This window comes from Aquimarina sp. RZ0, assembly GCF_008370685.1.
In the GTDB taxonomy this organism is placed as follows: Bacteria; Bacteroidota; Bacteroidia; order Flavobacteriales; family Flavobacteriaceae; genus Aquimarina.
The window spans coordinates 1-57,671 of the sequence record NZ_VTZU01000026.1; the positions used below are offsets into that span (position 1 = coordinate 1).

At 32.8% G+C, this 57,671-nt stretch carries 54 protein-coding genes and 1 pseudogene (1 of these 55 running past the window's edge); 32 read left to right on the forward strand and 23 right to left on the reverse strand.

Going from position 1 to position 57,671, the window contains the following annotated elements:
- Positions 1–191, reverse strand: a 191-nt coding sequence (locus F0000_RS28595; protein WP_149624828.1) for a transposase, incomplete at its 3' end; no start/stop codon positions are given.
- A gap of 428 nt (positions 192–619) precedes the next feature.
- Here F0000_RS28595 and trkA point away from each other — a divergent pair.
- Positions 620–1,969: a Trk system potassium transporter TrkA gene (trkA, locus tag F0000_RS11315; protein WP_149624829.1), complete on the forward strand. Its 1,350-nt coding sequence runs from the start codon at positions 620–622 to the stop codon at positions 1,967–1,969.
- Between the two features lies 1 nt (position 1,970).
- Positions 1,971–3,467 carry a TrkH family potassium uptake protein gene (locus F0000_RS11320; protein ID WP_149624830.1) on the forward strand — a complete coding sequence of 499 codons (1,497 nt, stop codon included), beginning with the start codon at positions 1,971–1,973 and terminating at the stop codon, positions 3,465–3,467.
- A gap of 956 nt (positions 3,468–4,423) precedes the next feature.
- On the opposite strand, the gene F0000_RS11325 is transcribed toward F0000_RS11320, so the two are convergent.
- The 3 genes from F0000_RS11325 to F0000_RS11335 all read right to left on the reverse strand — a co-directional run bounded on the left by F0000_RS11325 (position 4,424) and on the right by F0000_RS11335 (position 7,243).
- Positions 4,424–4,708: a hypothetical protein gene (locus F0000_RS11325; RefSeq protein ID WP_149624831.1), complete on the reverse strand. Its 285-nt coding sequence runs from the start codon at positions 4,706–4,708 to the stop codon at positions 4,424–4,426.
- Between the two features lie 203 nt (positions 4,709–4,911).
- Positions 4,912–6,099: a pyridoxal phosphate-dependent aminotransferase gene (locus F0000_RS11330; RefSeq protein WP_149624900.1), complete on the reverse strand. Its 1,188-nt coding sequence runs from the start codon at positions 6,097–6,099 to the stop codon at positions 4,912–4,914.
- 43 nt (positions 6,100–6,142) lie between these two features.
- A complete protein-coding gene (locus tag F0000_RS11335) occupies positions 6,143–7,243 on the reverse strand; it encodes an acyl-CoA desaturase (RefSeq protein WP_149624832.1) in 1,101 nt (366 codons plus the stop codon).
- Between the two features lie 138 nt (positions 7,244–7,381).
- Here F0000_RS11335 and rsmG point away from each other — a divergent pair, with 138 nt between their 5' ends.
- The gene (gene rsmG / locus F0000_RS11340; RefSeq protein WP_149624833.1) at positions 7,382–8,014 is read left to right on the forward strand and encodes a 16S rRNA (guanine(527)-N(7))-methyltransferase RsmG; all 633 of its coding nucleotides are present in this window, start codon (positions 7,382–7,384) and stop codon (positions 8,012–8,014) included.
- Between the two features lie 91 nt (positions 8,015–8,105).
- Here the strand turns inward: rsmG and F0000_RS11345 are convergent, their stop codons facing one another.
- The 7 genes from F0000_RS11345 to pruA form a co-directional block, all read right to left on the reverse strand.
- Positions 8,106–11,012: a S8 family serine peptidase gene (locus tag F0000_RS11345; RefSeq protein ID WP_149624834.1), complete on the reverse strand. Its 2,907-nt coding sequence runs from the start codon at positions 11,010–11,012 to the stop codon at positions 8,106–8,108.
- 917 nt (positions 11,013–11,929) lie between these two features.
- Entirely contained in the window at positions 11,930–12,385 is a 456-nt protein-coding gene (locus F0000_RS11350) for an ISAs1 family transposase (protein ID WP_188112095.1), read from the reverse strand.
- Positions 12,382–12,684 (reverse strand): ISAs1 family transposase, encoded by a 303-nt coding sequence (locus tag F0000_RS11355; protein ID WP_149624836.1) that lies wholly within the window; start codon positions 12,682–12,684, stop codon positions 12,382–12,384. Before F0000_RS11355 ends, F0000_RS11350 begins: the two co-directional genes overlap by 4 nt.
- Positions 12,584–13,063: an ISAs1 family transposase gene (locus tag F0000_RS11360; RefSeq protein ID WP_149624837.1), complete on the reverse strand. Its 480-nt coding sequence runs from the start codon at positions 13,061–13,063 to the stop codon at positions 12,584–12,586. Before F0000_RS11360 ends, F0000_RS11355 begins: the two co-directional genes overlap by 101 nt.
- 108 nt (positions 13,064–13,171) lie before the next feature.
- Complete coding sequence (locus tag F0000_RS11365; protein ID WP_149624838.1) at positions 13,172–13,639, reverse strand: GNAT family N-acetyltransferase; 468 nt, start codon at positions 13,637–13,639, stop codon at positions 13,172–13,174.
- A 16-nt stretch (positions 13,640–13,655) separates the two neighbouring features.
- Entirely contained in the window at positions 13,656–14,765 is a 1,110-nt protein-coding gene (locus F0000_RS11370; RefSeq protein ID WP_149624839.1) for an FAD-dependent monooxygenase, read from the reverse strand.
- 232 nt (positions 14,766–14,997) lie between these two features.
- Entirely contained in the window at positions 14,998–16,626 is a 1,629-nt protein-coding gene (gene pruA / locus F0000_RS11375) for an L-glutamate gamma-semialdehyde dehydrogenase (RefSeq protein WP_149624840.1), read from the reverse strand.
- Positions 16,627–16,963: 337 nt separating this feature from the next.
- On the opposite strand from pruA, the gene F0000_RS11380 reads away from it, so the two are divergent.
- Together F0000_RS11380 and F0000_RS11385 are read left to right on the forward strand one after the other, a co-directional pair.
- A complete protein-coding gene (locus tag F0000_RS11380; protein ID WP_149624841.1) occupies positions 16,964–17,680 on the forward strand; it encodes an NRDE family protein in 717 nt (238 codons plus the stop codon).
- A gap of 56 nt (positions 17,681–17,736) precedes the next feature.
- Positions 17,737–18,729: a DUF6695 family protein gene (locus F0000_RS11385; RefSeq protein WP_149624901.1), complete on the forward strand. Its 993-nt coding sequence runs from the start codon at positions 17,737–17,739 to the stop codon at positions 18,727–18,729.
- On the opposite strand, the gene apaG is transcribed toward F0000_RS11385, so the two are convergent.
- From apaG to F0000_RS11405, 4 genes are all read right to left on the reverse strand, one after another.
- On the reverse strand, positions 18,722–19,108 hold the full coding sequence (gene apaG, locus F0000_RS11390) for a Co2+/Mg2+ efflux protein ApaG (protein ID WP_149624842.1): 387 nt from the start codon (positions 19,106–19,108) through the stop codon (positions 18,722–18,724). The genes F0000_RS11385 and apaG overlap by 8 nt on opposite strands.
- A gap of 412 nt (positions 19,109–19,520) precedes the next feature.
- Positions 19,521–21,686 carry a beta-agarase gene (locus F0000_RS11395; protein ID WP_149624843.1) on the reverse strand — a complete coding sequence of 722 codons (2,166 nt, stop codon included), beginning with the start codon at positions 21,684–21,686 and terminating at the stop codon, positions 19,521–19,523.
- Between the two features lie 881 nt (positions 21,687–22,567).
- Entirely contained in the window at positions 22,568–23,764 is a 1,197-nt protein-coding gene (locus F0000_RS11400; protein WP_149624844.1) for a DUF3667 domain-containing protein, read from the reverse strand.
- A gap of 108 nt (positions 23,765–23,872) precedes the next feature.
- Positions 23,873–25,138, reverse strand: coding sequence for a DUF5103 domain-containing protein (locus tag F0000_RS11405; protein WP_149624845.1), 1,266 nt, complete (start codon positions 25,136–25,138; stop codon positions 23,873–23,875).
- A gap of 190 nt (positions 25,139–25,328) precedes the next feature.
- Between F0000_RS11405 and F0000_RS11410 the strand changes: the two genes are divergently transcribed.
- The 6 genes from F0000_RS11410 to nqrF all read left to right on the forward strand — a co-directional run bounded on the left by F0000_RS11410 (position 25,329) and on the right by nqrF (position 31,457).
- Positions 25,329–26,681 carry a Na(+)-translocating NADH-quinone reductase subunit A gene (locus tag F0000_RS11410; protein ID WP_149624846.1) on the forward strand — a complete coding sequence of 451 codons (1,353 nt, stop codon included), beginning with the start codon at positions 25,329–25,331 and terminating at the stop codon, positions 26,679–26,681.
- A gap of 4 nt (positions 26,682–26,685) precedes the next feature.
- Positions 26,686–27,912, forward strand: a complete 1,227-nt coding sequence (locus F0000_RS11415) for an NADH:ubiquinone reductase (Na(+)-transporting) subunit B (protein ID WP_149624847.1) — start codon at positions 26,686–26,688, stop codon at positions 27,910–27,912.
- A gap of 2 nt (positions 27,913–27,914) precedes the next feature.
- Entirely contained in the window at positions 27,915–28,670 is a 756-nt protein-coding gene (locus tag F0000_RS11420; RefSeq protein WP_149624848.1) for a Na(+)-translocating NADH-quinone reductase subunit C, read from the forward strand.
- A 3-nt stretch (positions 28,671–28,673) separates the two neighbouring features.
- A complete protein-coding gene (locus F0000_RS11425; protein WP_149624849.1) occupies positions 28,674–29,372 on the forward strand; it encodes an NADH:ubiquinone reductase (Na(+)-transporting) subunit D in 699 nt (232 codons plus the stop codon).
- Between the two features lie 62 nt (positions 29,373–29,434).
- Positions 29,435–30,148: an NADH:ubiquinone reductase (Na(+)-transporting) subunit E gene (gene nqrE, locus F0000_RS11430; protein WP_149624850.1), complete on the forward strand. Its 714-nt coding sequence runs from the start codon at positions 29,435–29,437 to the stop codon at positions 30,146–30,148.
- Position 30,149: 1 nt separating this feature from the next.
- Entirely contained in the window at positions 30,150–31,457 is a 1,308-nt protein-coding gene (gene nqrF, locus F0000_RS11435) for an NADH:ubiquinone reductase (Na(+)-transporting) subunit F (RefSeq protein WP_149624851.1), read from the forward strand.
- A 259-nt stretch (positions 31,458–31,716) separates the two neighbouring features.
- On the opposite strand, the gene F0000_RS11440 is transcribed toward nqrF, so the two are convergent.
- The 3 genes from F0000_RS11440 to F0000_RS27725 form a co-directional block, all read right to left on the reverse strand.
- The gene (locus F0000_RS11440) at positions 31,717–32,148 is read right to left on the reverse strand and encodes a hypothetical protein (RefSeq protein WP_149624852.1); all 432 of its coding nucleotides are present in this window, start codon (positions 32,146–32,148) and stop codon (positions 31,717–31,719) included.
- A gap of 67 nt (positions 32,149–32,215) precedes the next feature.
- Positions 32,216–32,779, reverse strand: coding sequence for a hypothetical protein (locus F0000_RS11445; protein WP_188112098.1), 564 nt, complete (start codon positions 32,777–32,779; stop codon positions 32,216–32,218).
- Positions 32,780–32,827: 48 nt separating this feature from the next.
- Complete coding sequence (locus F0000_RS27725) at positions 32,828–32,986, reverse strand: hypothetical protein (protein WP_188112099.1); 159 nt, start codon at positions 32,984–32,986, stop codon at positions 32,828–32,830.
- Between the two features lie 633 nt (positions 32,987–33,619).
- Here F0000_RS27725 and F0000_RS11450 point away from each other — a divergent pair.
- The 3 genes from F0000_RS11450 to F0000_RS11460 are packed head-to-tail and all read left to right on the forward strand — an operon-like array spanning position 33,620 to position 35,229.
- Positions 33,620–33,814 carry a DUF4846 domain-containing protein gene (locus F0000_RS11450; RefSeq protein WP_149624902.1) on the forward strand — a complete coding sequence of 65 codons (195 nt, stop codon included), beginning with the start codon at positions 33,620–33,622 and terminating at the stop codon, positions 33,812–33,814.
- A gap of 39 nt (positions 33,815–33,853) precedes the next feature.
- Positions 33,854–34,231, forward strand: a complete 378-nt coding sequence (locus tag F0000_RS11455; RefSeq protein ID WP_149624854.1) for a Na(+)-translocating NADH-quinone reductase subunit F — start codon at positions 33,854–33,856, stop codon at positions 34,229–34,231.
- 8 nt (positions 34,232–34,239) lie between these two features.
- Entirely contained in the window at positions 34,240–35,229 is a 990-nt protein-coding gene (locus F0000_RS11460) for an FAD:protein FMN transferase (protein ID WP_149624855.1), read from the forward strand.
- A gap of 294 nt (positions 35,230–35,523) precedes the next feature.
- On the opposite strand, the gene F0000_RS11465 is transcribed toward F0000_RS11460, so the two are convergent.
- Positions 35,524–36,840, reverse strand: coding sequence for a hypothetical protein (locus F0000_RS11465; RefSeq protein ID WP_149624856.1), 1,317 nt, complete (start codon positions 36,838–36,840; stop codon positions 35,524–35,526).
- A 584-nt stretch (positions 36,841–37,424) separates the two neighbouring features.
- Between F0000_RS11465 and F0000_RS11470 the strand changes: the two genes are divergently transcribed.
- The 10 genes from F0000_RS11470 to F0000_RS28115 all read left to right on the forward strand — a co-directional run bounded on the left by F0000_RS11470 (position 37,425) and on the right by F0000_RS28115 (position 49,330).
- Positions 37,425–37,862 (forward strand): hypothetical protein, encoded by a 438-nt coding sequence (locus F0000_RS11470; protein ID WP_149624857.1) that lies wholly within the window; start codon positions 37,425–37,427, stop codon positions 37,860–37,862.
- 244 nt (positions 37,863–38,106) lie between these two features.
- Positions 38,107–38,304: a hypothetical protein gene (locus tag F0000_RS11475; RefSeq protein ID WP_149624858.1), complete on the forward strand. Its 198-nt coding sequence runs from the start codon at positions 38,107–38,109 to the stop codon at positions 38,302–38,304.
- A 131-nt stretch (positions 38,305–38,435) separates the two neighbouring features.
- Entirely contained in the window at positions 38,436–38,801 is a 366-nt protein-coding gene (locus tag F0000_RS11480) for a DinB family protein (protein WP_255452696.1), read from the forward strand.
- Positions 38,802–39,267: 466 nt separating this feature from the next.
- Positions 39,268–41,301: a discoidin domain-containing protein gene (locus F0000_RS11485; protein ID WP_149624860.1), complete on the forward strand. Its 2,034-nt coding sequence runs from the start codon at positions 39,268–39,270 to the stop codon at positions 41,299–41,301.
- A gap of 899 nt (positions 41,302–42,200) precedes the next feature.
- A complete protein-coding gene (locus F0000_RS11490) occupies positions 42,201–42,824 on the forward strand; it encodes a hypothetical protein (protein WP_149624861.1) in 624 nt (207 codons plus the stop codon).
- Between the two features lie 166 nt (positions 42,825–42,990).
- A complete protein-coding gene (locus F0000_RS11495) occupies positions 42,991–44,403 on the forward strand; it encodes a hypothetical protein (protein ID WP_149624862.1) in 1,413 nt (470 codons plus the stop codon).
- Between the two features lie 636 nt (positions 44,404–45,039).
- Positions 45,040–45,903 carry an AraC family transcriptional regulator gene (locus tag F0000_RS11500; RefSeq protein WP_149624863.1) on the forward strand — a complete coding sequence of 288 codons (864 nt, stop codon included), beginning with the start codon at positions 45,040–45,042 and terminating at the stop codon, positions 45,901–45,903.
- A gap of 173 nt (positions 45,904–46,076) precedes the next feature.
- Positions 46,077–47,579, forward strand: a complete 1,503-nt coding sequence (locus F0000_RS11505; RefSeq protein WP_149624864.1) for an aldehyde dehydrogenase family protein — start codon at positions 46,077–46,079, stop codon at positions 47,577–47,579.
- A 1,036-nt stretch (positions 47,580–48,615) separates the two neighbouring features.
- Positions 48,616–48,903, forward strand: coding sequence for a hypothetical protein (locus F0000_RS28110; RefSeq protein ID WP_223148896.1), 288 nt, complete (start codon positions 48,616–48,618; stop codon positions 48,901–48,903).
- The gene (locus F0000_RS28115) at positions 48,884–49,330 is read left to right on the forward strand and encodes a hypothetical protein (protein WP_223148897.1); all 447 of its coding nucleotides are present in this window, start codon (positions 48,884–48,886) and stop codon (positions 49,328–49,330) included. The genes F0000_RS28110 and F0000_RS28115 overlap by 20 nt, the downstream gene beginning before the upstream one ends.
- A gap of 424 nt (positions 49,331–49,754) precedes the next feature.
- On the opposite strand, the gene F0000_RS27730 is transcribed toward F0000_RS28115, so the two are convergent.
- Positions 49,755–49,931 carry a hypothetical protein gene (locus F0000_RS27730; RefSeq protein WP_188112101.1) on the reverse strand — a complete coding sequence of 59 codons (177 nt, stop codon included), beginning with the start codon at positions 49,929–49,931 and terminating at the stop codon, positions 49,755–49,757.
- A gap of 529 nt (positions 49,932–50,460) precedes the next feature.
- Positions 50,461–50,640, reverse strand: a pseudogene (locus tag F0000_RS11515) (IS5/IS1182 family transposase); the annotation flags it as partial.
- A gap of 494 nt (positions 50,641–51,134) precedes the next feature.
- Here F0000_RS11515 and tssD point away from each other — a divergent pair.
- The 6 genes from tssD (at position 51,135) to F0000_RS11540 (ending at position 54,308) form a co-directional block, all read left to right on the forward strand.
- Positions 51,135–51,293, forward strand: coding sequence for a type VI secretion system tube protein TssD (gene tssD, locus F0000_RS27735; RefSeq protein WP_188112102.1), 159 nt, complete (start codon positions 51,135–51,137; stop codon positions 51,291–51,293).
- 68 nt (positions 51,294–51,361) lie between these two features.
- Complete coding sequence (locus F0000_RS11520; RefSeq protein ID WP_149624865.1) at positions 51,362–51,607, forward strand: hypothetical protein; 246 nt, start codon at positions 51,362–51,364, stop codon at positions 51,605–51,607.
- 101 nt (positions 51,608–51,708) lie between these two features.
- On the forward strand, positions 51,709–51,966 hold the full coding sequence (locus tag F0000_RS11525) for a hypothetical protein (RefSeq protein ID WP_149624866.1): 258 nt from the start codon (positions 51,709–51,711) through the stop codon (positions 51,964–51,966).
- Positions 51,967–52,029: 63 nt separating this feature from the next.
- Complete coding sequence (locus F0000_RS11530) at positions 52,030–52,515, forward strand: S41 family peptidase (protein ID WP_149624867.1); 486 nt, start codon at positions 52,030–52,032, stop codon at positions 52,513–52,515.
- 199 nt (positions 52,516–52,714) lie between these two features.
- Positions 52,715–53,437 (forward strand): DNA alkylation repair protein, encoded by a 723-nt coding sequence (locus tag F0000_RS11535; protein ID WP_149624868.1) that lies wholly within the window; start codon positions 52,715–52,717, stop codon positions 53,435–53,437.
- Positions 53,421–54,308, forward strand: a complete 888-nt coding sequence (locus F0000_RS11540) for a radical SAM protein (protein WP_149624869.1) — start codon at positions 53,421–53,423, stop codon at positions 54,306–54,308. Before F0000_RS11535 ends, F0000_RS11540 begins: the two co-directional genes overlap by 17 nt.
- A 64-nt stretch (positions 54,309–54,372) precedes the next feature.
- On the opposite strand, the gene F0000_RS11545 is transcribed toward F0000_RS11540, so the two are convergent.
- A complete protein-coding gene (locus tag F0000_RS11545; protein ID WP_149624870.1) occupies positions 54,373–54,582 on the reverse strand; it encodes a hypothetical protein in 210 nt (69 codons plus the stop codon).
- A 120-nt stretch (positions 54,583–54,702) separates the two neighbouring features.
- On the opposite strand from F0000_RS11545, the gene F0000_RS11550 reads away from it, so the two are divergent.
- Entirely contained in the window at positions 54,703–55,305 is a 603-nt protein-coding gene (locus F0000_RS11550; RefSeq protein ID WP_149624871.1) for a Crp/Fnr family transcriptional regulator, read from the forward strand.
- A 55-nt stretch (positions 55,306–55,360) separates the two neighbouring features.
- Positions 55,361–56,287, forward strand: a complete 927-nt coding sequence (locus F0000_RS11555; protein WP_149624872.1) for a nuclear transport factor 2 family protein — start codon at positions 55,361–55,363, stop codon at positions 56,285–56,287.
- Between the two features lie 400 nt (positions 56,288–56,687).
- Here F0000_RS11555 and F0000_RS11560 read toward each other — a convergent pair whose 3' ends face one another.
- Positions 56,688–57,671, reverse strand: partial view of a hypothetical protein gene (locus F0000_RS11560; protein WP_149624873.1) — the 3' portion only. The gene runs 285 nt beyond the window's last position; only the last 984 of its 1,269 coding nucleotides appear in the window; its start codon lies off the right edge, out of view; it ends in the stop codon at positions 56,688–56,690.

Genomic DNA, 57,671 nt, shown 5'->3' on the forward strand with positions numbered 1-57,671 from the left:
CGCAAGGTAGTTCTATACTTACATTGCTTGCATTGATATTGATCTCTAGTAGAAAGCCAGTAGTGTTGTTCTCCCTGGCATCGTTTACAAACAACACCCTGTTTATCTCTTTCTGCTTTAAAATGAGCCTTACAACTAGCTTCGTCCGGAAATTTTTTAAAAAATTCTTGAATCGTCATAACATTAACCATCTTTAAAACAATAAGATACAAATAAATTACCGGTTATGCAAGGAATCCGATAGTCATATTTTTTAAAAATATACCAGGTAAGATCAGAAGTTGAAAAAGAGGTGATTTCAGTAAAATAGTAAACCAATTGAATTTTCTGAATGGGCTAGATTGGTGAATAATTTTATCAGTTTGTGAATTTGCACTATCTTTGTACGTTTTTATATTTTTAGCAATGATTATTTACCCCCTTCTAGAAATTATTTTTGCTAGTCTTTATAATTTTATCTTTTGATGATAAATAATAAAAAACACGGATGAAACGAGCATTAAAAAAGGGTACTTGTTTTCTCTTAATTATGGTATAATTAAAATTTTTAATGTGGGAAAGAAACGCGGAGCAAGAAATATGTACGTATTTAATTTTTTAATTACAAAATTCTAGACGTATGAAAATTATTATTGCTGGTGCAGGTGAAGTAGGATTTCATTTAGCAAAATTACTTTCATTTGAATCACAGGATATCACTTTAATAGATCCGGATAAGGAATGTCTTAATTATGCTGATAGTCATTTGGATATTCGAGTGATAAAGGGAGATGCTACTTCGATAGCGATTCTAAAAGAAGCTAGAGTACAATCGGCAGATATGCTAATCGGTGTAACCTCTAGTGAGACTATTAATATAACGGTATGTGTACTTGCCAAACAACTAGGTGCTAAACGTACTATTGCCAGAATTTCTAATACAGAGTTTATTGAGAATAAAGAGGAAGTTGGTTTTATTAAATTTGGAATCGATGAATTAATTTCTCCAGAAGCATTGGCAGCCAGTGAGATAGAGTTGTTGTTGAACCAGTCTGCTTTTAGTGATAGTTATGAGTTTGAAGATGGAGCACTCACAATGGTAGGTACTACTTTATCAGAGAATGCTCTTTTTGTAGGGAAAACAGTAAGAGAAGCCGCAGAGATATTTCCCGAACTTCATTTTATGCCGATAGCTATTCAACGCTCAGGAACTCAATATACGATTATACCAAGAGGAGATACTAAATTTAGAGAAGGAGATCAAGTATATTTTGTCACATCCAAAGGAGGTGTGGAAGAATTATATAAGCTTACAGGTAAGGTCAAGGAACAGATTAAAAAAGTGATGATTCTTGGGGGTAGTAAAATAGGGTTTAAAACTACCTGTGACCTCTGTGATCATAAATTTAGAGTAAAACTTATAGAAAGTGATAGAGATAAGGCTTTTGATCTGGCAGATGAATTGCCAAATGCGTTGATTATCAATGGAGATGGTCGTAATGTAGAATTGCTGGAGGAAGAAAATATCAATGATATGGATGCTTTTATTGCAGTGACAGGTAATTCTGAAACGAATATCATGTCCTGTTTGGTAGCTAAGTCCAAAGGTGTGCGTAAAACGATTGCACTGGTAGAAAACATGGATTATTTTCAATTATCTCATTCTATAGGTATTGATACGCTAATTAATAAAAAACTACTGGCGGCTAATAATATATTTAGATTCATAAGAAAAGGAGAAGTAGTGGCAATGACCAAACTTAATAATATGAATGCTGAGTTGTTAGAATTTATTGTTAAGCCTACATCAGAGGTTAGCGATAATTTGATAAAAGATCTTGATTTCCCAAGATCAGCAATAATTGCAGGTGTTATTAGGGATGAAGTAGGAATGATTCCTCTTGGTAATTTTTATATCAAGGCAGGAGATAGGGTTGTTGTTTGTAGCTTACCAAAGTCTATTAAGAAAATAGAAAAGTTATTCCTGTAAAATGCCTAAATTAAACTACAAGATTATCACTCATATAATGGGGCTGCTATTGCTCTTTAATGGTGGCTTTATGTTATTAGCGACCATTGTGAGTTATATATATAAGGATGGAGTTACATTGCAGATAATGCTTGCTGCACTGTCTACTATGTTTGCGGGTATTGTTATAATGTTTCTAACCAGAGAGCATGAAAAATCAATTAATAAAAGAGAAGGGTATATTGTTGTAACCTTTGGGTGGATATTTATGTCACTTAGTGGTACGTTTCCTTACTTGTTTTCTGAAGCCATTCCGTCTTTTACCAATGCTTTTTTTGAAACAATGTCTGGATATACGACTACTGGAGCTTCTATTCTTAATGAAATAGAAATTGTGCCAAAGGGTATACTTTTTTGGAGGAGTATTACTCATTGGATAGGAGGGATGGGTATTATTGTTCTGGCAGTAGCAATCTTACCATTATTAGGGATAGGAGGGATGCAGCTATTTGCAGCAGAAGCTCCGGGGCCTAGTGCAGATAAATTACATCCCAGAATTACAGATACAGCAAAAAGGTTATGGCTTATCTATTTTGGATACACTGCTGCAGAAACGTTACTGTTGAAACTTGCAGGGATGGATTTTTTTGATGCTATTAACCACGCACTAAGTACGGTTTCTACTGGCGGGTTCTCTACAAAAAATGCCAGCGTAGCTTACTGGAATGATCAACCATTGATACAATATATTATCATGTTGTTTATGTTTCTGGCTGGAATGAATTTTGTATTAAGTTATTTTGGTTTTAAAGGTAAGGTTCAGAAAATTATAAAAGATGAAGAGTTTAAGTGGTATTCAATATTTATAATTGCATTTACAGCAGTGGCGGCTTTAATTATTTATTTTAAAGCAGATGCCTCCAGTTCTGTTATAGATCATCCAATGGTTTTGGGAGAAGCAGAAAGTGCTTTTCGTCATGCATTATTTCAGGTGTTAGCAGTGATAACAACTACTGGGTTTGTCTCAGCAGATTTTACTGTATGGACACCTTTCTTAAAAATATTCTTCTTTGGGATTATGTTTTTGGGGGGGTCTGCAGGATCTACAGCAGGAGGAATGAAAGTGGTAAGGCATTTGATTACAATTCGTAACGGAATTTTAGAATTTAAAAGAACTTTACACCCTCACGCAGTGTTGCCAGTGAGATATAATAAGAGAGCTGTTTCCAAGGAGATTGTATTCAATATATTGGCATTCTTTATATTGTATATGTTATCTTTTATTATAGGTTCTTTAGTGTTAGGTATGTTAGGATTAGATTTTGAAACTGCCATTGGAGGAGCTGCTTCGTCTCTAGGTAATGTAGGTCCTGCACTGGGGAAACTTAGCCCGGTTAATAATTTTGATGTATTACCTGATTTTGGAAAGTGGTGGTGCTCTTTTCTAATGCTTATCGGAAGATTAGAATTGTTTACGGTACTGATTTTATTAACTCCTTTTTTCTGGAGAAATAGATAAAATACTTGTGTAACTAATCAGTCTATTCTTTTTCAGAAAGAAAGTGAACTAAATACTTTTTTTTAAAGCTATCAGCTTGTCATTATTAAGAAATACCGATTTTGGCTATAAATTTTCAACAAAAAATCAATGTAATTGATTATCAGTTTTTTATGTTTAGAAGAAGTCTGATTTGAGAATTTTTATCAAATTAAATACAATTTCAAAAACACGAAACCATCTGATTGTAAGTGTAGTAAATAGACTGATTAGTTACATGCTTGTTAAAAGAATTATGCAATAAACTGTTATTTACTCGATAATCGAGATTTAAATCCTCTGCTTGTGTCGAAATAGAAATGTTTTTTTCTAATGAATGCTTCCTGAGATAGTTTACTTTTCAATTTGGGGAGTATTGCCTTTCTGGTTTTAAAATATTCAAATAAAATACAGTATTTTTTGTGTTGACATGTCAACGAAAAAGAGCAAAATTAGCATCGGTGATTTTATACGATTTATAACTAAAAATTTCGCATATTCATCGTTTCTTTTTCCTTTCTACTTCGTTTAAAAAATAAACCGTAGCTATAGCTATGCTTGATTTTTTTGCCTTGCATAAAGAAAAAATAATTCAATGAATTTATACGGATTTTTTAATCAATAGAATTCCCCGATGCTCTGCATCGGAGGTTTTAGAGGAAAGTTTGAAAACGGATGGTTTTCATTAAATTGTAAAACTTTCTTCCGTTGAATACCCCTATGGCTCTGCCTCGGGGATTCTTTATTCACAAATCGTATTAGATCAGAAATGGTGTGCCTTTTATTTTAAAATATAAGGTAATTAGGTGTGTTTTACCCCGTGTTAATAGGGTAGAAAGTGATGTGTATGTGTTGTTTTAGAGGTGTCGAATGCTACAGCTTTAAAACAAACCATAGATTCTTTTTATGACTTGAGCCCTGTTAGAGAGATTGTTGTATTAAATAACCTGTTCTTCCCAGGGGTAAAATGAATGTTGACTTATATTCCAGAGTATAGCTACTTTTTTTATAGTAGTATGTACACTCCCCATAATGTTTTTTTCCTGCTCTGACTCCAAAAGAAAAATATCCATAATAGACTCGTAATACGGTCTGTATTCTTTGAATTTTTCCTCAGGAATAGTCGTCAAAATTTTTTTCTCAGTTATTGGGTTGCTAAAATTTTCTTTAAAGATTTCAATTATATTTCTTTTTACAATACGTTCTTTTTCCAAAATATCCATAATAAAGGGGGAGTTTAGGTTTTAAGATAACATGATAATTCATAAAAAATACTGTAAATAAATTAATTTCAAGATTTAGAAAAAGGGCAATTCTAAACTATAGAACTCTAAATTAAGATATTTATTTTCTAAAAAATAAAAACCGATTACTTTTATTCGGTAATCGGCTTATTATGAAAAAGATAGGTTTTGATAAGTTGCTATTAATTTAGCACATCTTTAATTCGTTTAACAGCTTCTTTTATCTGCTCAGTACTAGCTGCGTAAGAAATTCTAATACAATTCCCATTTCCAAAAGCATCTCCGGTTACGGTAGCCACATTTGCTTGTTCTAATAAAAGCATAGAAAAATCAGAAGCATTATTTATTGTAGTTCCTTGTATTGTTTTTCCAAAATAATAAGAGATATCAGGAAAAACATAAAAAGCTCCTTCGGGTTCATTACATTCGAATCCTGGGATTTCTTTTAATAAGTCCAATATCAGTTTTCTGCGATTTTTAAATTCATCAACCATATATTGAATTTTATTTACAGGCGCTTCTAAAGCTGTAATTACAGCACGCTGCGCTATACAGTTGGCACCGCTGGTTACCTGACCTTGCATTTTGTTACATGCTCTGGCAATTGATTCTGGAGCTCCTATATATCCTATTCTCCATCCAGTCATAGCAAAAGCTTTAGCAACACCATTGACAGTAACAGTTCTATCGTACATATCATCAAATTGTGCCATAGAAGCATGATCACCTGCATAGTTAATGTGTTCATAAATTTCATCACTAACTACAATAATATCCGGGTATTTTTTTAGTACATCTGCTAATGATCTTAATTCTTCCTTGCTATAAATAGATCCGCTGGGATTACAAGGAGAGCTATACCATATCATTTTAGTTTTTGGAGTAATTGCTTCTTTTAATTGTGTCGCGGTCATTTTAAAATCGGTATCAATAGAAGTTTTTACCTCTACCGGAACACCTCCTGCTAATTTAACAATATCACTGTAACTTACCCAGTATGGGCATGGCAGAATGACTTCGTCACCTGCGTTTAGATAAACCTGAGCAACATTATATAAAGATTGTTTAGCACCAGTAGAAACTACAATCTGAGATCGGTTATATGATAAATTATTATCCCTTTTAAATTTGGTGATAATAGCATCTTTTAATTCTGTATAGCCATCCACAGGTGTGTATGAATTGTAATTGTCATTAACTGCTTGTATCGCGGCTTCTTTAATAAAATCAGGAGTATTAAAGTCTGGTTCTCCTAAGCTTAAACCGATGATGTCTTTTCCTTCTGCTCTAAGTTCTCTGGCTTTAGCGGCCATTGCTAATGTAGCAGATGCTTTCAATTTGTTAATTCTGTCTGATAATTGCATACTCATTTCCGATACTTTTGTACTCATTTTGTAATTGGTAAAATAAAAGTTATGATTGTATTGCAGGTTTCATTCCCATTTCTTTTAAGTGCTTAAAATGTGCAATGATAGCCTTACGTGTAGTTTTGTATTCGTTATATGGCAGGTTGAATTCTTGCGCAGTTTGTTTTACTATTTTAGAAATCTTACCATAGTGAACATGGCTTATATGAGGAAAAATATGATGTTCCACCTGATGGTTTAATCCACCAGTAAACCAATTAACTAATTTATTTTTAGTAGAGAAATTTACAGTAGTAAATAATTGGTGGATAGCCCAGGTGTTTTTCATAGTTCCGGTTGTATCTGGTAAAGGCATTTGAGCATCTTCTACCATATGAGCTAATTGAAAAACAATACTTAAGATTAGTCCGGCGACATAATGCATAATAAAAAAGCCGATTAAAATTTTCCACCAGGAAATTGACATAATAAGCATTGGAATTACTATCCATATTAATACATAAATAGATTTTGTGATTACAATTGTGCTCCACTGCTTCAAAGGACTAGGTAATTTTCCGTAAGCAAGTTTACGAGCTAAATATCTTTTGGTTTGCTTAAAATCTGTTGTTAATGCCCAGTTAAAAGTTAACAATCCATATAGAAAAATGGAATAGTATTGCTGAAATTTATGAAAATATCTCCATTGTGCATGTTTAGTGAATCTAATGACTCTTCCTGCATCCATATCTTCGTCATGACCATGGATATTGGTATATGTATGATGTAATACATTATGCTGAACCTGCCAGTTGTATACATTTCCTGCTAGTACATACATGCTGCTTCCCATTAGGTTGTTGATCCATTTTTTAGATGAATAAGAACCATGATTTCCATCATGCATTACATTCATGCCAACTCCGGCCATGCCTATGCCCATAATGATCGTGAGTAATAACATCCACCATTCCGAAATATGTAAAGTAAGTATCAGAAAATACGGGGTGAAGAACAGAGAAAACATAACAATAGTTTTCAAGTGTAATTTCCAGTTTCCTGTTCTCTTGAGATTATTTTCCTTAAAATATAAATTCACGCGTCTGTTCAGTGTTCTAAAAAACTTTGCTGAATCTGCTCTGCTAAATTTTACGTTGGGTGTAGTCATGGGCTTGGTGCTTTATGACTAAACGTTGCTGGCCATAAATTATTCGGTAAAGTTAGGTATTTATATTTTTTTAACTTCTTAAAAAGAAGTAAAATATGTCAGGTTTACATGTATTTTTGCACTTTAATTATTTTTTTAATGGATATTATATTAAAATATTTTTCTAATCTTAGTGAACAGCAAGAAGATCAATTTTTGCAATTAAAAAACCTGTATACAGCGTGGAATGCTAAGATCAATGTGATTTCTCGTAAAGATATTGATCTCTTGTATGAAAGACACGTATTGCATTCACTGGGAATAGTAAAAGTTCAAGAGTTTAAAAAAGGAGCTAAAATATTAGATGTAGGTACTGGAGGAGGGTTTCCGGGAATACCGCTGGCGATTATGTTTCCTGAAACTGATTTTTATTTGGTAGATGTAATTGCAAAGAAGATACGGGTAGTAAACGAAATTGCAGCATCATTGGGGTTGAAAAACATAAAAGCAGAACAGCGAAGAGCAGGTTCATTTGATGATCAATTTGATTTTATTGTTAGCAGAGCAGTAACCAATATGCCGGATTTTGTGAAGTGGGTGCGAAAAAATATAGCTAAAAAATCTATACACGAAGTAGATAATGGAATCTTATATCTCAAAGGTGGAGATTTGGCAGAAGAACTTTCTCTTTTTCCTAAAGCAGTAGAATACCCTTTGTCAGCGTATTTTACAGAACATTTTTTTGAAACCAAAAAAGTAGTATATCTACCATTGAAGTATAGAAGGGTATAAGGTGGAGTATAATAAAATACCCAGGTACTATTGTGAATGATAGCACCTGGGATGGGTGATTAATGATTTTCTGAAAATTTGAAAATCGGTTTTATCGTTTTATTAAAAATTTCAAATGAATAGATTCTTGTCCTAAAGGTTTAATAGTCATAAAATAAAAACCTGTTTCTAATTCTGATAACTGTAGTTTCTCATAATTATGGTGACTTTCTGATAATTGCCCTTTTTGGACAGTAGCACCATTTATTGAAAAGATAGTATAGTTTAACGATGTGTTTTTATAATCAGTAAGGTCTAAATTAACATGATCAGATACAGGATTAGGAAATGCAATTATATTTTTAACGTTATTCTGATCAAAAGATGAATATCTAATGGCATCAATAGTAGTAAGCTTTGAGATGATAGCTGAAGATGCAATATCATTAAAGCGATCGTTGTTCAAGCAAGTATCATTTGAGGTCAGTACGATTGAAGAACCACTAAAATTAGTGTTCTGATATAACGTTACTTGCAGGCCTGCAGGAATCTCTAATGATGATAATTGATTCGTAAGAAATACATCTCCCAGGTTAGGGTAATTTCCTAATCCTAAGACTGCTTTAGTACCGTTAAAATTACAATGTCTGTAGAATGTAGCTACATCCGCCGATGTTCCTGGAGTTGCTTTATTACCAAATACTTCTACTTCTGCTAAACTCAAGAAGTTGGCATCGCTACGAGCTACGAGTACATATTGAGCCCTTAGACCGATATTTGGAAACGTATTTATTGTACCGTTATTATTTAGGTTTCCTACAAGGACATAATCATTGGTGTTTGTGCTATTAGTGGTACTTACATATAGACTAGCGCCATTAAGACGGTTAGTGCAGCAACTATCTGTTCTGTTATGAATGTTTATGGAAGAAATATTATAAACATCTCCTAAATCTACTCTCCACCATCCAATTTCTCTATTGGTATGAGTAACAGAGCCATTAGAGTAATTACCATTCGTGTTTCCGTCCACAGCTCTGGATGCAGCACCTCCAAAGCCTGTCGAAGATTGCGTCGCCGGTTTGTTTAATGCCAGGTTAGCTGATGAATTATCGTTTATGACCGAGATGTCAATAGATTGTGCACTAGTAGCTCCATCATTATCAGTTGCAACCGCTCTTAGGCTATATGTACCAGTAGGCAAGTTTTTAAGAGTGGAATCATTTTGGACAGGTAATCCCCAGTTGTAAGGTGCGGCATTTGCTTGTCTTACCAGTGTATTATCTATGAATAATTGTACATTAGATATGCTACCATCGGTATCGCTGGCATTTACAGTTACCTCAATATCGGCAGGGGCAGTAAACGATTGATTATTTACAGGAGTGGAGAAAGATAAGATAGGTGGTTGATTACCAGAGTTACTACCAGCAGCCAAAACAGCCTGGTGCGCATTTATTCTACCATAGCCAAAATCATCATCTTTCCCGGATGGTCCCATGTCATCTGCACTTGTGTAAAGAATATCTCTTACTTGAGCAACACTCAAGTCTGGATTCACACTATATACTAATGCAGCTGCTCCTGCTACCAGTGGACAAGCAGCTGATGTACCTCCAAAACTGGTAGTGTAATCTCCAGCGCCATATCCTAAATTACCTACTCTATCAATTGTGTGTACATTCGAAAAAAGAATAGATGCTACATTACCTGATGGGGCAACAAGATCTAATTCTGGTCCAGTCTGGCTGTATTGAGCTATTTCGCCAGCATTAGTAATAGCACCAACGGCTGTCACCGTATTTAATCTCGCAGGATAGGTTACACATCCATTAGATCGAGTATTTCCTGAAGCAAAAAGGATTAGACAGCCTTTTCCATTTCTTCCGTTTCTATATGCATCTTCTATGGCATCATTAATTGCAGGAAAATCGGTGCTGCAATCACTATCTGTAAAACCCCAGGAATTACTAATTACATCCGCTCCATTATCTTTTGCCCAGGTGAAAGATGAAGCCAGAGATTCTATGGTAAGTGCTGTAAAGATATTAACGGATAATAATCGGGTGTCTGGAGCCAATCCTTGCACGCCTACACCGTCATGTGCAGCATTAATAATACCAGCACAAGCCATCCCGTGAGCACCTGAATTTCCAACAGGTTTTCCATTGCCGTTGGGGTCGTCAATGGTGAGTCCAGCTATAATTTTACTATTACCATTTGTGTCCTGTAACTCAGGGTGTGCTTCCAGACCCTCGTCAATTACAGCTACTTTTATTGAGGGATCGCCAGTAGTAATCTCCCAAGCTTCTATAGCATCACAATCTATATCAGGTGTGCCTGTAGAACCACCAACGGTTTGTCCTGTGTTGTGCATCTGGAATTGTTGTGGTAATAATGGATCATTAGAAAAACTAATACTAATATGAAAGTTCGGTTGTGAAAACCTTACCAAACCTGTTTCATAAATTTTGTTTGCCAATATCATAGATTCCTTGGGACTTTCTACTTCTATGGTATATACATCGGGTCTAATTTCAGAGATAGCAACAATATTGTGTTGGTCTAATATAGTATCAAGTACAGAAATAGAGTTCCCATTTTTAACTTTGAGAAGCACTTTTTTGGTTGGGTATATTGGTGAATTATTCCCTTTTTTTAATCCTGGATGTATATCCCAGTTAGTTTTATCGAGAGATAATTGTTTCAGAATATCATTTTCTGATGTTTTTGTATTTCCGGTTTCAACCACCATAAATCCGGTCTTGCTTATTTTTTTTATTTGTTTATTTCTTTTAAGATTAGAAGTTTTGAGTTGAGTATTAAAAGATGTCATGTCTTTCGCCAATAAAATATAACTTTCTTTATCAATAGTTAATACTGTCTTTCCAAGGTCAGACCAATAATAGTAAATATTTTGATCTTTTGAGTCCTGAGCATTTATTAAAGATGTACTTGTTTTAAAGATTAGACACAGTAGTATAAGTGAAAATTTGTGCAAATAGTTTTTAAAAATCATAATTATATATTTATTAAAGTAAAAGTGGGTTTTTGTTTAGAGCTTGTTTAAAAACCTTACTTCTTGAAAACAAATATTTTAAGAACCGTGAGCTTACTTCAAATAATTAAAATCTCGATATTCTCATCATTTGAAGTGTCCTCAGAACCTCAAACTATTGATTTTCAATTTGTATTCTTTTTAAACATACTCTTATAATATAACAGGCTATCTTGCCTAAGCCCTACTTAATTTCTCTTAAATAAAAGTTATATTTCAAAAAATAAAATAAAAGTTGCGAAAGACTTACTTCGCACAGAGTTTTAAAACTATAGTTTGATTAGTTTTTAAGAATTTAAAAGTTGATTTTTAGCAGAATAGCCAGAAATGAGTTTGTTTTTTTTTGAAGAATATGTTGAAACCAGTTTTACAGTATTAAAAAGAACTAAGATTGTAAAATGTTAAAAGTCTAATGTTTTTAGAATGTTTTTTACTTCTAATAGTTTTGTGATATGAGTTATTTTACTCGATAATCGAGATTTAAATCCCTGGGCTTGCCCCGAAGAAGTTTCCGAAAAGAATTTGAAAATAAAGGCTTTTATAACAAGAACCCTGTGTATTTAGTGAAGTAGAAATTCTTTATTTTCAGCTTAATTTTAGAATAAAAATTGCCCTGCTATGCTTGATTTTTCTTCTTTATTTTCATTAAAAAATATAATTTTCTTTTCCGTAAATTCAAACGAAAAAAGGTAGTATTCGGTAAGAATATACTTTCTCTTGTTGAAGAAACAGGTGGCAAAGTCTAGAAGGTTGTTTTCTTAGTGTTGATAGGGTTTTTCTTCTTCTCAAAGGGGGAAGGGTTTCATTAGGAAAATATGATCAGAAATTTTGTTTGTTATATTTTTAGAGTTTTCCTTTAAGTTGCAGGGCAATCGCATTTAAACTTGGAGTACTTTTTCTCTAAAATCTGAACTCAAAGCTGCTGGATATCGTTTATTTTTCTTACTTGTTCTCTTCGGAGCGTTTGCTTTATTAATTAGTGTTAGCGCTGTTTTGGCTATTATATTATAATTAGCTGCTGCATACCCAATTCTCTTTCTGGAAGCATCTTCATTAAAGTTGACATCCAGCACCCAATGCAGATTATTTTCAACTGCCCAATGCGCTCTTATTTTTTTATTTATAGAAGCTTCAGTCTTTAGACTACTGATATAATATCGGGTCTCTTTTTGATATTTTCCATCTACCTTTGCAAAACGTTCCGAGTCAATTTTAATCAGTGTTCTTAGACACTTCCACTCTTTGTCACTATCAAAAAAGGTTAAATCATCAATAATACTACACTTCCTTGTTTCCACACGTCCATGCCCCAAATCTTCATCTATACTGATCACTGAGGGCTTGGTAATGTTAAACATTTTTGCACCTGAGTATGTAATTCCTTTTGGTTGTCTTTTACTGCTAAAATATAGTCAGCCTCTTTAGCAATGATTTGTTGAGCTATCTCTGTATGACAACCCATAGCATCAATAGTTACGCTACATCCTTTAATAATTAATAGTTCTAATAATTGGGGAATGGCAGTAATTTCATTACTCTTTTCTGAACAAAGAGATTGTCCTAAACATAGGCCATTCTCTACAGCAAAAGCAGAAACCATATGAATAAGCGCTCTTATTGGAAGAGGTGTCATAAGAACCTCTTAAACGCTTGCCATCAATGGCTATTACTTCTCCATTGGAGAGTTCAGAAATTTCTTTTATCCAAGACATAAAGCAATGGCTAAAGACCTGATGATCCAATGCACCAAAAAACCTTCCTAAAGTATCGTGAGAAGGGATACCCGAGGTCAATGGGATATACTTTTGTAACCAATCTATTTGGGATTTACCAAACAGCTCTATTGATTTCCAACCATCAGAGCCGCTTACAACGGCTGCAATTACAAGAAAAACAATATCAATTAAAGGATGTTTTAAATTCCCACGGTAAGTGGTACGAGGGTCTTCCAAATTGCTGAAATGTTTAATAAAACTATTGTTAAAACCTATGGAGCATGCAGTAGTTATCACTTTTTTTTATTCCCAATAATGGAAGTAATGTGGCTATAGCCTTGGCTAATATACAATTATATTTTGAATGCGATTGCCCTGATTTAAGTTGTGATTAAGATAAAGATTTTAATCTTTATCTTTAAGGTTCAATCTCATTTCAATTAAATGTTTTTTAAAACCTGCTTTTTCATATGCTTTTATAGCTCTGGGGTTTTTATCATAAACCCTTAAACGAATTTCATCAATACCTTTGCTTGTAAACCAGTCGCATATAAATTGTAGGATTAGTTGACTTATTCCATTACCTCTAAATTCTTCTTTTACATACATAAAGCCTATATAACCTAATTGATTTTGTTTAAAGAAGTTTTTTCTATTTCTTATTTGCCCGTAACCGCTGCCAACAAGCTTATTGTCAATTTCTGCAACAACGACCTCTGTATTCTTTGATTTTACGTATTCTCTAATATCATAGTAGCTGATTTTTTTATCAGTTATAAGTGTGGTGTCCATGGGGATTTCTGTTTCAATAATTTTTTGCTCAAAATCCAATAATGCAGGAAGATCTTTTAATGTTGCAGCACGTATTTTCATGATTTGATTTTATGTTTTACCAGTTTGGGGGGTCAGAAAGTGGTTTATAATCTTCTGTCCAGTTTTTTTCTCCTACTTTTTTTAAACCAATTTTGGCAATCCAAAATGGTAATTTAGATAATTTTTCACGTTTTTGATTGCGTATTCTGGTCCAGTTAATTCGATTTGCTCGTTCCTCAGAAAACCTGGAGGTTATATCATCCCAATTTTGAGTATCTAATAATTTTGATAATACTACAGCGTCTTCTAGTGCTAGTGCACCACCTTGTGCCATAAATGGAGGCATGCCATGAGCTGCATCTCCTATTAAAACTATTCTGTTTTTCCCCATAGAAGGTAAGGGTGGTAGTTCTTCTAAATCATCCCAGTATGAGGTTTCAGGATTCCATTCATCAAGAATTTCGGGAATAGGAGAGGTGAATTTTTTAAAAGGCTTCATATAAACAGATGTATTAAATGTCTTAAAACCTTTTGTTTTCCTGTTAACATAACAGTATGCTTGATCATTACTAATAGGAATAATCAAAAATTGTCCAGAAGACCCTACATATAAAGACCAGGAATCAATGTGCAGAGGTTTTTTGATAATAAAACGGCATACTTGTGAGGTTACTTTTCTTAATGGGGTTTTTCCAAAAATAAGTTCTCTCGTTTTAGAATATAATCCATCGGCACCAATGATAAGGTCAAATTTTTCAGTTGTTCCATCAGAGAATTCTATTTCAGTAAATTGTTGATTATGCGTTAATGTATTTATAGTGGTATCAAAAGAAGTAATTACATTATCGAGGCTGTCTAGAAGGATATCGTGTAGTATTTTTCGATGAATACCTAAACAAGGTTTTTTTCGGTTCCATATTTTTTCCAGATCAAGGTCTAATATCATTTTTCCTTTTGGAGACATAATATGACGAGCGTTTATGCAATGTCCTTTCTGTCTTGCAATATCCCCCAGCCCCATTTTGTCAAGTGCTACTAGTCCATTAGAAGGGAGGTATAACCCTGTTCCTGATGTCTGCCAGGCTGCTTGCTTCTCAATTAGTTTGATATGGTGCCCTTTATGTTGTATCAATCGGGCTATTGCAATTCCTGCAATTCCTCCTCCTACAATTAAGATTTTTTTCATTTTTAAGAATAGAATTTTTAAATAAAATAGCGAGATGACCTAATTATGCTACTATTCCTTAATTATAAATATACTACTATGAATATTTATAATAAAATTGATATGATAACAAAACCGTATACCATGATTATTGAAATTAACTTCAAATAACATGATTTACGGTTAAGTATTTATTCGGTAATCGAGATTTAAATGTTCCGAGGCTGACCTCTAGGGAATTTACTTTTATAGTTTATGCTCCTAAAAAAGGATATCTATAATCCGTAGGGGATACAAATGTTTCTTTAATAGTTCTTGGAGATACCCAACGTAATAGGTTAAGGTATGATCCCGCTTTGTCATTGGTACCAGAGGCTCTGGCTCCACCAAAAGGTTGTTGCCCTACAACAGCTCCAGTAGGTTTGTCATTGATATAAAAATTACCTGCGGCGTTTTCTAATGTTTTGGTAGCTTCTGCAGCTGCATATCTATCTAAGGAGAAAATAGCACCTGTTAGTGCATATTCGCTAGTAGTATCTATTAGGTCTAATGTTTCTGCCCATTTGTCATCATCATAAACATATATGGTAATTACTGGTCCAAATAGTTCAGTACACATCGTAGTGTATTTGGGATCTTCTGTAAGAATTACGGTGGGTTCTACAAAAAAACCTTTGGATTTGTCATAGCCACCGCCAGCAATTATGGTTGCTTCTTTATCTTCTTTTGCCTGATCGATGAAGTTAGCCAATTTATCAAAAGAGCCTTCGTGGATTACTGCAGTAATAAAATTACTCATATCCTCAGGAGATCCCATTTTGAAAGATTTGATGTCTTCCAGAAGATATTTTTCTATATCTGACCATAAGCTTTTAGGAATATATGCTCTGGAGGCAGCGCTACATTTTTGGCCTTGAAACTCGAATGCTCCACGAGATATCCCGGTGGCAACCTGTTTGGCATCTGCACTAGGATGCGCTACAATAAAGTCTTTGCCTCCTGTTTCTCCTACAATTCTGGGGTATGTTTTGTACGTATGAATATTAGTCCCTATTTTGGACCAGATATCTTTAAATACATGGGTGCTTCCTGTAAAATGGATTCCTGCAAAATCAGGACTTGCCAAAATGGTGTCAGTAATCATCACAGGGTCTCCATAAACAACGTTGATCACACCATCAGGAACTCCTGCTTCTTTAAAAATATCTATGATAACTTTAGCCGAGTAAATCTGGCTGTCACTAGGTTTCCAAACCACAGTATTCCCCATTAAAGCAGCACTAGCCGGAAGATTTCCTGATATAGCAGTAAAATTAAAGGGAGTAATCGCATATACAAAACCTTCTAACGGGCGGTATTCTATTCTGTTCCAGGCTCCAGAAGTGGAGTCTGGTTGATCTTCATAGATCTGAGTCATAAATTCTACATTGAAACGTAAAAAATCAATAAACTCACAAGCAGCATCAATTTCTGCCTGATAGATATTTTTGGATTGTGCCAGCATTGTGGCGGCATTGATCTTAGCTCTATAAGGACCAGCAATTAATTCAGCAGCTTTTAAGAAAATGGCAGCACGCTGTTCCCAGGCTAAATCTGCCCACTTACTTCTTGCTTCAAGAGCAGTATCAATAGCTTGTTGTATATGTTTCTTTTCTGCTTTATGATATGTGCCTAAAACGTGTTGATGATCATGAGGAGGAACCATGATTCCTGTATTTCCAGTTCTGATTTCTTCTCCATTAATAAGTAGAGGAACATCAATTGATGAATTATACATTGATTTATAACTGGCCAGAACTTCTTCTCTCTCAGAAGTTCCGGGAGCATACGATTTTACAGGTTCATTTATGGCTGTAGGAACTTGAAAAAAACCTTTTCCCATAGTACAAAGTATTTGTTTAAGTTAGTAAGATATGACAGTTTAGTGAGTTAGTCATTTTGATTGACAAAGATAGAAAATTATAAAGGCTAATGTTTAATTTAACCTTTTATAAACAATGTACGTTTTCAGACGTGTTGGTTTTGTAGAAAGTCTAAATTTTGATAGTTCGCATTAATTTATTTTTACTAGTAAAATACAACCTAGACGAATATAGATATGGTGAAAAACGGATTTAAAATGCGATTTTAATGTGTAATAGAAAAAGTCTAAATGAGTTACATATATAGTATGTAATTTTTTTTGTAAGTTGTAAGATATTTAGTCGACCCAGAAATCTATGTGTACAGTTACGTTAATCCCAACTCAAGAAAATAATTTTATATTAACCTCTAATAGAGATGAAGCAATAAACAGAAAAACACTACTTCCTGAGTTTTATCAGGTGAATAATACTCGAATGTTATTTCCTAAGGATGCTGTTGCTGGTGGAACCTGGATAGGGGTGAGTGATAAGAGCACAATGATTTGTTTGCTTAATGGAGGTTTTAAAATTCATGAAAGAGCAGCATCATACAGACAAAGCAGAGGAGTGGTGGTTAAAGATTTATTGAGTGCTGATCATCTGGAAAAGGCTATTATGGGGTACAATTATAAGGGGATTGAACCTTTTACAATTGTTGCTGCCAATTGGCAATCTGATCTTATATTTTATGAGATTGTATGGGATGGGAAAGAAAAACATTTTAGAGAGTTAGAAAAAGAAACTCATATATGGTCATCTTCTACTTTGTATACAGATGAGATGAAGGCTATAAGAAGAGAATGGTTTAGAGCTTTTGAACAAGATGTTTTTCTCACACAGGATACACTTTTGGGTTTTCATAAGAATGCGGGTGTTGGAAATAAAAATATAGATTTGCGTATAGATAGAGGAACTCTTAAAACAAGAAGTGTTACGCAGATTGTTAAAAATGAAGAAGAACTTTCTATGCGCTATGAAGATCTTCAGTGTAATGAAGTAAACACAGTTGTTTTTGAAGCAATCACTGCTTAAAATTTATTTCTGATTTCTTTTTTGAATATGGTATTAATTAAAATTTTAAACGTGTGATGAACTACACGGGCAAAATAATTTCTCTGGCTTTTCCTGATACTTTTGTTCAGTTTTCTGATGAGAAAACATCTACTGCACTGTTGCAATTATTTGGGCTAGGTAAGAATGGAATTATTAAAGGAGGTCATGCTGCTCTTGTGCTGATCGAAAATAAAACTGGTATTGCAGAGTATTATGATTTTGGAAGGTATATTACTCCTCCAGGAAAGGGAAGAGTACGCAGTGCTGTCACAGATGTAGAATTAGAGATTCCATTTAATGCTATCTTTACCGCGGATGGAAGATTAAAGAATATAGATCAGTTTTTGTTATGGTTAGAGCGTCATCCCGAAAAGACACATGGAAGCGGTCGATTAGTAGCTTCTGTATGTGACTATGTTTCTTATGATCGGGCAAAAGCATATTTACTAGAAATGCAAAGTCGAGGTAGTATCCCATACTCTACATTCAGAAAAGAAGGTAGCAATTGTTCAAGGATTGTTACGGATACTATACTGATTAGTACTGATAATTCTAAAATTAGAAAACCGTTATTACGTAATAAGACATTTACGCCAAGTCCACTGGGGAATGTAGAGAAAGCATCAATGGAGAATATAATTTACCAGGTAGAAGATGGTAAGTTAATAGAATATCCTAATTCTGTTTTTAAAGAGAATCTCACGAATTATTTTGATAAAAAAAATGCAGGAATCATTAATAAACAGAAGGCTACTGCTCCAAAACATTTAGAAAATGCCTGCTTTTTATCTGGTATAGGTAGTAGTGCATATTTTACTATTAAAAAAAATGCTACTGACACATCATTATTTGAGATAAGAAGATATACAGAATACGGAGATGAAGATTTTGTGGGACTGTTTAGAGCGATGTCTATGTTTGATATATCTAAAGAATATAAATTTGTTTATGATTCACACTGTAGATATTGCCATGTAAGACAGTTTGGGAAGATTATTAAATTCGATTTAGTAAAAAGAATTAATTAAGTGCAAAAGGAGAACTAAGCTTAAAGCTTGGAATCATAACTTTAAATTTTCTGGTAGAAGTAAAGTTGATCATATTATAGTGACCTTTCATAGCTCCAAAAGGTGAACTTAATAAACATCCGCTATTATAGGTATGTGATTCTCCTGGTTTTAATACTGGTTTCTTGCCAATAACTCCTTCTCCTTCAACAATCTCATCATTACTAAGTGCGTCCTTGATTTCCCAAAAACGAGAAGTGAGTTGTACAGAATCTTTACTTTGGTTCTCTATTGTAATACGATACCCAAAGGCAAAATGGATCTTATAGTTCTTAAAGAACGTACCCTCAAAGGTGGTGTCCACCGAAATCTTTATGCCTCTGGTTATTTGTTGAACCATATCAAAATATAAACATTAACCCTTAATTAATTGAGAAATGCAATTTATGCTAAGATAAAGAATAATATGCTTGCATATGGAAATTTAACAATAGTTTTAGTCTGTATAGGCTGATGGTGGCTTATGCAGGGTGGATTTTACACGTACGAAAACATATTAAATTGATTAGCTATTCACATACGAATCTGGATATTTTTTATTTAGGATGAAATCGTATTAAAGCTTCTCATAAGGACATCTGTAAACAAAATTTGATTGTTTTTATAAAGTAAGGAATTTAGTTTATTCCTTACGAGATGTGATACTAGGTTTGGGGAGAAAAAATGATGATACTTGTTTTGTTAAATAATGGATATTAAAAAAGAGGGTACTTTTTTAAAACACCCTCTTTTTTAGTATTCTTTTAATATACCTATTGTTTGTTTCTATATTCATACATAGGATAAAGCGTTTGTCGAACTTTATCTATTAATTCTTTGTATGGAGTATCGCCAACATCTATAAAACCAATATTATAATTTTCTCCATCTCCTCTTCCTGTAAAAGCTTCATCAATATACTGAAACCAATGCGCACCTACAATCAATTTGTTTTCTAAGGCGCCTGTTACAAAATTCTGATAAGAAAGTGCTCTTTCTTGTTGGTTTTTTGATGCTTTAACTCCAGGATGAGCCATCCCTCTATCGGTAGCTCCAAAATGAAACTCACTAATCATTATCGGTTTGTCGACTCCTTGCGGCAGTGTCACATCTTTTACACTATTTTCATATTTGTTGAAACTCATGATGTCACAATATTTTGCAGCAGCCTTCAGCGTAATATCATTATTCGCCCAGGCAAAACGACAACCTAAATAATTTTGATGAGGAGCAATCCTTTTTAATTCTTCATTAATTATCCTGAAATATGAATCCGCAATTTTTTGATAGAACGCTGTTAGGTCTTCTTTAGCGGCATCTTTATTTGGAGGAACAGTAGTTTTTAGTAATTGCTCCCAGGAAGTATGCGTTGTTTTCCATACAGTGTTTAGCGCTTCTATAGAGGTGTATTTATCTTTCAGTTCATTTATGAAATTTATTTTTGCAGGCTGGGTAGCGGGACTTTTTAAAGCACCGATAGATAGAGATCCAATGGTTCCCCAGGATAACTCATTATCGACAAAAAATCCAATACACCAGGGATCTCCAGCTCCTGTTCTTTGTCTTTCTACAGCATCTCTGACCATAGCTCTGAAATTAGGATCGAATACATCATGAAATTTACCCCAGAATCCACCAGAACCTTCAATTTTTGGAGTTCCAGTAATCCAGATGGAACCCGTGTATGGAGTTTTTTTTTGTAATATAGCACCATCGTCAGAAACAAAACCGATAGTGTTAATTCCCCAACTTCTAAATCTTTTATGAACACGATCTCTAAAGGTTTCTAACCAATTATCACCATATTTTCTGAATAGATTAGATTGATAAAAATTATATGTTTTATAAGGAATCTTATCTTTGTAAAAACCGTGGGTAGACCAAGTGTTTTTGTTGTAAAAGGTTTTAAAATTTTTGTGACTTGTATCAGGTAGTTTTTCAAAATAATGCTCTCTATGTTCAATTCCAGTGGTAGCTGATTGGGAGGACACACAATTTAACCCCGCTGTCCAGAATAAATATCCCTCTGGGTCTACCATCCACCATTTTCCATTATTTTTTTCAGTTCTAAAGAAACCAGTTGCTTTTAATTGCGGACCTTTTGTCCATCCTCCGTATTGATTTCTATTTGGCGGACTTGCATTTTCTTGCAGTTCTATGATTTCTATAGAATCTTTTTGTTTTAGATCCTTATCGTCTAGTATCTTGTTTTTCCATTTTTTATGTTTGTATTGACCATATGCGTCTACAAAAGGGAAAAACCCATTAGGATCTTTTACAGGTGTTTTTCCTTTGGCAATTATATTATCAATAGCAAAGGTGCTCTGTGAAGTAGCATATCGAGTATTGAACTGTAGTTCTGCAATAGCATCCAGATCAGTTTTTATAATTCCAGGAACTCCACGCATTCCTACAACTTCAGGTTGTGGAGAGAACACCCAGGGAGTCCAGGATAGGTTAACTGTAATCGTTTTTGTCTGTCCTGGTTTTAAATCTACATAGTCTGAGCAATACCACCGTATTAATCCATCTGGATCATTACCTACAAACATTTCAATTTGCAAGTCCTCTTTACTGAGGTTAGAAACATCGGCTTTTACCTGATAAAAATTATTTAGATCCCAAAGATTGTCTTTGGTTCTGTAGAGTTTTATACCGGGAGTTTTTATATGTGTGTTGGTCTGTACCTTTAATTTCTTACTATTTCCGTTGCGTATGATTTCATAGTCAGCATTGATAGTTTTTATAGCTTCTTCTTTTAAGTCTTTTTCAAAATCAAATAGTAATAGACTTTCATGAGTATCCTCAATATTTTGAGACTTCGCACTGTTTTGGGCTATTGTACTGTTTTGAGTATTTTGACTTTTTTGACAAGAACAAAAAATAAAGAATAATATAAAGGAAGAGCGTTTAATAATTTTTGATAGAGTAGTCTGCATAAAAATATTAATAGTTTTACTTGGTTATAAGCTTATGTATTTAGATCTATAAATGTAATCAGGTATCGTAACCATAGATAGTTGTTTAGTTGCCCGAGTTCGATTAATCCCAAGCGCGTCCGTTTGAGTGAAATTCTGATAAGAATTTTGTGTCAAAAACAAGTGTTTTGGGTATAGAAACCTATTCTCGATACACCTTCCCTTCGTCAAAGTACTCAAATTGACGGTTTTTTTCTTCTATATTAATAATAAAACTCAGGTTAGTAATACTATGTAAATATCGCCGAATTGTTTTAGGTTTTAAAAGAAAGCACCTTGATTTAATATGGACAATTATTGATATAGCATGATAAAACTTTATGGTTTGTACTTTTTTAGGGGGTTTGAAAATTCTGTAAATCAAATTGTGGATTAACAAAAAAATATATTTGTTAAGATAATTTTAAGAAAAGTAATGTATAATTGTTAATAATTTAAAGGTTAGTTACACTTGAAGTGCTCCGATAATTAACCCGATGATTAATAAAAACACTTTGTTTATACAGTAGATTGCTCAAAAAGAATTAGATAGTCTTGTTGATTGTTTAGTGGGTTCGATTTGTGTAATGATTTTGTTAACAATTTACATTTTATACGAGTTCCTGATAAAATCACAGTAAACTGAATCAAATTATTTTTAATCCGAAGTATGGAATAAAAAGAGTGAATTTTATAGCTGATTTCAAATCAGAAAATGTATAACATCCTAACTTTGATTTTTTTTAACAGTAACTGCAGCTATATTGAAAAAAATCAGTCTATTAAGTGATAAAGGATAAACTTTTAGGTTTAAAACAACTAAGAGATGAGTTTAATGTATACGTTGGTCTGATGTATTCTTATTAAAATATGAAAATTGATCCCAGTATAGTAATAAGTGATCCAACCGCTGCCAAAAAGAAAAAGGATGTATTTACTAAAAAGAATTTAAATATGGTTTTGATTCTGCTCTGACCATAGAATTTGCGCATTGCCTTGTATAAATAAAACAGAAAAACCCATACTGCAATTGCAGAAGGAGTTTCACTTTTGGTAATCATATTTATTAAAATTCCTGTGCCAATAAGAATAAAAAACATCGTTTGGGTATGGAATGTGAATACTAAGTGTTCCATATAATTAAATGGTCTTCTTAGGTATAAAAGCCATATGCTTAATGCAAAAAACGGGAGGAAGAAAAATATAATAAATGGTAGTTTATTAAAAAGAAATTCAAGTAACTCTTTGCCGTAATTATTTTCTAAATCGGCAGTTTTGAGAACCCTGTGATATATATATTTGTTAAACCAATTTGGTCTGTGCTCTAACGCTGCTAATGCTCTGTATGTAGATGTTTCTTTTGTGCGATCGTGATAATCTTCATACATCGGCCATAGTTTGAACCCTTTTGATATAATGCTGATGGTATCAAGTTGTTCCTGGGTATAGTATATAACCTCTTTTTTTTGTTTTTCTTTTTTTATCAAAGAAGAAAGATTTATGGTAGCGTTGCCAGAAGAATCTGTTTCGATTGAGAATTCCTTTTTTAGATTTTGTGGTAAAGAATCTATTTTGATAGGAAACCCCTCTCCAATATGTTCAGGTAAGGAGTCTAAATTGATTTTTAATTCTCCATCAAAATTTTGTTTTATCGAATCGATAGTTTTAACACCTTTTTCTCTAGTAGTTTCTACACCATCTTTTACTCCAGAGGTAAAACTATCAAAATCTATAAAAAGACCATTAATAATAAAAAATATAATAGAAACGCTGAGGTAAAACCGAAAAGGATTGGCATACTTAATTCTTTTGCCCTCGATATATTCTTTTGATATTTTTCCGGGACTGAAGAGTAAAGCATTAATGGTGTGCGCTAATCTGGAATCATACGAAAAAAGACTTGATAGAAATTCTCCAAAAAAATCGTTAAGCGATATTTTTTTGGTAGTATTGATTTGTCCACAGTTATGGCAATATTTATCAAGGATGTCGAGAGGAGTGGCGCAATTAAGACATTTGTTTCCTCTGTATTTTTTGAGAAATCTCCCTTTTTCTTTCATTCACAATAGATAATTTCCTTAAGGAGCTAAAGTAAACGTATTTTCTTACAATCTAAAAATAATTTTTTTAAAGCATTTAGAATAAGGCTGAAAAGAGAAATTAAGATTTTAATTGGTTATATTTCTTGAATTTCCAGTGCCTTTGCCAATGACTCTGTCATACCTTGCTCCTGGGGCTCTGTAATATGGTAAGACCATATATTCATTCTCTGTTTCATCAAAATTACCACTTATAAAACCGCGGTCAATCGAGCCATCAGGTTTTACTAATACATATTTATAGTTGTTAAAACCTTGTTTAAACTGTTTTTTTGTAAAATAAATGGCTCTTTCCTTATCATATTCAAGTTTTGTAGAATCGTCAGTAACGTAATTATTAAAATTGCCAAATATGTGTAATTCTCCATCTCCCAGAGGTTCATAACATTCTAAAGAGAAGTGTATCCAGGCATAATCTGCTTGCGTATTACTGTCATCGGCTCTTAAGTTTCTAACGACAAAACCGCCATTGATATCAGGTTGGTATGTGTAATTTCTATTTGCTCTCACAACATCAGTATACAGATAATTATGATAGGTTTCTTGCAAATCAATATTTCTGATATTAATAGAGGAAGCTCTGATTTCTTTATTGTCGAAGAAAAGAAATTCATTGCCTGCCCAGAAACTGGATTCAGTATCATATTTATATACCAGCGTGTTTGCAATTGTAAATTGTGGAATAAGGTTTGTAATAGCACCTTTTATGTCATTATTTTGAATAACCAACGTTTTTACAGTTCGCTTAGGGTTTTTAAGAATTTCATTTGGAGAATTTATTTCGAACTGTACAGATTGTTTAGTATTGATGAAATTTAGATTTCTAGATCGTTTGGTATAAACTTTTATAGTAGCGAGATTTTCATATACAATGAATTTTCTTGAAAAAACAATTTCATCATCACTATCATACATTTCCAGCATATAATTACCACTTACTTTTAGTCCTCGTGTATCTTCATTAGGGATATCTAATATATAATGACTATACATTTGTAAGGTGTTAAATGAATTTTCATAGTTTAAAATTCGAACATCATCAAAGCCGTCGATGTATTCATTTTTATATAGAGGAGAGGGTGTCCAGTCAAAATTATAATGAGTTATCTTATAGTAATAATCTACTTCGTCACCATTAATATCATCAAATCTGATGTGTAATGGTTCTCCAAGTTTTATAACAGGAGTTCCGGAGAATTCTGCTCCACCAAATAACTGAATTGTTTTTATATGATCAGGCGGGTTTACTTCTTTAACTTCTTGTGCATTGATTGATTGTGTTACAATGCCCAATAATGCTAATAAAAATACGAATTGTGTAAGTTTTTGTGACATTTATTATAAAGTTAGCTGCGTAAAGATAAACAAACTGTGTGCCGAAATAATTTAGTATGTATTTTAAGTTAAAAAAAACATTATTTAGAAAGGTTATAAATAAAATCTTATACTAGTGCCAGCTTTCACGTGCGTGTTTTAATTATTAAATTTGCACGATTTTTTTAGTTAATTAACATAGACTACAAATATGTCAAAAGACATTCGTATCAGAAAAGGCTTAGACATTAAGCTTGTTGGCGAGGCAGAAAAAATTACTGCCGATGCTACCAAAAGTAATGTTTACGCAATTAAGCCTGACGATTTTCACGGTATTGTGCCAAAGGTTATTGCCAAACAGGGTACAGAAGTTAAAGCCGGCGATCCACTTTTTCACTCCAAATCTAATGAAAACATGCTTTTCCCTTCATCAGTAAGCGGAGAGATTGTGGAAATTATTCGAGGAGCTAAAAGAAAAATTTTAGCATTTAAAATTTTAGCAGATAAAGAACAACAATACGCAGACTTTGCAGTAAAGGATGTAAAAGCGATGAGTGGAGAAGAAATAAAAACTCATCTATTAGCTTCAGGTTGTTGGCCTTTTATCAAACAACGTCCTTATGATGTAATTGCTAATCCGGATGTTAGTCCAAAAGCTATTTTTATATCTGCGTATGTCACAGCACCACTGGCTGCTGATTTTGACTATGTTTTGGCAGGTAAAGAACAAGAACTGCAGACAGCTGTTACGGCATTAAACAAATTAACAGAAGGAGATGTACACGTATCTGTTGGGAAAAAAGGAAATTCTCCTTTTACCGGATTAGATAATATTACAGTTCACTCGGTTAGTGGCCCACATCCTGCAGGAAATGTAGGCGTGCAAATAGCAAAAATAGATCCTATAAATAAGGGAGAAGTTGTCTGGGTGGTAACTCCACAAGATCTGGTGATTATAGGAGAGCTACTATTGACAGGTAAATTCAATGCCGAAAGAGTTGTAGCATTAGCAGGATCTTCTATTAAGAACCCTAAGTATTTTAGAACCAAAATTGGTGCCGAAGTATCCTCTGTGATCTATGATTCTGGTGTAAAAGATAATAACATAAGGGTTATCAGTGGAGGCGTGCTTACTGGTGATAATGTAAAGCCTGATGGTAATTTAGGATATTATCATAATGCAATCACGGTGATACCTGAAGGGGATGATTATGAGCTTTTTGGATGGAATAAACCTATTTTTAATAAGATTTCTCCATCTAGAGCACTTACTTTTTCCTGGTTATTCCCGAATAAAAAATATGATCTTAATACCAATACCAATGGCGAGCATAGAGCGTTTGTGGTAACAGGTAATTATGAAGAGGTTTTTCCTTTAGATATTTACCCATTACAGCTGTTAAAGGCATGTGCAGTCAATGATTTGGATGCAATGGAACAGCTGGGGATGTATGAGGTGGCTCCAGAAGATTTTGCACTGACAGAATTTGTTTGCGTCTCTAAGCAGCCACATCAGAAGATCATTAGAGAAGGGCTAGATTTAATGTTAAAAGAAATAGGATAGCGTCATGAGTTTAAAAAATAAACTACATAACTTAAAACTTAAGTATAAAGATAAGAAGATGGCTCCTGCATTTAATGCAATCCATACTTTTTTATATCTACCGAATGAAATTACGCACTCTGGTGCTCATGTACGTGCAGCTGATGATCTTAAGCGTACGATGAATACGGTAATTATGGCATTAGTGCCTTGTTTAATATTTGGAATTTTTAATGCTGGTTATCAGCACAACTTAGCTACAGGTGAACTAAAAGAAGCTGCAGATAGTTTTTTTAGTGGTGAATTTTGGTCTTGGGCAAATGCTTCTATTGGATTATGGAAAGTGTTGCCTCTTGTAATTATTTCTTATGGAGTAGGATTAGCGGTAGAGTTTTTATTTGCAGTGATTAAAGGTCACGAAGTAGAAGAAGGATATTTGGTAACAGGGATGTTAGTTCCTTTGATTGTACCAGTAGATACGCCATTGTGGATGCTAGCAGTAGCAGTGATATTCGGAGTAGTGATTGGTAAAGAAGTGTTTGGTGGTACGGGGATGAATATCCTCAACCCTGCATTAACGATAAGAGCTTTTTTGTTCTTTGCATATCCTACCTGGATGTCTGGAGATAAAGTATGGGTTCACGGAGCGGTAGAGAGAGCAGGCGACATTGCCGGCGGAGCACAATTAGATGCTATATCTGGAGAAACTGTTCTAGGTAGTTTAGCTCAGGGGAAAGAGATATCTTATGGTGTTTCTGATATGTTTTTAGGATTCATACCAGGTTCTGTTGGAGAAACTTCTTCATTGTTGATACTCCTGGGTGCGCTTTTCTTAATATTTACCAAGATCGGAAGCTGGAGAATTATGCTAAGTGCTGTACTTGGTGCTTTGGCAATGGGATTAATTTTTAATGGTGTGGTAAGCGCAGAATGGATTAGTTCCGGAAGTAAATTTTATAGTTTAATGAGTACAGAATTCTGGCACCATTTGATTATTGGTGGTTTTGCATTTGGAGTAGTATTTATGGCTACAGATCCGGTAACTGCATCTCAGACTAATAAAGGAAAATGGGTTTATGGATTCCTGATTGGGTTTATTTCAATCTTAATAAGAGTATTCAATCCTGCATATCCAGAAGGAGTAATGTTAGCTATTCTATTGATGAATGTATTTGCCCCTACAATTGATCATTATGTAGTTCAGGGTAATATCAAGAAGAGAATGAAACGTTTAAAATTAAAAACGGCTTAGTCATGGCGATTAATACAGATAAAAATTCATATACAATCATCTTTGCTATAGCTATGGTGGTGGTGGTTGGTTCATTATTGGCTTTTACAGCATCATCCCTAAAGGATAAGATCGATGCCAATAAGCGAACTGAGAAACAGCAAAATATTTTATTTGCAATGGGTATTGCAGATACCGAAGACCCTAATGAATTCGTAGCTGCTGAGAAAGCTCAGGAATTATTTGACAAATATGTCGGAGATGAACAATATATCATTACTGGTAGTTCAGCTAAAAAAACTCCAAAAGCTTTTGATATAGAGGTCAAAAAGGAAAATGATAAAGTAAAGCAAGATGCCAATTATACTAGAAAATTACCGTTATTTATTGGTAAAAAAGATGGAGAGGAGTATTTTGTAGTACCAATGAGAGGTAATGGTCTTTGGGATGCTATTTGGGGGTATGTATCTCTGGATAAGGAGTTTAAGACAGTGAAAGGTGCGTTTTTTGATCATAAAGGAGAAACACCAGGATTGGGTGCTAATATTAAGGAAGCCTATTTTAGAGATGACTTTATCGGTGAGAGCATATTAGATGCCTCTGGTAATTATAAAGGAATTACCGTAAAGAAAGGAAATGCAGATCCGAAGAATGTAGATAAAAGTGATAACGAAGTAGATGCAATGGCTGGTGCAACGATCACAGGAGATGGAGTAACAGCAATGGTGAAGAAGGGAATAAAGATGTATCAACCTTATTTCGAAACTTTAAAAAAATAACAGATGGCTGAAGTAACAGAAGAAAAAGTTGAAGTTAAAGTAAAAGAGCCTAAGGAGCCTTTATTTTCGAAGAAAAATAAAAAACTATTAACAGATCCGCTTGCTGATAATAATCCTATTACAATACAGGTATTAGGAATCTGTTCTGCATTAGCAATTACTGCACAATTAAAGCCGTCGATTGTAATGGCAATTTCAGTAATTTTTGTTTTGGGTATTGGTAATGTAGTAATCTCTTTAATGAGAAATATTATACCTTCCAAAATTAGAATTATTGTTCAATTAGTCGTGGTAGCCGCTTTGGTAATCGTTGTAGATCAGGTGTTAAAAGCTTTTGCATATTCATTAAGTAAGGAGCTTTCCGTATTTATAGGATTAATTATTACCAATTGTATCATTATGGGACGTTTTGAAGCATTTGCCTTGGGTAACGGTCCGTGGAAGTCATTTCTCGATGGAATAGGAAATGCCGCTGGATATGGTGTGTTGTTAGTGATTGTAGCTTTTTTTAGAGAATTACTGGGATCAGGAACATTATTTGGAGCTAAGGTATTAGGAGATCCAATCGAGAAAACTGGATTATATGCTTTTGGATATGAAAATAATGGTTTTATGGTATTAGCGCCAATGGCATTAATTACCGTGGGAATTATTATTTGGATTCAGAGAAGTAGAAATAAAGAACTCATCGAAGATCATTAGAAAATTCACAGTTATGCGTTGATCGTGTAATCGATCTAAGTGCGAACTAAAAAATATTAAAAATGGAATATTTAGAATTATTTTTAAAATCAATCTTTATAGATAACATGGTATTCGCATTCTTTTTAGGAATGTGTTCATATCTGGCAGTGTCTAAAAAGGTGTCTACAGCAGTAGGTCTTGGAGCGGCTGTAATATTTGTTTTGGCAATCACAGTGCCATTAAACTTCTTGTTAGATAAGTATATTCTCAGAGAAGGCGCTTTAGTTTGGTTAGGTTCAGAATATGCAGATTATGACTTAAGTTTCCTAACCTTTATTCTATTTATAGCTACTATTGCAACCATGGTACAATTGGTAGAAATTGTAGTAGAGAAGTTTTCACCTTCATTGTATAATTCATTAGGTATCTTTTTACCACTAATTGCTGTAAACTGTGCCATCTTAGGAGGGTCATTATTTATGCAGCAAAAAGAATTTGCAACTATTTCTCACGCGGCGGTATATGGTGTAGGGTCTGGAATCGGATGGTTTCTTGCGATCCTTGCAATTGCGGCAATTAGAGAGAAGATTAGATACTCTAATGTTCCCGCTCCTCTAAGAGGATTAGGAATCACTTTTATTCTTACAGGGCTTATGGCAATTGGTTTTATGAGTTTTGGAGGAATGCTTACAGGAGGAGATGAAGAAGAGACAAAGAAACAGAAAACTGTTCAGGTAGAGGAGAAAACTGCTAAGGAAGTAGCAGAAAACACTAACGTTTCAATACTTAAATAACATGATATTTTTAGCATCAACAGTTGGAACAATTGTTATCACCATCATTTCGTTTTTGGTGTTAACCTTAGTTTTAGTAGGAATTTTATTATTTGCAAAAGATAAACTATTGCCATCAGGCCCCGTTAAGATTACGATTAATGGCGAAAAAGAGATTGAAGTTGCCTCGGGAGGTACTTTATTATCTACCTTGGGTAATGAAAAAATATTTTTACCATCTGCTTGTGGAGGTGGTGGTACGTGTATCCAGTGTGAGTGCCACGTATTAGAAGGTGGAGGAGAAGCACTGCCAACAGAGACGCCTCACTTTTCTCGTAAAGAATTACAGCACGGTGCGCGTCTTGCCTGTCAGGTAAAGGTAAAACAAGATATGAATATACAGGTTCCTGAAGAAGTTTTTGGAATCAAAAAATGGGAAGCAACCGTAGTTCGTAATTATAATGTAGCTTCTTTCATTAAAGAATTCGTTGTAGAGATTCCCGAAGATATGGGGTATAAAGCAGGTGGGTATATACAAATTGAAATCCCTCAGTGTGAGATTAAGTATGCGGATATTGATATTACTGCGCATCCAGAAGAGCACGAAACTCCAGATAAATTTCAGGCAGAATGGGATAAATTTGGTTTATGGCCATTAGTGATGAAAAATAATGAAACGGTAGAGCGCGCATACTCGATGGCTTCTTATCCTGCTGAAGGAAGGGAGATTATGCTTAATGTACGTATCGCGACTCCACCATGGGATCGAAGTAAAAATGGATGGATGGATGTAAATCCAGGAGTTGCTTCCTCTTATATTTTTGCACAGAAGCCAGGCGATAAAGTTACTATCTCAGGACCTTATGGAGAGTTTTTTATTAATGATTCTGATTCAGAAATGTTATATGTAGGAGGAGGAGCTGGTATGGCTCCCATGCGTTCTCACTTATATCACTTGTTTAAAACATTACAAACAGGGCGTAAAGTTACATATTGGTACGGAGGTCGTTCTAAGCGTGAATTATTCTATCTGGATCATTTCTATGATTTGGAGAAGAGCTTTCCTAATTTTAAATTCTTTCTGGCATTGTCAGAACCATTAGAAGAAGATAATTGGAAAGTTAAAAGTGATATTGATGCAGAAGGAGATGGGTTTGTAGGATTCATTCATAATTGTGTAATTGATAACTATCTTAATCATCATGAATCACCAGAAGATATTGAACTATATTTCTGTGGACCACCATTAATGAACAAGGCTGTTCAGAAAATGGGAGAAGATTTTGGTATTCCTGATGAGAATATCAGATTTGACGACTTTGGAGGATAGACAGAAAGTGCCTGTTATAATAAAAATTTTAAAAACCGATACAATTATTGTATCGGTTTTTTTATGAATTGTTATCTTAGTTTAGATTCTATAAAGTACTTCAAGATAGAATTTATACGATTTATAACTAAAAATTTCACATATTCATCGTTTCTTTTTCCTTTCTACTTCGTTTAAAAAATAAATCGTAGCTATAGCTATGCTTGATTTTTTTGCCTTGCATAAAGAAAAAATAATTCAATGAATTTATACGAAATTCTTACCCGTAAATCGTATTACTTAAAGAAATGTTGGCATTAAAACTGTCTCTTTTATTAGTACCTATATCTCCATCAGAATCATTAAAACTACCTTTAATATGCGAATATCCTATACTTCCAATTCTAGAGGTTAAAGAAAGGTCTTTGTTGATGAATATATTAATTCCGGGAGCTGCTGTCACATTATAACTCTCATTTTTCTCAGTACTAGTCGTAAGGTTATTAACTTGGAATATTTTATCAGAATCCGATTTGATCATTTGGTATCCAGCATTGAGCTCAATAAATAAAGAGACTCTTTTTTGATGAGAAAAGTGATATCTGCCAAATATGCCCGTGTTATATCCTTTTCCCTTTGAAAAGAAGCCATAAAGATTATTATCATAGTTTTCTGTTTTAGAACTAATATATCCAAATTTTAAACCGACCATAAGGTGTGAGGATATGAAATAACCTATTTCTGGAATGATACTAAAATTATGCCCTTTGGTTTCAAACCTATATGATTCCCCCTTCTATATTATTTCTGAAAGATTCGGAATTTTGATAAGAATAATTCATTGTTCCGTAAATTGTAAAATCTCCTTTTTCGAATCCATATTGCGTCTCACTTTGCGCCACGATATTTGAGTACCATAGTACTGCTAGAAAGCATAAAATAGATGTTCTCATTTGTTTAAAATTATACATAATACCGAGATGTAGATTTTCTGGACCTATTCTTATTTTATGATCATCAAAATTTTGTTGTTGTTGTTGAGAAGTGAAATTTCTGTTAGCATCGGTTTTGTAATAACAATAATCCAAAATTTCAAATTTTGTAAATAACGATAGATGTTTTGTAATAAAATAATTTAAGCCAGTTGAAAAGGTTGCACTATATGCATCGGTTTTTCCTTTGTAGGAACGAAAATTAATTTCAGTATTGGAGTAATCCAGAGCAAGTTCTGTAAATACATTAAATCTTCTTTTGGGCATAAAGAAATAACGACCATTGATACCAATTCCATAAGTGTTACTGTTTTCGGTATTCGTTAATAAAAATTTTGACTGAAGTCCCAATGAAATCTTATCGGATATAAAGTATCCTAGAGAGGGTTCTACAAATAATTAATCTGTTGAGCTGAATTTATCACTTAATAGAGCGCTGTATTTTAGGGCTCCTGAGATAAAAAAATCACCTTTTTTGAAACCATAGTCATTGTTTTCTTGAGCAGAGACTACGGTAAAAGCAAATAGTGTAATTAAAATAGAATAAAATCTTTTCATTTTGTTTATTTATGTTATATGATTATGTTAATGACTTAGAGTATGTTTAAAAAGAATACAAATTGAAAATCAATAGTTTGAGGTTCTGAGGACACTTCAAATGATGAGAATATCGAGATATTTTAATTATTTGAAGTAGACTCACGGTTCTTAAAATAGTTGTTTTCAGGAAGTAAGGTTTTTAAACATACTCTTAGGTGAAAATTCCGCGTTTGTTAATGTTGTATTAAATAAATCTCAATTGATTTTTGAAAATGAGTGGGAATTGAAACATGGATATATTTCTATAAATTAAGTTATGTGAAAAAAGTTTTGTTCCTTTTAGTTACGATTGGTCTAAATTTTAATTGTTTTAATCTCTTAGGGTTTAATTTCTTAAGGCTTGCTTCATACGAATAGAAAAGCTTGAAAACTTTGGTTTTCATCAAGGAAATTAGAATTCGAATAAATGCCTAGTTGGCTTGCCTTGAGGATTATTTACTTAGAGTTACATGTAATTTTAGTAAATGATTCTTTTTTTTAATAAATAGTACTGTTAAGAAGACTGTTTGTTTTTATGAGTTGACTTTTTTAAAATTTAGCATAATGGTGTGTTCAAATTTAAACCCCATCTAAAAATTGTAATGTTTTCAGATCAAAAATGATTTAAACAATAGAAGAGAAAAACTATTTTTATTGGCACAAGAAAATATTCCAGCCCAGAATGTATGTTTACTTAAAAACTTTGAAGACTCTAGTATTTCTCCGTGGTATAGATTTAAAGAAAATACGACTATTTATACTCCTGGTTATTATTTTGAAAAAGGTGTATTTATAAGGTTTAAATGATATTTATTTTTTTAACCAAAGTACTATCTTTGTTTCGCTATGAGCAGAATATTAACAAAACAAGAGCTTCATAATCTGGCAATGAATATTGTCGGTGAAGAATTAGAAAAAAAAGGATTCGAGTTTATTGCTATCAATAGTAAGCTGGGGAAACATCCTCAATTCGTATGTATAGACTCAGTAAATCAACGTTATTTTATAATTGTAAAAGCTATTTCTTATCCTGATAATCCACATAATTATGATATGATATGGATGGAAGCTTTTAAAAAACACGCGAGAGAACAAGAAGCAAAGGTTTTTTATGCAGGTGTAGGGTTACAGAATTCAGAAAACCCTACTAAACCTGTTTTGTTTGATGAGGAATATGTGTTAGAGTATGCAGGTTTACAGATAATAGAAACTCATCTTAATTAGAAACAGAAATGATTAAAAATCTCACGCTAGTATTCTTTTGCATTGTATTGTCTTCCTGCCAGACTAAGCCTTCATTGACTCTTAATTATACAAAAGGGGAAGCTTTTGGAACCACATTTTCTGTTCAATTTATAGATAAACACGAAATCGATATTTCTAAATCATATGATAGTATCATACAGATTATTAATGCTTCGATGTCTACATATCAGAGTGATTCTGATATCTCAGAAATTAATAAAGGAGATACTACAATAGTGGTTGATGATCATTTTAGAAATGTATTTACTACTTCAAAAGAGATTTACAAAGAAACCGATGGTGCTTTTGATCCTACAATCGGGGTTTTGGTTAATGCCTGGGATTTTGGTCCTAAGGGTAAAATAATGACGCTAGATAGTGTCAAAATAGATAGTTTATTAGTAGCTGTTGGTTTGGATAAGGTGCATCTCAAAAATAATAAGATTGTAAAAGAATATTCTGAAACCTTTCTTGATTTTAATGCGTTGGCAAAAGGATATGCAGTTGATGTGTTTGCTGAATTTTTAGAAGGTAAAGGAATTGAGAACTACCTGGTAGAAATAGGAGGCGAAATCAGAGGGAAGGGAAGTCAGGTGATCAAAAAAAAACCTTGGAAAATTGGTGTAGAAGACCCTAATTTTGATGAAACTCAATCGTATAGTAAGATTATCTCTTTACAAAATGAAGCTATGGCTACTTCTGGTAGTTATCGTAAATTTAAATTAGATGAAGAAGGAAATCGCTATGCTCATATTATAGATGCCAGTACAGGGTATCCTCATAAATCAAATCTTTTGAGTGTTTCTATATTGACAAAAACTTGTATGGAAGCAGATGCTTATGCTACAGCATTCATGTCCATGGGGTTACAGGAGTCTAAAGAATTCTTAAAAACGCATCAAGATCTTAAAGTGTTCTTCATATATGAAGATGCTCAGAAAAAAATAAATACGCTTTCTGTTAATGGATTTCCATAAGAATGTGATCCATAGAAATATTGATTCACACGCAGGAAAGTATTTCTGATATAATAAAGTTTAATTCCTTTATATTTTTTATTTTAAAATACTTTATAGATATTTTAGCCAAAAATCAATCACACGTAAAGATTTAATTTTCAGCTTTATGTGTGCTTAATTTTTAATTAGGACTGCATGTAGCCCAAACAAACGATCTACTATTTACAGATTTTCTTCCTTTAAAAAAAGCGTACCCTTTTTTTAAAGGATACGCATTACTCAAAGCATAATATGCTGTCTCTACTCTAAATGTTAGCCATCATTACCTGTTAATGTGTAACTACCAACAATCAAATCATGGTCTTCAGAGGTATTTGATTTTTCATGAGCATTGTAAAGAGCAATTGATGCTTCATATTGTTTGTGCCCTTTAGGTAATCTCCAATACATATCAATATGAACAGAAGCATTAGCTGGCAACATATTGCCAGTTGCGTCCTCCATACTAACAATTAATTCACCTTTATAATTTGCTGGTAAATCCACAGCAAATTCATAATTAGCAGAATGTTTATTTACAAAGAGCGTTCCAGAGTCTAAAGCTATTGATTTATCAGCGCTTTTAAGGCTGATTTTTGACCCTTCCGGAACATTTTGACATTGTACTTTAAATACAAATTTTTCATTTGAATCATCTTGATTATAAAACGAAAGCGTATTTTCGACTCCTTGTTGTGGATTGACATTTTTCCATGCACCTGCTCCATTGTGTGTAATCCAAGTACTAGAATTCCAATTACTATCTGCATTTTTTGGATTACTAAAATAATCAGTTGTAACCGTTGCAATAAGACAAACATGGTCTGTAGATGTAGGGTTAAAGAAGAAAGATTCTGAACATCCACGAGTACCTTGAGGCATAGGGCCAGGAACACCAGATAATAAAACTACTTTCCCATCTAAATTAACACCATCAGTTGTTGTCAGTTGAAGCCATGAAGATGGAGGTTGATTGAAACCACCTGTGGTATAATACATATGTACTATAGGCATTATAGGGGTTGAATCACTGTTGCTAAGATCTCCAAAAAAATTAACATTCTGACAGCGAGTGTACACATAGTTTTTACCTACCTGAGGATATTGCCAATAAACAGAGTTCCAATTTTGGATTAATTGTTCTGGTAACAGTTCCGTACTATTGTTACAAACAATGTCAATACTTGCTGTAACACTTCCTGCTACAGGAATTTGTCCAATATCAGAAGTAGTCTTACGGGTTAGGATACCTCTCCATTGCACTAAAGCATTTTTTGCATAGGTATCAGCTAAAGATGCAGGTGAAATAGCAAGAGCACTTTGTAAACTCTTTGAAAGAATGGAATAATCCATTAAATTAATATTCCAGTACTTATTGGCGTAGACACCGCTAAACACGTTAGCGATATCCTGATACGTTAGCGTTGCTACCATTCTGGTATACACTTTATACATTGCCGAAGTATCTGGCATACCTTGTGCATAATATCCAATAGTAGCATCCCACATTTGTTGAATATTGTTAATAGACCCTTCAGTCTCTGTAGTAGCTGAACCGTTAGAGTTTGCTTTTGTTATAGTTATACTCATAATAAGATTGATTTAATTGTTTGTTGTTTACTCTATTAATACGATTTATAACTAAAAATTTCACATATTCATCGTTTCTTTTTCCTTTCTACTTCGTTTAAAAAATAAACCGTAGCTATAGCTATGCTTGATTTTTTTGCCTTGCATAAAGAAAAAATAATTCAATGAATTTATACGAATTTTTTAATCACAAATCGTATAAAAGGCTTTTTGGAATTTTCACCTTTGTAAACAAAAATTGATAGTAGCTACTCAATCGAATAATTTGTTTTTGATTACGTTACAAATATCTAACGATACTTTAGGTTTTGCTAGAGTATAAATACTGCTTTTTAAAAACAGGTGTTTATACTTAACTCATTAGTTCACATCATTTAACAGCTCAAAATTGAGAGATTAATGACCTGAATTATGAAAGAATGTCATGAGTGCTTGATTTTTGTATGTGAGCATACGAATAATAGCTGTAAAAGAAGAGCATAACAAAATAATGTAAGAGCGGATTAATGCTCCAATACAAGTTTTGTACCTTTATCAAAGTGCAATAATAATTCGAAAGAATTGGGAGTTTAAATTCCGCTACTGTGCTTACAAAATACCATTGTGCGAGACATTTGAAGCAACCACTCTGCAGTATATGTGTCTACTATAAAAAGAATATGGATAAAAAAGTACTAATTGGAATTATCATTCTAATCGGAATGATTTCTTGCAATAGCGACGATGACAATGCATCGAAAAGTTTATCAGGAACCTATACAGAAACCCTACCTATAAATGGACGTTCAGAATTAAATTTCGTTAATGAGAATACTGTTATTAAAACGGAATCAGGAAGTGCATTTGGAAATGAATTCACATATGAATTAATAGATAATGTAATAAAACTAACACCGAATTGGGACGACGATACGGCTACTGAATTTGAAATTCAAATTATGAATAGTTCAAAATTTGTGATTGAAAACCTTTACCCAAGTATTCCTGAAACTCCAACTATTTATATGACTTTTCAAAAGTAAAAACTATACTTAATAACAGAATATATAAAAATTGCTAGTTTTAGCTAAGAGTATGTTTAAAAACCCTTCTGCCTGCTGGTCATTACTTTGACAACCTTGACTTTACTTCAAATAAACAACATATCTCGATATGTCGTCGATTTGAAGTGTCGTCAGAACACCAAACTACTGATAATCAGTTTGCATTGTTTTTAAACATGCTCTAAACCAATGTTAGCGACAAGCCTGAAAAAAGAAATATTGAATGATTAAGCGTATTGAATTTCCATCACAAAAAGAGTATCCTATTTATGCAGAAATGTATATGAAATTGGTAAAAAAAGATGGAAGCCTTATTGAGCAATTGAAATCGAGTTTAAAGAGAACAAAAACTTTGATTAATAACGTATCGAATGAAGAACTAGACTATCGATACGAAAAGAATAATACGATTTACGGGTGAGAATTTCGTAAAAATAATGGCAAGGATTTTTCGCTAGATTGATGAATCAAATTAAAGAATAGCCATAGCTATTGTTTCATTTTATGAAGAAAATATAGTAGAAAAAGAATGTCATTAGATGCGAAATTTTTATTCGTAAATCGTATAAATGGTCGATTAAAGAAATTTTAGTTCATATAATTGATGATGAAAGAATCTATGGATATAGAGCACTTTGTTTTGCTAGAAATGATAAAACAAATTTCCCAGGATTTGAACAGGATGAGTATAATTTTAATTCTGATACATCAGAGAGAACCATTGAGAATATTATGGAAGAATATGAAGCTTTACGATTATCAACTATTACACTCTTTAATGGACTTTCTGAAAAATCATTAAAGCGTATGGGAATTGCCAATGGACATCAAGCAAGTGCAAGAGCTTTGGGATATCATATTCTCGGACATGATTTACATCATATTAAAATAATAGAAAATTTATATATAAAGCGTTGAGGAAATAAAGCCAGCAGAAACATAGTGATCATAATAAGCTAAAGTACATATCGAAGGGTTGGTGCATATCATTTTCGGTTAAAAATAAAAAGTCAGGATGGGTTCATTCCAAATTACAATATAACGAACAAACTAAAGACAGAGAATCTCTTCTTCAAAAAACCAACAAAGAAAAACCAAAGAAATTGACTTCTGCTATAGTTTAGAAGGAAATATTTGGGTTCTTCCTAAATTCTCGAACACCGATGCTAATGACTTTATTTAAAAAAAAAAAAATTTTGCTTTCATAATCAAATGTTTACATTTGAAAATAAAGATAATATATCTCATAAAAAAACTACCGGTTGATAAGTATGGGAAACTCAACAATGGTAATTATTCATTGTGGTCTTGTGTCATATCAAGATCAGAGTACAAGTCAATCGGCTATAATTTCAGTGTATTTAATTCGTAAAATCCATTTAGCATGAAAAACTTATTTAGCATTATTATTACATTTCTTGGTTGTTCTTATTTCTTTAATTTATATGGGCAGGATACGACAAGTATTTATGTATCGCCACATCCAGATGATTGGCAGTTGTTTATGAACCCCAATGCATATAATAGTATAAAAAACCCAAATGAAAAAGTAGTGTTTATACATATAACAGCCGGAGATTCGGGTACAGGAATAAGCAGTAATAAATATTTGGCTAGAGAAGAAGGAAGTTTAAGAGCCATTCGATTTATGTCTAATACCTTTACTACAGGCGCCGGTTTGGGTACTAATATGAATGAAACAATAGTAACTATTAATGGACATAATATCCTGAAATATACGTATCGCAATGCAACGGCTTATTTCTTAAGATTACCAGATGGTAGCCCCAATGGATCTGGGTATTTGCAACAAGGATTCAGGAGTGTGCAAAGACTGTATAACGGGATTGTACCAGACATTTCGGCTATAGATACTAGTACACAATATAATTCATTAACAGATCTAAGAAATACACTTAGATCATTAATAGAAGTAGAAGCTACTGATTTAAACGATGTAACATTTAATCTGGCTGATGATGACGATACGATCAATCCTGCTGATCATTCAGATCATATCTATTCTTCAAAGATAATGCAGGATATAGCGAATACTCTTGGGGGGATTACTATAAATTTATATTCAGAGTATGACACAGGCTTGAGAGCGCAAAATGTATTTGATCATGACTATTTGGTAAGTGCAGGTACTTGGGGAGCGACCACTTCTGGGTTATCAGATAACTTGAACTCCAGTACCTGGGATCGAACACATAATAGTTGGATAGGAAAGCAATATTATAGAACAACGGTGTCAACGTCACATTATAATGCCAACATAGCATTAAACAAACCAACAAGCGCTTCGGGTAATGAATTGAATAGTTTAAGTTCAGAAGCAAATGATAATAACTATTCTGTAAATGATAATTACTGGGCAGCAAATCCTTATTCACAATGGTGGCAAGTAGATCTGGAAGATGTGTATGACGTAAACAAAATCGTAGTTATTAATTATTATGATGGTAGTAGATATTATCAATACGATATACAAGCGTCTATTGATGGTATTAATTGGGTAGATATTATTGATTTTAATAATAATATAATACCCGCCAGTAGCCAGGGGAATACTTTTGAATCTTTAGATACCACCGCTCGATATCTGAGAGTCAATATGAACTATAATTCTGCTAATACAGGTGTGCATATTGTAGAGTTTGAAGCTTATGGGGATCTTGCAAATCCAACTGTAGTAGCAAATATAGCATTAAACAAACCAACAAGTGCTTCGGGTAATGAATTGAATAGTTTAAGTTCAGAAGCAAATGATAATAACTATTCTGTAAATGATAATTACTGGGCAGCAAATCCTTATTCACAATGGTGGCAAGTAGATCTGGAAGACGTGTATGACGTAAACAAAATCGTAGTTATTAATTATTATGATGGTAGTAGATATTATCAATATGATATACAAGCATCTATTGATGGTACTAATTGGGTAGATATTATTGATTTTAATAATAATACAATACCCGCCAGTAGCCAGGGGAATACTTTTGAATCTTTAGATACCACCGCTCGATATCTGAGAATCAATATGAACTATAATTCTGCTAATGTAGGAGTGCATATTGTAGAGTTTGAAGCTTATGGAGAAAAACAGTCAACTCCCATAGTAACAACATCTATAAGTAACACTAAAAATATCGAAAACTCAGTCGATTTGAATATCTATCCCAATCCAGTTACTAAAGGAGATGACATAGAGATAGACTTGGATTCTCCTGTAAACGGTACCATTCTGGTAGAAGTTTATGATTTTAATGGAAAATCTATAATTAGCAAGACAAGTATCCAAAATAAAGAAACAAAAATCGTTAGCCTGAATACCAGTGATTTTACAACAGGATTGAATGTTGTTAATATAACCTATAGAGGAGAAACCATAACCAAAAACATATATATAAAATAAACTGACTCCAAGAAAATATACTAAAAATCTGAGTTTCTATTGATCTCAAGCGCGTCAGTTTGAGTGAAATTCTGATAAGGATTTTGTATCACAAGCGTTTTGGGTTAAAAAAACTATTCTTGATGCACTTTTCCTTTGTTAAAGCACTCAAATCAGTGGTTTTATTTTCTACATTAACTGGGAAAATCAGGTTGAAAAATAATAATGTACGTATTCGGCCTTTTGATAGATAATAGTTGAGTTTACTATTGATATTTGTATATGGGAGAGGTTTTTCGTTTGTTGAAAACCTCTCCTTTTTTAGATAGGTTTTATGCCATTTGTTGTTTGGATTTTCTTTTACGAGACATTCAAAAGGATGGTGCTAATCAAAAGCTATACTCTTAATTACTTTACTAGTAAGTAAATAGTCGAACAGGTCCAATATATAAATTCAGAAGATAGACCAGATTTTTTTATATACGATATACTTTTCAGACGATGCCCCACCCCGCCATTATAGAAATGAACGTTCTAATTCATTGTTTATACGGGGAATCCCCTTTTTTCTTAGAGGGTCTTATTAATTTAGAGAATTATTAGAGTAACTATATTCGTTTGTTATGATGAATATTTTACAAGTTTTTCACTGGAAACTGTGTAAAAAAAGTATCAAAAATGGTTTTACTTTGACATCATCAAAAGCATACTATGGATTCATTTAACTATAATGGAAAACAAGCTTATAAAGTATTTTTAGTATCATTTATATTTTTTTTGGATGTAAAACCAAGCAAAAACAAAACAAAGAGAAAGATGATAGTATTCCTTTAGTTCTTATTGAGAAAGAACAAAGTTCACTGCTTATAGAAGGAGATAATATTTGGATAAGAGATAATCCCAAAAAGAGTAAAGTAGTAATGAAACTCAATGAAGGTGATCAATGTGTTATTATTGATACTAGTAAAGTAGATACCATAAGAGGTTATATAGACTATTGGTATCAAATTAAATACAAAGACACAATCGGTTGGGTATTTGGTTCGCAAACCAATATAAAATCAGAGAGTAGTAAAGCAATACAATTGTTTCTGAAACAAAATGGAGAGAAATTAAAATGTAATACCATTGATTACAAACTTATTAATAACAAAAAAGATCATTACTTATCAAGTGTTATACTATTTTCGGGAACTACTAATCTTGATACACTTGATTTTCTAAAAACAACAACTTACAAAGACATAAGAAATCCATCTGTTATAAAGGAAGATTATAATTTTGATGGTTTATGCGACTTTATACTTGTTGATATTTTGAATGCGTCTCATGGTTCAACGGATTGCTACTTCTTTTTTTATGATCTAGAAACAAAAGGGTTTATACGTGATAGGTCTTTACCCATGCAGAACGGAGGTATGCAAATTAATAAGAATAAGAAGGAAATGATAATTTACTGCTCTCCTTATGATTGTAAAGGCTATTACAAATTTATTGATGGAAAAGAAATTCATACACCAGAACCTTGTTCAGATTGCTATTAGTAAACAACCAGCTAACAAATAAGGATTAATTTTTTCAATTATTATAAAAAGTTTACAACTTAATTAATCAAGAAAATGAATATTATAATGACAATAAAGGAAAGAACACAAAATAAAAAGCATTAAAACGACTTTTTATTTGAATCGTTAGCACCAATAAACAGGAATGAAAAAAACTTTGGTTATATTTTTTATATTATTTTTAAGCAAAAGAACTTTTTCTCAATTTGAAAATAAGGGAACACTCAACTCGAATAGTTTTAAAATTTTAGTATACCAAAACCAAAAAGATTTAGATACATTAGGATATGAGTTTAAGCTGAAAAAATCAGAAATTAACTCTAAAAAAGAATCTAAATGGAGTGAAACCAAATTATTAGAATTTGAAAATAAAATTACAGATCTAAAGTCTTTATATAATTTGCCTAGTAATGAATATATTTCTTTTGGAAGCGATTTAAGAGAGTATAGCGAGCAAGAGCCTCTAGAGAAAAGGCTTTCGAAAATTTTATCCTTATTACAAAATCAAGAAATTAATATTGATAATTTTATATCATACGATTTTGGAAAAGGTACCCTGGATAAAATCATCCTAGAGAATAAGTCTTCAAAAATTATATCAGACATCAAAAAGTCATTAATAGAACGATTAAGATATGGAACTACAGTAAACTTTAACTTAATTGCGCCTATTTTATTTTTTGAAAACAGTCCTGATTATTATCAAGCATTACTCCAAATTAAACAAAATATAGGCGATAATGATTTTTTAAAAACAGCCTATTACTTTACAATTGTTCCCGAACTTGCTCGTATTGGAGGGTTAAAATCAATTCCAATAATAGCTAAAACCCTTGAAGATGAATTGAAAACAACAATGAATAAAAGTGGGGTCATGGAAAACTTGATTACTATAATACATAAACTTGAAGAAAGTAATATACCTAAACAAGATTTAGAAAAAGAAATAAATAAATATTTCGGTAAACACATTACAACTCCATATAAAACACCCAAAATAAGGAGTGAACTAAACCTTGAAAAAATTATTTTACTAGCAAAATCTTATAATCTTATATCAGAAAAAGAATTGGATAAAATTAAATATGAAATATTATATTCATATTATCTCAAGAATAGTAGAATAGACAAAGATGAACTTTTAAAAGTTGTTGGAGTCGCGTTTAACTATAATTCTAGCCCTTATGTTGGTTCAGGTCATTTTTTAAACAAATCCGCTGGATATACCAAAATCATGGAAACCTTTATGAGCATTTCTAGATGTGATCTACCATCTTACATTGTTGATAAGCATTTAAGATTTGATGCTAATAAAAACCCTGATTTCGCCTTATTTTTAGGTAATGATTCGGTAGGTTATGTAATAAAATTAAACCCTAACATGCTACTTGATACAAACCATTTAGCTATAAAAAAAATTTTCAACAAGGCTCTTTTAGACATAAAAAGCAAAAAACGATTTACTATAAAAACAGAAGATCATCACAATAATAAAGTGACATATCAAGTGAACGATAACATCAATAGTTTTTTAGAAAAAGTAGATAAACTTAGATGATAACAAAAAATCATTACTGGCACTAACACGGTGTCCTATGTATACCCTTCGGGATATGTATCATACACAAAACGTTAGTGTGCCGCGAAGCTGTGGCAATCCAGTGGGTGCAAATCCCACCAGAGTAATTGGCTATTCATGCTAAAGGAAAGTACACAGTTGTATCTGTGAAGATATTTCTGAAGCTGTGCTGGACAAATAATCAAGCCGTAATGCGCAAGCACGAATCCATAGTAGCTTCGATACGTGTATCTGCAATTAGAAGAGAGTTTTGACATTCATCAGACCCTGTCACTTTCATAGGAGTAACAATCAAAGGAATATAGAAGAGTTGCCGGAGTCATAGGGATGGTGTGATTATAGATGGATTAGTACAGAAGGAGGAAAGATCATGTAGATTAGGGATTGGCAATCCTAAACACGATGATATAAGTAGGACATAGAAAAGTATGTACGTCAGAAAACACTTTCAAAAATGCAATGAAGAACTCTATAGGCAGGTCATATAAGGGAAAAATTCACGCACGGTTTGATGAAGAAGGTATTGAGAGTTCTAAAATATTAATATCTTTAACCAGATAATAATAGAGGGAATTATCAGTTTTTACTATACTCTGAAAGCTCAAAAAATCCAATATGCCAATAGAAAATATTCCTGAAATTTACATCGGAAACACAGCCAAAAGTAAAGACATTTTTGTGTATGATTTTAAAATGACCAATGATGTGGTAAAAAGTAAGGTTAATTTAAGCATGAATATGTTTAGCTTTCTTCAAGTAGGAAAAAAGCAAGTGCATTTTGCTAATACTTCTAAGGCTGTAAATAGTGAGCAGTCATTACTATTAAAAAAAGGAAACTGGCTATGGACAGAATTATTGGATACTGAAGCTATTTACTATTGCAAACTGTTCTTTTTTTCAGAAAAAAAACTAACCGATTTTTTAAGTAAATACATTAAAAATGCTAAGCCACTCCAAGAAAAAGTACCGTGTTTTGTTATAGAGAACGACGAATATATTACTTCGTTTATAAGCTCTTTATCCTCTAAATCTTTTGAAGATAGTAGGTATTGCAATGCAATATTAGCTCTAAAGTTTGAAGAAATATTACTTTACCTATTAGATAAATATGGTAGTGAGTTTGAGCATTATTTGCACGCTCTGATATCTAAAGAAGTTTCTCCCTTCAAAAGTATTGTAGAAGATAATGTGTACTCCAATTTAAAACTAGAAGAAATTGCTTTTTTATGCAATATGAGTCTAGCTACATTTAAAAGACATTTTAAAATCGAATATAAAGAAGCACCCGGAAAGTGGTTAAAAGATAGGCGTCTGCAAAAAGCAAAAGAGCTCCTGCAAATTGGCAACCTAAAAGCATCAGATATCTACTTAGACATCGGTTATAACAACCTGTCTAACTTTAGTATTGCCTTCAAAAACAAGTTCGGAATTAGTCCGACAGATATTTTAAAAAAAACATCAGACACTATCACTTTTTAGCACTTAAGTAATTAATGTTTGGTGAGCACTCAAAAAGGGTTATTTTGAGCTATTTTCATAAGTTATTGAGCCATATCAATAAATAAAAAACCATGCACCGCCTGTACATTTGTATCCTAATTACAACGCTTGTTTTATCAAGCGATAGTAAAAAAAAATAAAACACAGTAAATATGGCAAATGTAACTAAACCCGAATTTAAAGAGAAGTATGATAACTTTATCGGAGGTAAATTCGTTGCCCCTACAAAAGGGCAATATTTTGAAAACATATCTCCTGTAAATGGTAAAGTATTTACACAAGCAGCAAGATCTACTCAAGAAGATATAGATCTTGCATTGGATGCAGCACATGAAGCTTTTCCGGCATGGAGTACTTCTTCTGCGACAGAACGTAGTAATGTGTTATTAAAAATTGCTCAGGTTATGGAGGATAACTTAGAGTATTTAGCAACTTTAGAAACGATAGATAATGGCAAACCAATTCGTGAAACTCGTGCAGCAGATATCCCGTATTGTATAGATCACTTCCGTTATTTTGCAGGTGTTATACGGGCAGATGAAGGCAGTATATCAGAACACGACAAAGACACTATTAGTATTGTATTACACGAGCCAATTGGTGTTGTTGGAGAAATAATTCCCTGGAATTTTCCAATGCTAATGGTCGCCTGGAAAATTGCACCAGCATTAGCAGCAGGCTGTACAGCTGTTGTTAAACCAGCAGAACAAACACCAACAAGTGTTATGATCTTAATGGAGCTAATTGGAGACATTTTACCAGCAGGTGTATTAAACATTGTAACTGGTTTTGGTAAAGAAGCCGGAGCCGCTTTGGCAACGTCCAAACGTATTGCAAAACTATCATTTACGGGATCTACAGACACTGGACGTACAGTATTACATAATGCAGCAGAAAATATTATTCCCGTAACAATGGAACTAGGTGGTAAATCTCCTAACATTTTCTTTCCGTCTGTAGCAGATCAAGACGATGAGTTCTTTAGTAAAGCTATAGAAGGAGCTTTAATGTTTGCCTTAAACCAAGGTGAAATCTGTACTTGTCCTTCTCGTATTTTAGTGCACGAAGATATAGCAGATCGTTTTGTAGAAAAAATGAAAGAACGTTTGAAACTAATTAAGCAAGGTGACCCATTAGATCCGGAAACTATGATTGGTTCTCAGGTATCTAAAGCGCAATACGAAAAAATACTTAACTACATCAAAATTGGTAAAGAAGAAGGTGCAGCTGTATTAGCTGGTGGTGATGCTGGTAGCTATGAAGGTGAATTATCCGATGGTTACTACGTACAACCAACGGTTTTACAGGGTGATAACAAAATGCGTGTTTTCCAAGAAGAAATTTTTGGTCCTGTTGTAGCACTAACAACATTTAGCTCTACAGAAGAAGCCATTGCTATTGCTAATGATACACCTTACGGATTAGGTGCCGGTGTCTGGTCTAGAGATGCTCACGAGTTATATCAGGTACCACGTGCTATACAGGCAGGTAGAGTTTGGGTAAACCAATACAATACATATCCTGCACACGCTCCTTTTGGTGGTGTTAAGGAATCTGGTTTTGGTCGTGAAAACCACAAAATGGCTTTGGATCACTATCGTGTTGTAAAAAATATGTTAATCTCCTATGACAAAAAGCCAATGGGCTTCTTTTAATTGGAACTAATACGATTTATAACTAAAAATTTCGCATATTCATCGTTTCTTTTTCCTTTCTACTTCGTTTAAAAAATAAACCGTAGCTATAGCTATACTTGATTTTTTTGCCTTGCATAAAGAAAAAATAATTCAATGAATTTATACGAATTTTTTAATCACAAATCGTATAACAATTAAATTTCAAAACAAAACCATTTCTCAAATAAGGTTAGCTACAGAGATCATTTCTTTTTTCTTTCACCTTAATTAAAAAATGATTTGATTCAGTTTATGGTGATTTCATCTAAGAACAGATATAAAACCCCGGACTATTCTGGGGTTTTTGTTTAAACCTAAGGCCTTAATCACAACCGAATAAAACATACACATCCCGTAAAATCATGTTATCCTTTCGGATACATAAGCATGATTGCAATTATACGTACTCTTATTGGTTGATTACTCCTTTTGAAGGTACATTAAAATCTTTACTCGATAATCGAGATTTAAATGCTCTGAGGCTTGCCTCAAAATCAAAATGTTTTTTTCAATAAATGCCTCGTGAGCGTGCCCCGAAGTAGTTACTGCTTTTAGAGTTGTTCTATTCAATGACATTCCAAAAAAAGTAACAATGGCTCCTATTAATAAGGTTTTTGGTGCTTAACCCAATGTTTAGGGCTTTAATTAAGTCCGTCAAATCTTTTTGGTTTACGACTTCGTTTTTAGTTACTATTTTGGTAGTCGTAGTCTTTCGGTAGGCTTTATAATGAAAAGACAAAAAAAAACAGCTAAGCTCTTGATTAAAAGCATACTAATTTTAATTCCCTGACTAGTCAAGAAATAGCTGAACAGTTTCAATATATAAATTCAAATGATAAATAGATTTTTTAAGGTACCATGTACTTTTCAGAAGATGGCACTGCCACCCCTACTATAGAAATGATTGTATAAATCATTGTTTATACGGATAATTCTCTTTTATTAGTAGGTTTTATTAATTTAGAGAATTATTAGGGTAACTATATTCAATGTTAGCGTGCATTTGAAAAAGGTAATGGATAAAAAAGCAAAATCAATTCTATTTAAAACTTATTGGAGCTCCCAAGGTTGGAAACGTGAGTATGAAACCGATCCTATAGACTTTGAATATGCTAAATCCAAAGGGTTAATGTTTGACCAAGTTTCATTCTCAATGAATGAGATTAAATCCAATCTGAAAAGTTTGTTAAGTCAAATCGAAGAAAAGAAAATAACTAAAGGATTTTTATCAAGTTTGAGTAATAAAAGACTCGATTGGCGTTCTGCTCTTGCAAGTTATTTTAATGCCAAAACTTATACTTGAAGGCAAAAGAGAATTTTATCGTCCTGAAATTTTTAAGTACGAAAATGAAGATCTTAATGTTCTAAATTTTGAGCGTATAAAATGGAGTGGAGTTAGACATTCAGACTTGCTCTACAATTATCTTGATTTAAAGCTATTTGAACAAGAAAATATTTCTGAACCAACCGAATCAGACATTCAGACTTTTAAAGATATTTTAAAATGCATAAATGATTCAGAACCTGGAGAATATCCAGGAAAGCTAAGAGATAGACTAAAAGATGTAATGAAAGGAAGTAAAAATGAACGACATACAATAATGGAAATTCTTGGTTGTTCTGAAATTCTGGAACCTAAAAGTTATGATAGACCTACAACAGGAAGACACGATTGGGTTTTTGTTGAGTATTGGAGAGGAGAAGATAAGTTCAATAATAAAAATAGTTAATGAATACTTTGGACAGTATCTGAAATAAAAAACGGCACAATAATAAATCATATAGTTATCCTTAAACCATATTCCGATTTTCCAAAAGGGACAGATATTTGGAAGTAAAAATACGATTTTGATTTTTAAGGATTGTTAGTAGTCAGTGAGATAGTATTTGATCTTCCAAAACAATTTGGAGTTTTCAAAATAAGTAGATCAAAAGGTAAATTGAATGGAGGCGCTTATGGTGTTATAATACAGAAAGAGAATGATACTTGGAAGATTGTGGATATAATTTTACATACGATTTCATAAAAACGTGCTATTACAAAAAATACTGGATAGTTAAATCCTTTCCAACTTTCAGAAAAAAAGAAGCTGACTTTTGAGACAGCTTCTTTATGAAAAAGTTAAATAATAAAAATTCTGACTTTAAAAGTTACTAACAAATATATCCATCTTCGAATGATACAAAACAACAAACTTTAACACCATCTACAAATATAAATGAACCATCTCCACCACAGAAATTTCCTAGTCCAATTCCTCCGTTAATGTCTTGTTGTTCATTTTTAGATAATTTTTGAGATCCTTTTAAATTTAATAATGAGTTTTTCATAATTGTGTACTTTGAGTTAATAAATATTTAGAAAAAATTAATAATTGTAATATCCAACACTCTTAATCCCTTATTGTGTTTTACAGAACCAAAACTAAATAACTTGTAATATTTACATTACCCTGTTTTCAGTGATATTTATCAAATATATCTACGAGTTTCTAGATGTAAAGAAAAACCAATAAAGAGAATATCAATTAGGCAAAGTTTTATGATTATATGTATTATCCACCCAATACCGAGGAGAGTTAAAGGTATTAAACATTATAGTGACCGATTTATAGTATTTTCTTAATACTGATGTTAGCAATATAAATCCCATCTATGAATTATACTAACTGCGAATAGGTTAAAACTAGAATACTAGTCTTCTCTATATCCTACTTCTTAGAATCCGATGGATATAGAGTTTTCGTTTTACTCGATAATCGAGATTTAAATGCTCCGAGGCTTGCCTCGAGGTAGTTTACGCCCTTTTTCTGACATCCAAAAACTAAATATCAACTAAACAATATTTACTTTATTGAAGTCATTTAGACTTTTTGTTTAAGAATTTTTTCAATGCAATTACAATGAATGTGATATAGTTTAGGGTTTCCCAGCAGCTTTTGGAAGTGTCGAACCTGTTGAGTAGAGAACGATAGCTGTCCATCCAGACATTGGTTCGCTCTATGGCATATCTCAGATTGTATAATTCTTGATCAAAGTACTCTTTGATCTGTACACAACCGAAAGGCTTGTGAGTAGAAACCCATTACTAATCATAGTGTACCGAGCAAGCAACAAACGCCGAAATATTTGTTGTAAACTATATTAAAGATGGTGGAACCGATCCACTAATGTCTCTTTATTTAGCAATGTAAATAATCATTTTATTACTGTAGCTACATATTTTGTCAGTGTAGATGGTCATTTTACTATAGTAGATGCATATTTTGTCAGTGTAGATGGTCATTTTATTATAGTAGATGCATATTTTGTCATTGTAGATAGTCATTTTATTACGGTAGCTATATATTTTCTCAGTGTAGATGGTCATTTTATTACGGTAGTTGCAAATTTTGACAGGTAATTCTATATTGGATGGTATAAGGTGTTGGATAGCGGGAAAATACAACTATATAGAAATAATTTGCTCAAAAGTTTTATCCTAACCATATTTTGGATATTTTCACTTCACCAATGATATAACAGGCATATGCTATGGCTTTTCTTGCAAAACTATTTATCCAGACCGAAGAACGAAATGTACTGGATGCCAAATTTGTATATAATCAGTTGGTGTATGATAATGGTCGTCCGCATCCGTATATACAGAATGGTAAAATTAACCTTAGCATAGCCTCCACTGGTAATGACTAGCTCTTTTATGACGGGATGTTTTCTGACTATCTGATGTATAACGGATGTATTCGTTTTTATAAAAGGGGATGGGTTTAGCAAGCTTTTTGATAATTATCCGGATAAGTTTCAGCCTTACAAATAAGTCAAATAATGTTGGTTTTGGTACAGACGTTTCTGATAACGAAAAAAATATTAGTGAATTTATTTCTGAAACGGGAAACTACGAAATTGAAATAAATACACAAAGTAATGGTATTTTAATAAAAGATATAGAAATAGCAGATAGTAGAATTACTTTGGTGTTTAATAAAAAGATTTTGATTTTGAATTAAGGAGAGTTAATGATGAAGGAAATCAACTAAATAATACAGCTACGGATAATTTAGCAGAAACTTTTGTATCTACTGATAATATTAGAGTTTTATTTTTTCAATTGGAAAATTCTGACTTACAAAATGATGGTAATTCCTTCGCAGATATTATTTGGGAGGTTGAAGGAGAGACAGATAATGATGGAACTATAACAGAACAAAATAATGGGGGAGAGGATGTTTATGAATTTATTCCTGCCCCTATAAATAGACCTAACCAGACGGGAAATGGGTCTAGACAACCTAATACTCCAATAATACGATTTATAACTAAAAATTTCGCATATTCATCGTTTCTTTTTCCTTTCTACTTCGTTTAAAAAATAAACCGTAGCTATAGCTATGTTTGATTTTTTTGCCTTGCATAAAGAAAAAATAATTCAATGAATTTATACGAATTTTTTAATCACAAATCGTATAAAAAAACAATTGCATTTTCAAAAAAAGCAAAGTTCCAGAATGGATTTACTAAAAAGCAGACTATTTATATAGAACCAGGAAAAAAAACGTATAGCCATGACCTGTATATATTGACAAGTTATCAAACTGCTAGCGCAGGAGAAACATTTGATTTGGCATCTCAGAATGTACCAAATTCAAAAAGAATTGGCTCAAATACCGAAGGAATTTTATCTGATATTCTTTCAAAAAAACTACCAAATGGCTGGGAATATGAACTTTCAAATGAAATCTATGAAGGTTCACATGGAATAAATTATGAACGTAATGGCATCCCGGCAGATTATAATTTAAACTATAGTAGGGATGGAAAAGAATTTTATAATAACTTGCTGCTAGCACTAAAGACAGAAGATAATGCAATTAAAAAAGTAATAGCGCTAACAACAAACGATCTCAAGAAGGAGTAAAGCATTCAATAGAACTTTCTCTACAATCGAATTAATTCATAAAAAAAAGTATAAAAAACAAAGTACTGAATATCTGGACGCTATCAAGAGAAGAAAGATATATGGGATGTAGTAAATTGAGCACAATGAGAATCGATACAACAAAAGAGAAGTTAAAACGATAGCAATGTTAGGAAGAAGTTATAAGTCTTAGTAAGAAATGCGTACCATCACAAGAAAATCTGAAATTAAGGAACTACTGACCAAATGCCTCAAAAGATATCAGGCAGAAGGCATAAACTGTTTAATAACAGAAATCAACCAGGAGATTCTTTCTCATAAAGTTAAGTTTCCTCTTTTAGAATTCTGTGCTGACAAAATATATGAAGTAGTGGCAAAAAACCATCATATTCCTTTTTGTGATAAGATTCAATCCTTAAAAACAGAAGGAGGGAACGTACTACTAGGTATCATTTTACAAAAAGGATTAGAAAAAAACTTCCATCAGTCCATTCATAAAGCAACACAATATATCGCAGAAGCAGATATCTGGTATGTCTGCGACATTATTGGAGAACGTGTATATGGATATTCCTTATTACATCAACCAGACAAAACAATTCCTGAACTAAAAAAACTATCAATGCATCCGGTACATTGGGTTATCCGATCTTTGGGAGCAGGAACGCACTATGCAATAAAAAAAGGATTAGACAAAGAAAACGTAAAAACTATGTTCAAAATCCTCTTATCCAAAGCAGATACAAACAATAAAGAAGTAAAGCAAGGGATAGGATGGGCTGCAAAAACTACTGCAAAGTTTCATCCTGATATCATTGAGCAATATAAGTTTGACATTGAGAATACTAAACAAGTAGCAAACTGGTTTCGCATAAAAATAGAAATTGGCTTGCATAGATATCAGTATGGCAAAGAAAATTGAAGTAAAATCTATTCTCAACAAAACTAAAAAGCGAGACCCATGGTTCCTGGATGATTATACCATAAATTTATATAGTAGTTGTTCTTTTAACTGTTTATACTGTTACATTAGAGGAAGTAAGTACGGAACGAATCTCGAGGACAGTGTATCCGTAAAAACTAATGGGATCGAGATATTAGACAGACAGCTGTTTACTCGTGCCAGAAAAAATCAATACGGAATCATTGTGCTTTCTTCTGCGACAGACCCTTATTTGCAGATAGAGAAGAAATATAAACTGACCAGAGAGGCACTCAAAGTGATAGCAAAACATAAATTTCCGGTACATATACTTACAAAATCAGACTTAATTGAGCGAGATTTTGACTTGTTACATCAAATTAATAAAAATTCAATACTACCAATAGATTTACAAAGCAGGCTGGATAACAGAGGTGTTATTATTTCGTTTTCTTTTTCTACACTCGATGATAAGGTGGCCAGAATATTTGAGAAAGGAGCCACAAAACCCAGTATTAGGCTGCAAGCAGTGCATAAGGCAGTACAAGAAAAATTTCATACCGGAATTAGCTTAATGCCTTTACTACCTTTTATTTCTGATACAACAGAACAGCTAGATTTATTTTTTTCAACATATAAGGCTCATAAGGTGCAGTATATACTTCCCGCTACCCTCACGCTTTTTGGAAACGGTATTGCAGATAGTAAAACATTGATGATGGATGCCATTCGTAAGCATTATCCCGAATTAGAACAACGATATGTAAAGTATTTTAAAAATGGATCACAAATGCCCGCCTATTACAAAATAGCCTTTACAAAAAAGATGAAAGAATTAAGCCTCACCTATGGTATTAAAGATTATATATGAACAAAATGTACCACTTCAGTACTTAAACCGGCTTCTATAGTGATTGATTTTGAATAAGAAATATTCAAAATTGTACTATAGAAGATGAGTTTACTATTTCTATCTTAAAATTACCATTAGAACTTGCTCTTTCTCTACTTATGTATATGCATAAAAATAGATAAGCGCCATGAATTTGATTAATCCAAAGCGCATCAGATTGAGGATGGAATGCGAATAAGAATTTTGTGTCAAACACACATGTCTTGGGTTTAGAAACCTGTTCTACATACATTTTGACGGTTTTTGATCTGCTACATTAATAACTCAGATTAAGAGAATCAAAAGAAACAGTATTGATTATAAAATTAAACTTAAAAAGCTTCGTTGAGGATACAAACCTACAAACCGCATCATGACCCATACTCACCAATTAATAAAGTATTTAGAAACTTTTGGAGAATTATCATCAAAAGATAAAAAGATAATTATTGATCAGACATATTTTCAGAAACTGGAAATTGGAGAAACATTTATTGAAACAGGAAAGACTGCTCATAAAATAGGATTTATCATTGAAGGAGTGTTTAGATATTTCTTTTATGACAGAGAAGGTAATGAAATTACTTCTTTTTTTATGATGGATAATCAATTTGTAACCAATATTATTAGTTTTAATGAACTCACTCCAAGCTCCGGGACTATTATGGCAGAGACTACTTGTTCTGTAATAATAATTGATAGAAATTCCTGGGAGTTGCTATCAGACTCAATCCCTGCCTGGAACAGCATAATTTCTGCAATTAGTAGTAACACGTTACTGGAGAAAACTAATTTTCAGCGTCAAATAATCAATCAAGATGCAAAAAGTGCCTATTTGCAGTTTGTAGAAAAATATCCAACTGTAATACAGCGAGTTCCATTAATCCATATAGCCTCATTTCTTGGGATTACAAAGTTCTCACTAAGTAGAATTCGTAAAAAGATTGTAGCCGAAGAAAGATTAATTGCCAAATGACAACCTGACTTCATAAAACTGAAAATATCTTTGCGCCAAAATAAAGATAGAAATTATGAAGCAAATAAGTTTTTATATGTTGGCATTGATATTAGTAGTATCAGCCTGTAGCGAATCAGAATCAAACGTACCAGATGTTAAAATGATGACCATAAAATCTAGTAAAAAACATTTAGCCAAAGCTCAGATCTATAGATGGTATCAATTGTATGAAAGAGAATTAAGTGATGTACGTATCGATAATACATTAGACATGCTTACAGATGATATCGTGGTGAAATCTGCTGCCGGAGAAGCAAGAGGAAAAGATGAGTACAAAGAACGGTTATCAGCGTTTGAAGGTTGGAAAAATGCACATCACGTGGATAACATAGAAGTACAACTTGGTGATGAAGGTACTATTTTATTAGAAACCGATATTCGCTACCAAAATATACGACCAAATGGAGATAAGTTTAGTTATTCATTGCATTATAATACAAAACTTATTGAAGATGGTCACAATCTACCTGACTTTACATCTATAGAGATACAACCAACCGGAGAAACAAATGAAACATTTGTTGATGCCTATCCAGAGAATAGAACAAAATCATTAATGCATTATTGGTTGGCAAATATGGAGCGATTAGACGGAAATGTAACTCCATTCAAAGAATTACTAGCACCAGGTTTTGAGCTAAATTTCTCAACCAGTACTGCACTTACATCTATTGATGAATTAGAAACTTGGCTGAATGGTGTACCTACGCAGTTAAAAGAGAGCAGTCATATACCAAAAGATTTTTCAGTAAAAACCATTGTAGAAAATGAATACGAAGTAACTGTGTTTTTTGATTGGCAGGGAGTTACAAAAGAAGGAACTAGGCTAAAAGCTACGACAAAACATATCTGGTATGTGGTAGATGATGTTAATGATAGATTTGCCAAAATATTAAAGGCTGATGTAACCCAAATAATACCCATAGAAGAAGTAGAGTAAATATTAGTGCTGTATTATACGATTTATAACTAAAAATTTCGCATATTCATCGTTTCTTTTTCCTTTCTACTTCGTTTAAAAAATAAACCGTAGCTATAGCTATGCTTGATTTTTTTGCCTTGCATAAAGAAAAAATAATTCAATGAATTTATACGAATTTTTTAATCACAAATCGTATTAGTACTGATTAATTGGTTGTGCGATAGTAGGTGAAAACGGTAGTAATTTTAGCGTAGGGCTAAATTACTATCGTTTTTTTACTCGATAATCGAGATTTAAATGCTCCGAGGTAGTTTGCTTATATAAAATCCTTATTGTCAACTGAATAAAATTCAGATGAGAAATAAAAAGAGGTGATTTTATTTCTTGCCGCACTTTTCTTAAAATATATAAGGCAGATTTATTTAGATATACTAAAATCTTCCAGAAGGATGCTTTTACTGTTAGATAAATCTGTAATACTTAAAAATTTGACCTTACCAGCTCCCAGAAATCGATAGCGTATCCCTATCAAGTTTCCGATAGAATTATTGTAGCTGTTGGTATATACTGCTTGTTGATCTATAAAAATAGTTACTTTTTTTTCTTTAATCTGGATGTCAATATCTCTGAAATCAGAAAAATCAATTCCAAAATCGGAAAGATCATGTTCTTTACCACTATAATATACATCATTGAGTATTAAGTTAATATCAGAAACACAACCCGGTATCGAAAACGGAATGACTATGACTCCATTAGTCCCCAATATGACGATTTTTAATTTCTGACAAACAGCCCACTTCTCCCTATAGGCATTACGAATTACTGTTTTTATAGATATATAATCTCCAGAAACATTTTTAAAATCGTTGACTAAATGAAAAGAAGAAACAACAGGTGATTGCTGTGTAGCAATTTCTTCTACAATAGATAAAGGCATAGATAGCGTATGAGATCGTATATCATCACTTTGGATGTATTTGGGAACGGGTTCATAATCAACTGTTCCTATCCAGTCATTAGAGCCAATAAATAGATCGTGTTCTTTGATCACTTCTCCATCAACCAGTAATTTAGCATTAAAATAACCAGGAAAATAATAAATACCCGTAGCTTGCCTTTGCTGAGGTTTTATTTTGATGGTTTTAGTAACATCCCAATATTGCTGTATATAAATATTATCCGATTGTAACCGTGGCAGATCAAAATCAAAAATTACAGAATTAGGAAGTCCTTTAGTAATAGGTCTACTGCTAAAAGTTACTTGAGATATATCAATGGTTTCAGTTTTGTTATAAAATCCTGTCATCGAATAAAATGAGATAAATGCAATAGCCATGATTGCTGCAGTAATAAAAATGATTCCAATATGCTGTAATACATTTTTCTCTAACCAGCTAGC

Coding starts and splice junctions, on each gene's coding strand:
- apaG (WP_149624842.1), bottom strand. CDS start 19,108: ATGGTTCAACAAATAACCAGAGGCATAAAGATTTCGGTGGACACCACC.
- F0000_RS11425 (WP_149624849.1), top strand. CDS start 28,674: ATGGCTGAAGTAACAGAAGAAAAAGTTGAAGTTAAAGTAAAAGAGCCT.
- F0000_RS11455 (WP_149624854.1), top strand. CDS start 33,854: ATGAGCAGAATATTAACAAAACAAGAGCTTCATAATCTGGCAATGAAT.
- F0000_RS27730 (WP_188112101.1), bottom strand. CDS start 49,931: ATGAAAAACTCATTATTAAATTTAAAAGGATCTCAAAAATTATCTAAA.
- F0000_RS11365 (WP_149624838.1), bottom strand. CDS start 13,639: ATGAAAATACGTGCTGCAACATTAAAAGATCTTCCTGCATTATTGGAT.
- F0000_RS11410 (WP_149624846.1), top strand. CDS start 25,329: ATGTCAAAAGACATTCGTATCAGAAAAGGCTTAGACATTAAGCTTGTT.
- F0000_RS11530 (WP_149624867.1), top strand. CDS start 52,030: ATGAATTTATACGAATTTTTTAATCACAAATCGTATAAAAAAACAATT.
- F0000_RS11405 (WP_149624845.1), bottom strand. CDS start 25,138: ATGTCACAAAAACTTACACAATTCGTATTTTTATTAGCATTATTGGGC.
- F0000_RS11460 (WP_149624855.1), top strand. CDS start 34,240: ATGATTAAAAATCTCACGCTAGTATTCTTTTGCATTGTATTGTCTTCC.
- F0000_RS11320 (WP_149624830.1), top strand. CDS start 1,971: ATGCCTAAATTAAACTACAAGATTATCACTCATATAATGGGGCTGCTA.
- F0000_RS11545 (WP_149624870.1), bottom strand. CDS start 54,582: ATGTATGTAGAACAGGTTTCTAAACCCAAGACATGTGTGTTTGACACA.
- F0000_RS11500 (WP_149624863.1), top strand. CDS start 45,040: ATGCCAATAGAAAATATTCCTGAAATTTACATCGGAAACACAGCCAAA.
- F0000_RS11415 (WP_149624847.1), top strand. CDS start 26,686: ATGAGTTTAAAAAATAAACTACATAACTTAAAACTTAAGTATAAAGAT.
- F0000_RS11330 (WP_149624900.1), bottom strand. CDS start 6,099: ATGAGTATGCAATTATCAGACAGAATTAACAAATTGAAAGCATCTGCT.
- F0000_RS11550 (WP_149624871.1), top strand. CDS start 54,703: ATGACCCATACTCACCAATTAATAAAGTATTTAGAAACTTTTGGAGAA.
- F0000_RS11420 (WP_149624848.1), top strand. CDS start 27,915: ATGGCGATTAATACAGATAAAAATTCATATACAATCATCTTTGCTATA.
- pruA (WP_149624840.1), bottom strand. CDS start 16,626: ATGGGAAAAGGTTTTTTTCAAGTTCCTACAGCCATAAATGAACCTGTA.
- F0000_RS11475 (WP_149624858.1), top strand. CDS start 38,107: ATGATTAAGCGTATTGAATTTCCATCACAAAAAGAGTATCCTATTTAT.
- F0000_RS11465 (WP_149624856.1), bottom strand. CDS start 36,840: ATGAGTATAACTATAACAAAAGCAAACTCTAACGGTTCAGCTACTACA.
- F0000_RS28110 (WP_223148896.1), top strand. CDS start 48,616: ATGGATAAAAAAGCAAAATCAATTCTATTTAAAACTTATTGGAGCTCC.
- F0000_RS11345 (WP_149624834.1), bottom strand. CDS start 11,012: ATGATTTTTAAAAACTATTTGCACAAATTTTCACTTATACTACTGTGT.
- F0000_RS11395 (WP_149624843.1), bottom strand. CDS start 21,686: ATGCAGACTACTCTATCAAAAATTATTAAACGCTCTTCCTTTATATTA.
- F0000_RS11370 (WP_149624839.1), bottom strand. CDS start 14,765: ATGAAAAAAATCTTAATTGTAGGAGGAGGAATTGCAGGAATTGCAATA.
- F0000_RS27725 (WP_188112099.1), bottom strand. CDS start 32,986: ATGAAAAGATTTTATTCTATTTTAATTACACTATTTGCTTTTACCGTA.
- F0000_RS11505 (WP_149624864.1), top strand. CDS start 46,077: ATGGCAAATGTAACTAAACCCGAATTTAAAGAGAAGTATGATAACTTT.
- F0000_RS11325 (WP_149624831.1), bottom strand. CDS start 4,708: ATGGATATTTTGGAAAAAGAACGTATTGTAAAAAGAAATATAATTGAA.
- F0000_RS11520 (WP_149624865.1), top strand. CDS start 51,362: ATGGGTTTAGCAAGCTTTTTGATAATTATCCGGATAAGTTTCAGCCTT.
- F0000_RS11335 (WP_149624832.1), bottom strand. CDS start 7,243: ATGACTACACCCAACGTAAAATTTAGCAGAGCAGATTCAGCAAAGTTT.
- F0000_RS11495 (WP_149624862.1), top strand. CDS start 42,991: ATGAAAAAAACTTTGGTTATATTTTTTATATTATTTTTAAGCAAAAGA.
- F0000_RS11440 (WP_149624852.1), bottom strand. CDS start 32,148: ATGGTCGGTTTAAAATTTGGATATATTAGTTCTAAAACAGAAAACTAT.
- nqrF (WP_149624851.1), top strand. CDS start 30,150: ATGATATTTTTAGCATCAACAGTTGGAACAATTGTTATCACCATCATT.
- F0000_RS11400 (WP_149624844.1), bottom strand. CDS start 23,764: ATGAAAGAAAAAGGGAGATTTCTCAAAAAATACAGAGGAAACAAATGT.
- rsmG (WP_149624833.1), top strand. CDS start 7,382: ATGGATATTATATTAAAATATTTTTCTAATCTTAGTGAACAGCAAGAA.
- tssD (WP_188112102.1), top strand. CDS start 51,135: ATGGCTTTTCTTGCAAAACTATTTATCCAGACCGAAGAACGAAATGTA.
- F0000_RS11385 (WP_149624901.1), top strand. CDS start 17,737: ATGAACTACACGGGCAAAATAATTTCTCTGGCTTTTCCTGATACTTTT.
- F0000_RS11555 (WP_149624872.1), top strand. CDS start 55,361: ATGAAGCAAATAAGTTTTTATATGTTGGCATTGATATTAGTAGTATCA.
- trkA (WP_149624829.1), top strand. CDS start 620: ATGAAAATTATTATTGCTGGTGCAGGTGAAGTAGGATTTCATTTAGCA.
- F0000_RS11490 (WP_149624861.1), top strand. CDS start 42,201: ATGAAACTCAATGAAGGTGATCAATGTGTTATTATTGATACTAGTAAA.
- F0000_RS11540 (WP_149624869.1), top strand. CDS start 53,421: ATGGCAAAGAAAATTGAAGTAAAATCTATTCTCAACAAAACTAAAAAG.
- F0000_RS11485 (WP_149624860.1), top strand. CDS start 39,268: ATGAAAAACTTATTTAGCATTATTATTACATTTCTTGGTTGTTCTTAT.
- F0000_RS11355 (WP_149624836.1), bottom strand. CDS start 12,684: ATGACACCTCTTCCAATAAGAGCGCTTATTCATATGGTTTCTGCTTTT.
- nqrE (WP_149624850.1), top strand. CDS start 29,435: ATGGAATATTTAGAATTATTTTTAAAATCAATCTTTATAGATAACATG.
- F0000_RS11380 (WP_149624841.1), top strand. CDS start 16,964: ATGTGTACAGTTACGTTAATCCCAACTCAAGAAAATAATTTTATATTA.
- F0000_RS28115 (WP_223148897.1), top strand. CDS start 48,884: ATGCCAAAACTTATACTTGAAGGCAAAAGAGAATTTTATCGTCCTGAA.
- F0000_RS11535 (WP_149624868.1), top strand. CDS start 52,715: ATGCGTACCATCACAAGAAAATCTGAAATTAAGGAACTACTGACCAAA.